Genomic DNA, 56651 nt, shown 5'->3' with positions numbered 1-56651 from the left:
ATCGCGTCGGTACTCGCTCAGGAAGTCCAGACTCTGCGTTTCCTGCTGACCGTGCGGCCAGGTGCCGAGCTGCCCGCCTATACCCTGCACAAGGCCGCGACGCTGCAGCATATCTGCGGCGACCGTCTGGCCCTGCACATCGTCACCGGCTCCAGTCGTTTCGAGCAGCGTGCTCTGGGCGATTTTCTCGAGCATGACGAGCGCTATGCGCGTACCGAGGAATTTCTCCAGCTGTTTCAGGCTCTCTGGGCTGGTGAGGGACGTCACCATCAAGGCAGCCACTACCGTACCGGCCCCCTGGAACTGGAAACACCTGACGGCCCGCTGCCGGCACTCTACTTCGGTGGTGCCTCCGCCGCCGCGCAACGGGTGGCCGCCAGCCAGGCCCATGTCTACCTGATGTGGGGCGAACCGCCAGCCATGATTCAGGAACGCATCGGGCAGATGCGGGCGCAGGCAGGCAAGGTCGGGCGTGAGCTGCGCTTCGGCCTGCGCATGCACATATTCACTGCTCCCAGCAGCGAACAGGCCTGGGCGAAGGTCGAGGGGCTGCTCAAGGAAATCCCCCGAAACGCCATCGAGCAGGCGCAGCAGCAATTCGACACCTACGAATCGGTGGGCCAGTCACGGCAGAACGAGCTGCATAGAGGCCGCCAGCTCGGCGCTCGGGAACTGGAAGTCTCGCCCAATCTCTGGGCGGGCGTCGGTCTGGTCAGGGGCGGCGCAGGTACTGCACTGGTCGGCAGTTACGAGGAGGTGGTGGAGCGCCTCGACGAGTATCGCAAGCTGGGCGTCAGCAGCTTCACCCTCTCCGGCTACCCGCACCTGGAAGAAGCCCTGCACCTGGGCAGTGAACTGCTACCGCGCCTGAAGCGCCTGCCCGGCTGGCAGGGGGCACCTGTACAGCTCTGAAAGGGGCGCCGTTCAGCGCCCCTTGAGTAACCCATGGTTGACCAGCAGCGTGCGCATGGCGTTACGGGTAATGCCCAGCAATGCGGCGCTGCGCACCTGGTTGTAGCTGGACCAGGTGTAGGCTTCGCGCACCAGCAACTCTTCCAGATCCTTGAACAGCGACTCGCCCGGCACCTCGAACAGACGCTGCATCTGCTCGCGGATCACTTCCTGGGGCAAGCGCGGTACGCCGCTGCCGGCACTCGACTGGCGCGAAGCAGCCAACCCGCCACCGGAGAACTTGAGGTCTTCCGGGCGGATGACCTTACCCGTGGCCACCAGCAGTGCCAGGTGCACGATATTCTCCAGTTCGCGGATATTGCCGGGCCAGGCGTAGTCGAGCAGCGCAGTGACCGCTGCTTCTGAAAACATCGGCGGTGCGATCTTCATCCGCTGGCAGTAACGATCACGGAAATGCTCGGCCAGTGGCAACACATCGAGAGGACGGTCGCGCAACGGCAGGACATCCACCCGTGCCACGTTGATTCGGTAAAACAGGTCGAGCCGGAAGTTCTCGGCTTCGACAGCCTGCTCCAGGTTCACGTTGGTGGCGGTAACCAGGCGTATGTCCACCTTGATCGGCTTGCGTGAACCGACACGAACGATTTCCTGCTCCTGCAGCGCCCGCAGCAATTTCACCTGCAAAGGCAGCGGCAGATCACCGATTTCGTCGAGGAACAGCGTGCCGCCGTCCGCTTCTTCGAACCAGCCGATGCGCCGCCCGGTGGCCCCGGAAAAGGCTCCGGCCTCATGGCCGAACAGCTCGCTCTCGGCGAGGCTCTCGTTGATCGCCCCGCAGTTCACCGCAACGAAATGACCCTTTCGCCCGCTGGTGCGGTGCAGATGCCGAGCCACCAGTTCCTTGCCGGTGCCTGTCTCACCATGGATCAGCACAGGAACGTCGGCCGGGCCCAGGCGCTGCAGGTAGTCGAGCAGCTCCCGCGAGCGCGGGTCGTTGAACACCAGCGCCTTGGCGCGGATGGACAGAGGCTGATCATCCCCTCCCGGGAGCGTCAGTACGGCAGATTGATTCTCGGCAAGGCTTTTCATCCGCAGACTCTGGGCAGTTCGTTCTGGTTTAAAAGCACGATACCGATCGGCTGCTTATAACAATAAATAATATATTTTTATATCCTAATAACCCTGAAACAGCTCTGTTTTTATTCCAACAGGCTTCAGAACCGCGCTCCAGAGCATCCATCGACCCCTATCAGCCTGCATGGCTCCAGCGCCCATGCAACCAGCGCGCGGCGGCATCGAGCAGAAAGCCCAGCACGCCGATCAACAGCACCATGGCCATCAGTTCCGAGTAGGCCAGGCGGTCGCGGGTGTCGAGGATGTAATAGCCCAGCCCGGCACTGACGCCGAGCATCTCGCAGGGCACCAGCACGATCCAGAGAATGCCGATGGCCAGGCGCACGCCGGTCAGCACATGGCCGACGATGCCGGGCAGGATCACCCGCAGCAGGGTTTCCCGGCGCGTGGCGCTGAGGCTGCGTGCCAGCTGCAGCCAGCGGCTGTCGAGCTGTTTCACGCCGGCGGCGGTATTGAGCAGGATCGGCCAGACGGCAGCGAAGGCCAGCAGGAAGTAGATCGGCTGGTCGCCCACCCCCATCAGCATCACCGCGATGGGCATCCACGACAGTGGCGAGATCATGCGCAGGAACTGGAATGCCGGCGTGGTCGCCCATTCCAGATGGCGCAGGCTACCCACCAGCAAGCCCAGCGGAACGCCGATCAGCAAGGCAAGGCCGAGACCGATGACGATACGCTTGAGGCTCACCAGCACGTGCTCGACAAGCTCCGGCCGTTGCAACAAGTCGATCAGGCTGGCCAGGGTGGCCTGGGGCGTGAACAGTGCTGCCAGGCCCTCGCCACTGCTGAACAACGCCAGCGCCAGCCACCACAGACCGAACAGGCTCAGCAATCCAAGCACGCCAAGCCCCCAGGGCCCGGCGTGTATACGTAGCAGGTTGATCAAACGGTAATCTCCTCGACCCGCTCGAAGCTGTCCGGTGCGCCGAATGCCTTGAGGCCGCCAACCGCTTCGATGGCCGTGCGTACGAATCGATCATCGACCAGATCCCGGGCGGTGGCCGCCGGGTCGAGGTTGGCGAGAAAGCCATTATTGCCCTCGATCAGGGTGTCCTTCAGGCGACGAACCAGCTCCTCGGTGTAGCTGGGGAACGGATAGGGCTGGAAGTCGATACGCTTGTCAGCCCAGTCACCGTGCTGGATCGCGCCGCTGGCCAGGTAGGCTTCACGCTCGCTGGCCGCGGGGGCCAGGACCTGCTTGAGCACTTGCGGGGTGTGCGGCGTGTAGCGATTGCTGCCCTCCTTGGACAGCAACTGCGCGGCCTCTTCGCGGTGGTCACGGGTCCACAACTGCGCGTTGACGATGGCGTTCACGACCTTCTGCGACCACTCCGGCCGGTTGTTCAGGTCGTGTTCGTGCATGAACACCACGCAGCAAGCGTGGTTGCGCCATACGTCACCCGTGAAGCGCTGGATACGGCCAACCTTGAGGTTTTCCGCCAGGGCGTTGAACGGCTCGGCGACGATGTAGCCAGCGATGCGCTTGCTGGCCAGGGCCGGTGGCATGTCCGAAGGCGCCAGCACGATCAGGTTGACCTCATTGGCGGCAAGGCTGGCGGTGGTCGCCTTGCTCACCGCCGTCAGGCCGGCGTCCCGCAGCAGCTGTTGCACCACCACGTTATGGATCGAATACCAGAACGGGATGGCCACGGTCTTGCCGCCGAGCTGTTTGACATCGGTGATGTCCGGCGCCACGGTCAGGCCCGAGCCGCCGACATGGTTCCAGGCCACCACCTTGGCCGGCACCTTGCTGCCGTATCGCGCCCAGACGGTCATCGGCGACAACAGGTGAATGACGTTCACCTGGCCGGAGATGAACGCCTCGATCACCTGAGCCCAGCTACGCAGCAGCACCGGGCGCTCGGACTTTATGCCTTCGGCCTCGAACAGGCCATTGTTGTGCGCCACCAGCAGCGGCGTGGCGTCGGTGATCGGCAGGTAGCCGATGCGCACCGGCGCGTCGGGCTCGCTGGCTGCCCGCGCCTGCAAGCTGCTGAGCAAAGGCAATGCACCGGCTGCGGTCAGCAGCGTGGCGAGTTTGAGAATGTCACGTCGGGAATGGGTCGGATCGTCCAGGCACATGCTGTGGCTCCTGCAGGGGTGAGGGTGCGTGATCGCGGCTCGCCCGCCGTAGGGTTTTGAGGATGTCGACGCGTAGCGCGCCAAGCTCGTCGACCAGATCCGCACGGGGGTGCGGCAGGTCGATGTGCCACTCGCCCAACGTGCGCGCCGGGGTGTCGCCCAGTAGCAGAATACGTTCGGAGAGCAGCAGCGCTTCATCGATGTCATGGGTGATCAGCACGGCTGCGGTGCGCTGTTCACGGATGATCTGCAGCAGCAACTGCTGCATCTGCGCCCGGGTCACTTCGTCCAGGGCACCAAAGGGTTCGTCGAGCAGCAACACGTGCGGCTCGCGCGCCAGGCAGCGAGCCAGCGCGGTGCGCTGTGCCATACCACCGGACAGCTGCGCCGGATAGCGGCCGCGTGCCTCGCTCAGGCCCACCGCAGCGATGGCGCGTTCGATCAACGCCTCGCGCTGGGCTGCCTCACGGCGTGGCTGCCGAGCGAAATCCAGGCCGAAGGCGACGTTCCTTTCCAGCGTCAGCCAGGGCAGCAGCGACGGATCCTGAAAGGCCACTGCCACCCGCGGATGCGGGCCACGCAAGGCTTCGCCGAACAGCTCCACCCTGCCCTGGCTCGGCTGCTGCAGGCCGGCCAGCACCCGCAGCAGGCTGGACTTTCCCACCCCGCTGGGGCCAAGAATGCTCACCACCTCGCCAGCCTGCAGATCGAGCTGGAAACCTTCGAGCACCGGCTGCCAGCCCGTGCCCTGCGGGTAAGCCAGGCCGATGTCCCGGGCCTGCAGTACCGTGCTCACGCCGGCACCTGCGCCACGTTCTTTTGTAGCTCGGCACGCAGTTGCACCAGGCTGGGAGTAACCACCGGCACGAAGGCCGACTCCCGCCAGCGCCTGGCGAAACCGTCGCCGTGAGGCTGCAGATAGGCGCGCCCGCCGCTGGCCTGCAGTTCGAGTTGCAGGGCTTCGGCGACGCGCTCGGCCAGGCCGATACGCAGGGTGAACAACGCCGACGGCCGGGCCAGGAAGGTGCCGTCATGCAGCCCTTGCTCGAGGCGCAGGCGTTCGAGGCTCAGGGTGCTCGCCAGTTGGTCGTAGTCGTTGTGCAGTGTCGAGCGCTGTGCCAGCGTCCCACTTACCTCAGCCAGTGCGCGCTGTGCCAGCCCGATCGACAGCCCGCACTGCAGGCCCAGGAAGGCCGGACGAACCTGCGGCAGAAAGCGCCTGGCGTCGGCAGCGATCAGCCATTCGCGCTGCAGTTGCGCCTGGTGCAACTGCAGCGCAGCAGTGTTGCTGGATTGCAGACCGAGCAGTTGCAGGTCCTCGCTGCGCTCGACACCGTCCAGATCCCCCGGAAACGCCGCCACGAACGGCTGGGCACCCGGCAGATCGATCGCTGCCGCCACCACGAAGCCGCTCTTGCGCAGATTGGTGACCCAGGGCAGCCGTCCATTCAGGGTCCAGCCGTCATCGGCGGGCTCAGCATTGACGCCCAGCTCCTCGATACCCGACAGGTACTTCATGGCATTCGACAGCCCGGTGGCGCCGGCCTGTTCGCCACTGAGCAGCGCGGGCAGCAGGCGCTCGCTGAGCGCCGGATTGTCGCCCTGCAGCAGGTATTCGATGAACGCGCGCTGCCCCCAGAACACGAAAGCAGCCGTCAACGAATGGCTGGCCACATCGACCACCGCACGCAAGGCGTCGACCACATGGCCGCCCTCGCCGCCCAGCGCTTTCGGTACGCCGAGGCGCAGCACACCGGCAGCCGCCAGTTGCGGCAGCACGGCCTCGGCATCGCACTGGCCGCCGTCCAGCGCCCCGGCCTGTTCGTCGAGCCAGCGGCTCAGGTTGGCATCCAGCATGGCGAAATCTCCTCTGCGGCTCACGCGCCTGCCTGGTCCCAGCGATAACGCTCCAGTTCCGGGTTGAGCGGCGTGTGGGCGAAGCTGTTGGCGAAGTTGCACAAGGTGGCCAGGCTCACCCCGAGAATCACCTCCAGGGCCTGGCCCTCGGTGAAGCCTGCCTGGAGAAATGCCTGGTACGCCGTATCGCTGACATTGCCGCGGGTGGCGATGACCTCGCGAGTGAACTGAGCCAGGGTTTCGTAACGGGCGTCCGGCAGCTCACCGCGGGCACGCAGTGCTTCGACGACCTCGGCAGGCAGCTTGGCCTTGTTGCTGGCGACCGCCGTGTGGCCAGCCACGCAGAAGGCGCAGCCATGGGTGGTGGCGGCGATCAGCTGGATCACTTCGCGCTCGGCGAGGCCGAGGCTGGCCTTGCCGTTCAGGCCCGAGACGGTGACGTAGGTTTCCAGTGCGGCCGGTGCATTGGCGAGCACTGCCAGCAGGTTGGGAACGAACCCGGAAGCGGCCTGGGCGTTGCGCAGAAACGGCTGAGCCTCTATTGGAGCGGTTTCCACGGTATGCAAGGTCACGCGAGACATGGGATAACTCCTGGGTTGAACGAATTGCTCACCATTTTCTTGGTTATAAAAACGTCGAACAATATGAGAAAGTCGCTATTACTTGCTCTTGAGTCTTTTCATTAGATGAATTCGTCCCTGCCCCCTTTTGAATGGTTATTAGAGAGCCTGGAACTGGACACCCGCCTGTTCCATGTCGGCCGTTATTGCGGCACCTGGCAGGCCAGTACCCATGGCCTGGCCAGGGCCAGTTTCCACGTGCTGGTGCACGGTGACTGCTGGCTGCACCTGGACGATGGCAGCCTGCCTGTGGGGCTGCATGCAGGCGATGCGTTATTCCTGCTCCATGACATTCGCTATCGCCTGTCCAGCGCGGCGGATGCCGAGGCGGCGCGCTGCAGTCCCAAGGTCGCGATGCAGCCACTGCAACAACAGGCCCGTGAGGGCGTCGGCCTGGTCTGCGGGTTCTTCCATTTTCGCCCGGGCCTGAGCAGCCTGATCCTGCAGGCGTTGCCGGCCTTTCTGGTACTGCGTGCCGGTGACCCGTCGCTGAGTGCGGCGCGCAGGCTGTTCGAGCTGATCCTCGATGAGTGCGCCCGGGTCGATGGGCCTTCCGATACCTTCCTCGAACGGCTCAGCCATCTGCTGTTTCTCTACGTCCTGCGCGAACAGGGCCAGGCCGAGCGACTGGGCGGCCTGCTCGGCCTGGCGCGCCACCCCCAGTTCAGCCCGCTGATCGAACAACTCATCGCCCGCCCCGAGCACAGCTGGCCCCTGGAGGAAATGGCAGGCTACACCCGGTTGTCGCGCTCGGCGTTCTGCAAGCGCTTCCAGGAACTTTCGGGAACCTCGCCCGGGCAGATGCTGATCAGCCTGCGGGTTCGCCAGGCCTCACGCCTGCTCAAGCAAGGCGTGGCGGTTGCCGACGTGGCCGAAGCCGTGGGCTACCAGTCGGTGGCGGCCTTCACCCGCGCGTTCGCCAAGGTCACCGGCATATTGCCCGGGGCCTTGCGCAGGCAGTTCAACGGCGCGCCACCGTAGATGGCAGGAAACAAAAACGCCGACAGAAGCGAAGCCTCTGTCGGCGTGCTGGGTCTGTAGCGTCCTAGAACGCCGGGACTACAGCACCCGAATACTTCTTCTCGATGAAGGCTTTGACCTCCGGGCTGGTCAGTGCGTCAGCCAGTTTCTTGATGGTATCGCTGTTCTGGTTGTCCGGCCGCGCGACCAGGTAGTTCACGTACGGCGAATCCTTGCTTTCAAGCACCAGCGCATCCTTGGTTGGATTGAGCTTGGCTTCCAGCGCGTAGTTGGTGTTGATCAGTGCCAGGTCGACCTGATTCAGCACGCGCGGCAACATGGCCGCCTCCAGTTCCTTGAACTTGAAGTTGTGCGGGTTACTGGCCAGATCCTTCGGCGTGGCTTGCACGTTGCTCGGGTCCTTGAGGGTCAGCAGGCCGGCGTGCTGCAGCAGTTGCAGGGCGCGGCCGCTGTTGCTGGCCTCGTTGGGGATAGCGATGGTGGCGCCGTCCGGCAGCTCCTCAAGGCTCTTGTACTTGCTGGAGTAGCCGCCGAAGGGCTCGATATGCACGCCCTTGACGATCACCAGATGGGTGCCGCGGCTTTCGTTGAAGCCATCGAGGTACGGCTTGGTCTGGAAGTAGTTGGCATCCAGTTGCTTCTGTTCGACCTGCAGGTTGGGCTGCACGTAATCGGTGAACACCTTGATCTGCAGGTCGACGCCCTGCTCTGCCAGCTTCGGCTTGATCAGCTCGAGGATTTCGGCATGGGGCACCGGCGTTGCCGCTACGGTGAGTTTTTCAGCGGCGAACGCCTGGGTAGCCAGGACGGAGGCCAATGCAGCCAGCAGGAAGGTTTTTTCATGATTGTTCTCGGTAGGTGCCGATGGATCGACAGCGGCAGGGGGTGGTCAGCCGTACCGGGTAGGACGGCGCGCTGAAGATACGGCGCACAGATATACGATGAAAATACTTTTAGTTCATTCCTATATTTCTTTTGAGAATAAGTAGAGGTTTATGCACTTGTTGTGTTTCGGGCTGTCACTTCTAAAGTGATAGTCATCCTCCTTTTCGGCAGTGAATCCCCCATGATCAGTGAAGCTCTGAGCCGATTCGAGCGTCTCGACCTGGTACCCCATGCCACTCCGCTGCAACACCTCGTGCGCCTCTCACATCACGTCGGCCGGGACATATACGTCAAACGTGATGACCTGACCCTGTTTGCCCTCGGCGGCAACAAGGCGCGCAAGCTGGAGTACCTCGGGGCCGATGCACTGACGCAGCAAGCCGATACGCTAATCACCGCCGGAGCGATCCAGTCCAATCACGTCCGGCAGACTGCAGCACTGGCTGCCAAGCTGGGCCTTGCCTGCGTCGCCTTGCTGGAAAATCCCATCGATACCCAGGAGCAGAATTACCTGCACAACGGCAACCGTCTGCTGCTGGATCTGTTCGGCACGCGAGTGGAGATTGTCGACAATCTGGACGAGCCGGACGTAATGCTGGTGGCCAAGGCGGAGCGCCTGCGTGCCACCGGCAAGCACCCTTACGTGATTCCTATTGGCGGATCCAATGCACTGGGTACCTTGGGCTACGTCAAGGCTGGGCTGGAGTTCGCAGAGCAAGTCGGTGCGCTGGGCCTCGATAGCGGCACTGTAGTAGTGGCTTCCGGAAGCGGCGCGACTCATGCGGGCATGGCGCTGGCGTTGGCCCACTTGCTGCCCGATTGGCGTGTGCTCGGCATCACCGTCTCACGACCTGCAGACCTGCAGCGTCCGAAGGTACTGGGACTGGTGCAACGAGCCGCCGAACTGCTGGGCATCAGCGTGCCGGATAATTTGTCCATCGAGCTGTGGGATGAGTATTTCGGCCCCCGCTACGGCGAACCGAATACCGGTACACTCGATGCGATTCGTCTACTCGCCAGCATCCAGGGATTGCTGCTCGATCCGGTTTACACGGGCAAGGCATTTGCCGGGCTGCTGGACGGTGTCCAGAAAGGAGAATTTGCAGAAGGCAAGCCGATCGTATTTCTGCATACAGGCGGCGCTCCGGCATTATTCGCCTACCAATCCCTGACACCATAGTTGGCATATACAAATAATTTTTTATTATTTTATCGAATATACGAAGAACCACTAGAGTGCCGCACTACAACAACCCAACACACCTGAGGCCCAGCCATGACTTTCGCCACATTGCGTCGCCAGTTCCTTATCGGCAGTTTCGGCCTGGCCCTCTGCGCCGGGCTCGGTAGCCAGGCATTCGCTGCCGACGATCTGCTGCAGAAAATCAAGGACAGCGGCAGCATCAAGGTGGGCATTGAAGGCACTTATCCGCCCTTCAACTTCCAGGACGAAAGCGGCAAGCTCGCCGGATTCGAAGTGGATTTCGCCAACGCACTGGCCAAGCAACTGGGCGTCAAAGCCAACTTCCAGCCGACCAAGTGGGACGGCATCCTCGCGTCGCTGGAGTCTGGCCGCCTGGACGTTGTGATCAATCAGGTGACCATCTCCGAAGAGCGCAAGAAGAAATATGACTTCTCCACGCCCTACACCGTTTCCGGGATTCAGGTGCTGACGCGCAAGGGTCAGGAAGGTCAGTTCGGCAAGCCGGAGAACCTCAACGGCAAGAAAGTCGGCGTGGTATTGGGCAGCAATTACGAGCACTGGCTGAAAGAGAACGTGCCGCAGGCCGATATCCGCACCTATGACGATGACGCCACCCGTAACCAGGACGTGCGCGTTGGCCGTGTCGACGCCATCCTCGGCGACCGTCTGGCCGCGTTCGAGCTGATCAGCAAGACCGGCGATACCCTGGCCGTCGCAGGCGAGCCATTCGCCCGTCAGGAGGCAGGCGTGGCACTGCGCAAAGGCAACCCGCAACTGCTCGCGGCCATCGACGAAGCCATCGCCAGGCTGCGCGCCGACGGTACCCTGAAAACCATCTCGGAAAAATGGTTCAAGGCTGACGTGACGCAATGATCGAGGCGAGTCTCCAGCTTGCCCTGGATTCAGCCCCCTTCCTGCTCAAGGGGGCTGCCTACACCGTAGTATTGAGCCTGGGCGGTATGTTCTTCGGCCTGATTCTGGGCTTTCTGCTGGCACTGATGCGCTTGTCACCCTCCCGGCTGCTGGACTGGCCGGCAAGGGTCTATGTGTCGTTCTTTCGCGGTACGCCGCTGCTCGTGCAACTGTTCATGATCTACTACGGCTTGCCACAGCTGGGTATCCAGCTGGAACCCTTGCCCGCCGCACTGATCGGCTTCTCCCTGAACATGGCGGCATACGTGTCGGAAATCCTCCGCGCGGCGATCTCCTCGATCGACCGCGGTCAGTGGGAAGCGGCAGCCAGCATCGGCATGAGCAAGACCCAGGCGATGATTCGCGCCATCCTGCCCCAGGCAGCGCGCACCGCATTGCCGCCACTGGGTAACAGCTTCATTTCTCTGGTCAAGGACACTGCACTGGCAGCCACCATCCAGGTGCCCGAGCTGTTCCGTCAGGCTCAGTTGATCACTGCCCGCACCTTCGAAATCTTCACCATGTACCTGGCTGCTGCGTTGATCTACTGGATTCTCGCCAGCCTGCTGGCGCATCTGCAGAGCCGTCTGGAAGCGCGGGTCAACCGCCACGAGGCGGAAAACTGATGGCCCTACCGGACACGAGCACAAGCATGATCAGCGTTCGCAACCTGACCAAGGCCTTCAAGGGCCAGACCGTTCTCGACGGCATCGACCTGAACATCGCGCCTGGCGAGGTGGTCGCCATCATCGGTCCCAGCGGCTCGGGCAAGACCACCCTGCTGCGTTGCCTCAACCTGCTGGAAACACCGGATGGCGGCAGCATTCGCGTGGGTGAGATCGAGATCGACGCCAGCAAGCCGATGGGCCAGCAACAGGGGCTGATCCGCAAGCTGCGTCAGCACGTAGGGTTCGTGTTCCAGAACTTCAACCTGTTCCCGCACCGCACCGCGCTGGAAAACGTCATCGAAGGCCCGGTGGTGGTGAAGAAGCGGCCCCGTGACGAAGCCGTCGAGCTGGGTCGGCGATTGCTCGCCAAGGTCGGCCTGGCGGGCAAGGAAGATGCCTATCCGAAACGCTTGTCCGGTGGGCAGCAACAGCGCGTAGCGATTGCCCGTGCGCTGGCCATGGAGCCGCACGTGATCCTGTTCGATGAACCCACTTCGGCGCTGGACCCGGAACTGGTCGGTGAAGTGCTGGCGACCATCCGCGCTCTGGCCGAGGAGAATCGCACCCTGGTCATCGTCACCCACGAGATGAGCTTCGCCCGGGACGTCGCCAACCGCGCCATCTTCATCGACAAGGGCTCGATAGTCGAACAGGGCGATGCCCGCGAACTGTTCAGCGCGCCCAAGCAGGCGCGCACCCAGCAGTTTCTCAGCAAGTTTCTCGGCGATGCCGTGAAGTGATCTAGCGGCTTTGCTCTCGATAATTACCGAAGGTAATAGGCGTCCCACAGACGGTTGCGAAACCTGTAGGTGGGATCCAGCTGGCGTTTGAGTTCGAAGTACTCCAGCGCCCGCGGATAAGCCTGGAGGAATTGCTCGCGGCTGGCGTGAATCTGATAAGGCAGGTAATGCCGCCCACCACAGCGCAGGGCCGCGGCAATCAGGTCCTGGGTCCAGGCCGCGGCTTTCTGCCGTTCGCCGTCCGAGCTGCCCTGCCGGTAGTAGAGCACCAGAGCGAAAACCTCCTCGGGGGCCCAGCTCAGCACGGTATCCGGGTCAGCCTTGGCATGGCGAATGGAGACGTTGATCAGCGTGGCCTGGTGCTGATGGGTCAGGCGCGCCAGCTCGCCGATGAAGCGCTCCAGCTGTGCCGGCGGTACGAAATACTCTTGCAGCACATAACTGAAGCCCGGGCCGGATATCGGCTCCAGCTCGCTGACATCGAGGCTGGCCTCATGGTTGCGCCATTGCACCTTGGGGCCGCGGAACAGCAGCGGATCGAGCGCCGCTTCACGCAGTTTGATGCCCGAGGAAAAACCGCTGAGACGGATTCCTGTGCGCTGTATAGGGCTACCTTGCAACTTGGGGCTCAGCCGCTGCGCTTCGGTCAAGGCCGCCTCGGTGCGCCGGTAGGACACGGCCCGCACCGTGGAGAAGTCATCGGGATAGAGAATGCCATTGTGCATAACCAGGCCCGCCTGGGCGGCGACCTCGCGATAGAACCAGGGGCGATAGTCCTGCAGGGGCATGACCTGGCTTTCCCGTGCGATGCGCGTGTTCTCCACCAGGCCCAGCGTGGCCTCGACTATCACCCCGAGGCCTCCGTAGCCGCCAATCACAGCATGGAACAGTGCGGCGTTCTGGCTCGGGCTGGCGTCCACCACGCGCCCATCGGCGAGCACCACACGGATGGCACGTACCGAACCGGCAATCGGCCCCTCGCCCACGTAACGGCCATGCACGTTGACCGACAGCGAGCCACCCACCGTGAAGTTGGCGTAGGACTGCATGATCTGCGGCGAGAGGTCGTACGGATCGACGTATTCGAGTATGGCGCGCCAGGTGATGCCACTTTGCACGCGAATTTCCCGGCGCTCGGCGGAGAACTCGAGCACCTGATCGAGGCCGCGCATGTCCAGTTGCAGCGCACCGTCCGAGGCCGTCTGCCCACCCATGCTGTAGCGACCGCCACCGATACTGATGGGGCCGGCATGGCTGCGCAGCGCCTCGACGACCTCCTGCTCGCTGCGTGGCACGACGACCCGATCGACAATGACCGGGTTGAGGCCGGTGACGTCATTGACCACCTCCTCAGCGCAGACGCCCAGGCTCAGCACACACAAACACAGAAGCAAACGACGCATCGACCTTCCTTGGTGATTACAAACGGGTAACAGCGTTATCGAGCAACTAGCCGCCTCTGGAAGCGCAAAGCTATCAGTCGCGGTCGAGCAGGTGGAATCGGGGTAGCGAGAAGTGCCAGCGGATCGCGGCAAGGCGAATCACCAGCACCACCAGCATGGCAATGCCAGTATCCAGCCAATGCGGTGTTTCCAGCATGCGCAGCAGCACGAAGGTTACCGCACCAGCCAGGCAGGCGGTGGCGTAGATCTCCTTCTTGAAGATCAGCGGGATCTCGTTGCAGATCACGTCACGCATCACGCCGCCAGCGACACCGGTCATGACGCCCATGATCACCGCCGTGCTGGACGGCATCGCGTACTGCAGGGCGACTTCGGTACCGATCACGGTGAATACCGCCAGGCCGAAGGCATCGGCGATCAGCAGGCCCTTTTCGTGGATCGGCCGGGTCAGGCGCACCCAGATCACCGTGCACACGGCAGCCAGCGAAGCGACCAGAATGTAGGTGTCGTTGCGAATCCAGCTGACCGGATGGTTGTCGAGGATCACATCGCGCAGCGTGCCGCCGCCGAGTGCGGTGATGATGGCGATCACCAGCACACCGAACAGATCCATGGACTTGCGCCCCGCCATCAGCGCGCCGGTGATGGCGAACACCGCCACCCCGAACAGATCCGCCAGGTAGAACAGCTGGCTCATCGACAAGTCAGCTCACCGGCGTACGCAGGGTGACGAACTCCTCGGCCGAGCTTGGGTGAACGCCGATGGTTTCGTCGAACACCTGCTTGGTCGCACCCGCCTTGAGCGCGACCGCAAGGCCCTGGACGATCTCGCCGGCATCCGGGCCGACCATGTGGCAGCCCAGCACGCGGTCCGTCTCGGCATCGACCACCAGCTTCATCAGCGTGCGCTCGTCGCTTTCGGTCAGGGCCAGCTTCATCGGCCGGAAGCGGCTTTCGAAGATCGTCACCTGATGCCCGGCCTCACGGGCCTGCTCCTCGGTCAGGCCGACCGTGCCGATGTTCGGCAGGCTGAACACCGCAGTGGGGATGTTCCGGTAATCGACCTTGCGGTACTCCTCCGGCTTGAACAGACGACGCGCCACGGCCATGCCTTCGGCCAGGGCAACGGGCGTCAGTTGCACGCGACCGATGACGTCACCGATGGCGAGGATCGACGGCGCCTTGGTCTGGTACGCGTCATCGACCTCGATATAGCCCTTGTCATCCAGGCTGACGGCGGTGTTTTCCAGCCCCAGCCCATCGAGCATCGGACGCCGCCCGGTGGCGTAGAAGATGCAATCTGCCTGCAGGGTACGGCCATCCTTCAGGGTGGCCTGCAGGCTGCCATCGGCCTGCTTGTCGATGCGCACGATATCGCTGTTGAACTGCACATCCAGGCCGCGCTTGCCGAGTTCTTCATGCAGGTGGGTACGCAGGGAATCGTCGAAACCACGCAGGAACAGCTCGCCGCGATACAACAGCGACGTCTGCGCACCGAGGCCATTGAAGATCGAGGCAAACTCCACGGCGATGTAGCCACCGCCCACCACCAGGACGCGCTTGGGCAGCTCTTTCAGGAAGAACGCCTGGTTGGAATTGATCGCGTGCTCATGCCCCGGAATATCGGGGACGTGCGGCCAGCCGCCGGTGGCGATGAGGATCCGCTGGGCGCTGTAGGTCTTGCCGTCGACTTCGACGCTGTGCTCGTCGAGCAACCGCGCATGGCCCTCGAGCAAGGTCACGCCGCTGCCCACCAGCAGCTTGCGGTAGATGCCGTTGAGGCGTTCGATTTCGCGGTTCTTGTTGGCGATCAGCGTCGGCCAGTCGAACCGGGCCTCGCCGGCCGTCCAGCCAAAGCCCCGGGCCTGCTCGAAGTCGTCGGCGAACTGGGCGCCGTACACCAGCAGCTTCTTCGGCACGCAACCCACGTTGACGCAGGTGCCCCCCAGATAACGGCTTTCCGCCACGGCGACACGGGCGCCGTAGCCTGCGGAGAAGCGCGCCGCACGTACACCGCCGGAACCGGCACCGATTACAAACAGATCGAAATCGTAGGTCATCACAGCCTCCTGAACAGATGCAGAGCATACCGTAAACGAAGCGCCCTGCCCGCCTGGCACCTGGCGCAAACTTATCCTCGATGCGGCCGGTCTAGTCTCGATAGAACAAGGAGCTACGTATGCGCCCGATTCTCACTCACCTGGCATTGCACGTACCGGATCTGCAGGCCTGCATCGATTTCTACGAAGCTTTCTGTGGCATGCACGTCATCCACCGTCGCCCCGGCAAGGGCTCGCAGATCGTATGGATGGCCGAGCCTGGTAGGGAGAGCGAATTCATCTTGGTGATCATGCCCGGTGGCGAGCCACGGCGCCTGGCGGCCAATGACTACAGCCACTTCGGCTTCGCCCTGCAAAGCCGCGAGGAAGTCGACGCCATCGCCGCCAAGGCCCAGGCCGCCGGCTGCCTGGTCTGGGCGCAACGCGACGAGCCCTACCCGGTTGGCTATTACTGCGGTGTGCGGGATCCGGCAGGTCATTACATCGAGTTCAGCTACGGCCAGCCGCTGGGACCGGGCGCCAAACCGATCAACGAAAACTGAGCATGAAAAAACCGCCCGAAGGCGGTTTTTCTGTCAGCCGGTGCTGTCAGCGAGCGATCAGCCCCTGCCAGTCTTGTAGAGGTGCTCGTAGCAGAAGTTGGTGGCTTCGATATAGCCTTCTGCGCCACCGCAGTCGAAACGCTGGCCCTTGAACTTGTACGCCAGTACGCAACCATCCTGCGCCTGCTTCATCAGCGCGTCGGTGATCTGGATTTCGCCGCCCTTGCCCGGCTCCGTCTTCTCGATCAGCTCGAAGATGTCCGGGGTCAGGATGTAACGGCCGATGATCGCCAGGTTGGACGGTGCGTCTTCCGGCTTTGGCTTTTCGACCATGCTGTTGACCCGGAAAATATCGTCACGGATCGTCTCGCCGGCAATCACGCCATATTTGTGGATTTCTTCCATCGGCACTTCCTGCACCGCCACGATCGAGCAGCGGAACTGGTTGTACAGCTTGACCATCTGGGTCAACACGCTGTCGCCTTCCAGGTTCAGGCACAGGTCATCGGCCAGCACGACGGCGAACGGCTCGTCGCCGATCAGCGGACGGCCGCTGAGGATCGCGTGGCCCAAGCCTTTCATTTCCACCTGGCGGGTATAGGAAAAGGTGCAGCTGTCGATCAGACGACGGATGCCGACCAGGTACTTTTCCTTGTCGGTATTGCGGATCTGCTCTTCCAGCTCATAGCTGATATCGAAGTGATCTTCCAGGGCGCGTTTGCCGCGGCCCGTCACCATGGCGATCTCGTTGAGACCAGCTGACAGCGCTTCCTCCACGCCGTACTGGATCAACGGCTTGTTCACGATCGGCAGCATTTCCTTGGGCATGGCCTTGGTTGCCGGGAGAAAACGGGTGCCGTAGCCAGCGGCAGGAAACAAGCATTTCTTGATCATGGAAGTCCCTGAATGAGAGAGGGTTATCGACGCCAGAGCAGTTTATCAGGACACTCGCGGCTTACAACGGCAGCCCGGTAAACACCTAAAACGTTTACCAGGCCAGGCAGTCACAAACTGTGAAACCCACCGCAACGCGAGGTTCGCATGTCCATTGACAATGATTTGAAGAAAGAGGTTCTCACCCGTCTGCTACACGCCCACCCCGCCGGCCTGGGCAAGGAGGTGCTGGATAATTTCCGCGGCGAACATGCGGTCGCCGATACGCTCAAGCACCTGCAGGACAGCGGGCTCATTCACGATGGTGCCGTCTCGGGTACTGCCGGTGAACTGTCCCTCAGCTACCCCATCAAGCTCAGCGCCTCAGGCGTGGAAACGGCCAAACAGCTCGACGCGTGATCCTGCACCGGCCCGTCACGGCGCTGTATTGAGCGCTGCAACAAGCGCCGTTTTCTCGTCCTGAGGAAACGGCGCCGCCATCCCCACCTCGACACGATCCACGCAAGCAAATGCTGTACACTCCCGCGCCGCGCTGAGCCGGGACAGGCATTGCAGAGCCTTCGCCTGTACACCGAATCGGCTTCGCCCTTCCCATGCTACCGCTCGCCTGAACCGGCGGGTCGATCATTCAACACTGTCCGGAACACGCCCGATGAAACACACCGCGACTTCCCTGCTGCTGGCAGGCAGCCTGCTGACTCCTGTCCAGGCCATGGCCGACCTGCTGCTCTGGCAGGACAACAGCCTGACCTACCTCAATGGCATCGACTTCAAGATCGACCCGCCTCGCCAGCAGACGCTCACCTTCGAGCACGCCAGCGGCTGGAGCTTCGGTGATCTGTTCCTGTTCGTCGACGGCATCAAGTACAACACCGAGGCCACCAATGGCGCAGGCGACGGGCACACCTTTTACGGCGAGATCAGCCCACGCCTGTCGTTCGGCAAGATCAGTGGTAGCGACCTGTCGTTCGGCCCCGTGAAGGATGTGCTGCTGTCCGCCACCTACGAGTTCGGTGAAGACGATGTCGACGCTTACCTGCTAGGCCCGGCCATCGACCTGGCGATTCCCGGTTTCGACTACGTCCAGCTCAACACCTACCTGCGCCGACCGGACGGCAAACGCGATGGCCGCAATGTCTGGCAGATCACCCCGGTGTGGAGCTACACCGTGCCGGTCGGCAATTCCGACCTGGTGATCGATGGTTTCATCGATTGGGTAGTCGACAACGACGACAGCTATCACGCCAACCTGCACATCAACCCGCAGGTCAAATACGACCTGGCCAAGGCCATGGGCTGGGGCAAGAAGTTCTACGTGGGCGTCGAATACGACTATTGGAAGCACAAGTACGGCATCGACAATGACAGCCCGCTGGGTGACGAAGTGCTGGGCGGTACCAACCAGAGCGCCATCAGCCTGTTGGTCAAGGCTCACTTCTAGGCACTGGAAGCCTTGTTGCCCACAGAGAGCGGCAAGGCTTACGCCAATCATTGCAAACGCATCGATGGGAACCCGGCGCAAAGGCCGGGTTAGGTATCTGGCGCCGCCTCTCGAACGGCGTAAATCAAATCATGCCAATGGCAGCACAAGGCCATCAGTCATCTCTGGACATGGCCCCGATGCTGAATCCTGCCACCTCAGCAATCTTCCCTCGCCACAGCACGCCGCCATTGGTGGGCACGGTACCGCTTGCGCTGACCGAGAACGCGTTCCTCAGATGAACAAACTGGTAGGGTAATTGGTCCGTGTTACCCCCCGCTTCGCCAAACTGCGCGTAGGTTTCGACAAGATCCGGGGTATTGAGAGAATCAGCCATGATCTGCCCAAATTCGCGGAAGTAATTCTGGGCGGAAATCAGAGTGCCGGTAATCATGCCGGCAGGTGTCGAAATGGTTATCCCCATTTCGATGCTTGGATCACTGTTCGCCATACGCACCAACTGCTGGAGAAACCAATCGACGCGCCTACCGCTCCACTCGAACTCATAGGAAACGGGGTCGGTAAGGTCTTTTCGGATTTCATCTTTGTCAGCGTTGATCGTTGTTTCTTCCGTCATCACAGCATCCTTTTCCCAGTTGATTCAGCGCAGGCCGCACGGGAAATCATAGTACCGCCGGCCATCAAGCGACGACTGCAACGCCGCGTTCCTTAGCAATATAGCTCCACTCGCGCCCTTGGCGCCCGCCATCCGTCCCACCAGGCGGATCACACCCGCCATATTCTCTGTTGTGTAGACACCGGGTCAGGCGACGGATAACGAAAACGGATACCTGGCTACCTGACAGACACGCGCAATCAGCCAATCGACCAGAAGGTTGCGGACCAGTTGGATTACACGGGGAGGTAATGACGGAAAGATCGCGAGGGAGACAGACTGGAAGAGGTATCGCCGACCCGATAATTGCGGAACAGGTCAGGAATTGCGGAACAGGAGGGATTCAGCGCGATATTCGCAAACTACTGATTTCATTGGTGCCCCGAGCCGGAATCGAACCGGCAAGACCTTGCGATCGGCAGATTTTAAGTCTGCTGTGTTTACCAATTTCACCATCGGGGCGGCAAACTATGCGAGGGCTGGACTATATACACCCCCAGGCGACGCCGCAAGATCAAAGAGCGCAATAAAAAGCCTCGTAAATCAGTGATCTACGAGGCTATTTCAGCGGTTTCAAGACAGCCGGGGTGCTGCTGACCTATCAAAGCGGGTTGCATGCCGAATGGCCGGCACCGCGCTCCTGACTATTTGCTGCTGCGCCCTACCAACAGGCCGACCAACAGGCCGAAGCCCGATGCCACGGCTACGGACGTCCAGGGATTGCTCTCGATGCGATCCTGAGCATTACCGATGGTCTCGCGACCCAGCTCGACGGCTTCGCGCCCCTTCTCGGTGATCGAACCCTTGGCCTCATTGAGCAGTGCGATCACTTTCTCGCGGGCTTCATTTGCCTTGTCGCCAGAAAACGATTCGGCATCGCCCAGTGCTTTGCTGGCTTGATCGAGAAGTTTCTTCAATTCCTTGGCACTTTCCTGTTGAAATTGATCCAGGCCGCTTTCCAGCGAAGTTTTACGAGCCATTGGTGAATACTCCATGAAGTGGTTGACGCTATTTTGGAGGGGAGGCGGATCACGAGAGTTCAGGTTTTTTGCCGATAGCGGGCATCACACGCTCAAGCATCCAGCTCGATAAGCCCGGTGTGAGCGACATGATCGCCAGCCATGCCGCGCACTCTGGCACGTAGATCGAAGGGCATGTCGTGCTTGAAAGTAATCGCATGTCCGATCAATTGTCCGTCCTCATCGACTCGCTCGCGCTCCTCCTCCATCCAGGTTTCCAACTCATCCTCGCTCAGCCCCAGCTCTTCAGCCAGAAGCGAATGGAAGCGCTCGAGGTCGTAACCATCGAATTTCCCACCGTCCATATCATCCTCCTCTTCGGCATTCTGTAGTGCTAACTGAGGCCATGGGATGGCAGAGCGGTTCAGTCTGTCTGACCACGAGCGCGTGTGGCGGCATCAGGCTTCCTTGCGATCACTTCCGGAATTCAGCGTACGCAGATCCTGTCGGAGTTGCGCAACCAGCTGTGATATCTGCCGAGAAGTCGACAACTCGACTCGGGATATCCCCGTGACATTCAGGTAGACCTGCGACGTCACTGGATCCCTGATCTGGATGGTCACTGACTCATGACCATCGATGTGACAGCTACACGCCAACGGTAGAAACGCACACTCGACTATATGGCGCTGTTCAAGCACGGACATCATCTTGGAAACTCCTTCCTCACGTTGATGACCCTTCAAGTCTAGTTCGCGCCCATGAACCGGCATGAGACATTTTGTCCCGCCCGTCGGCTGGCAGTCATCATCTGCCTAACCACCTTGGTGCTCCTGCCTGCACAGCGTTCGCATCCAGGATCAGTCCAGAATCGGCCAGCCCATGCGTATCGGCGACGACAGTGGAAACAGCGCAGTCGCAAAAGACAAAATCGAATCAGGAGATCCCGGCCAGGCCCTCGCGGGAACGCATTGCAAATCACGTGTCAAGTGCAAACGGAACTCGAGGACGGAACATCGCTTGCGGCTCGAGAAGCACTGGCAATCGACCGCGACCACGTTCGTCAGCAGGATGCCGACTGTCCTGAGAAATGAACTATTGTGTCGCATACCATCAAATGGCTATTACCACCTGACATGGAGCAGCCTACCGTGACCAAACCCGTATTCAACGCTCGCACCGCTGACAAGTTTGTGGTTCGTTTACCGGACGGAATGCGTAAACGTATCGAAGATCTGGCCAATGACAACTACACCAGCATGAACACCGAGATCATCAGGGCCATCGAAGCACACCTCGATGGTCAATCCCGACAGTCTCTACTTATCGATGCACTGGAAGCGAAGCTCAGGAGCGAACTGCAGAACACCGCCAAACCTGGCAAGAAACCCCAGGAGCCCAATGTCGACTACCTCGATGGCCTGAAGACCGGAACACGTTAAACCCGATGGCAATACCAGGTCTGGCCTTGCGAGGCCAAACCAGAGGTGAAAACACCGTGGTCACTCAGGCCAGCATCCATCGGCATGAAGCCCGCGCAGGATGGATGCGCCCTGAACTCATGTGCAAGCATAGGCTCGCGGACTGACTGTCGAAAGCGACAGCCATACCTGAATGTCGTCGACAATGCCCCCCACGGTTAGAAGTCCACACACTCCTTCGCGTGCCAGTATCCTGATATCGCCGGGCAACGCTTCAGCTTCGGCAGCTCGAACGGAAGCAGCAATTTTGAGCGGCAAAGAATTCTCACCCGCTCGCGATCATGCCAGCTGCCAGGGACGCCATGTTCGGCTGATCAGGTAGCGCTGCAGAGCCTCGTAACCATCAGATCCGTTCGCGCTCACCACTGCGCAAATCACCTCGCCGTCAGCCACCCGAGAGTGCCTGCACCTGGCTGACAAACGATTCTAAAAGCAACGTTTTGCTCAGCCTTCGACTACTCCACCATGCCAAAGCCCGGAAGAACACAAGGGCTTCGATTAAACCCCTTAGGTCAGGGTTTCGGAAGTAGATAATTTGTATATCCAAGGACCGCCCAAGACTTTGGGCGGCCCAGCAAATCAGAGTTTCTTGGCTACTTCTGAGGTGATTTCTTGAAGGCCGGCCTCAGTAATTTCCTTCCAATCATTTTCGGTAACCGCCTGCATGCCATCGCTTTTCAATGTGAGGATTTCAAGGCCAGGATGGCCTGTCTGCTCGATGCTCAAGCGAGACTTGTTATTGACCGTGACATAGAAGAAACCCGGCGAAAACCACGACCAGAACTCGACGATACGTACCTTCACGGCAGCAGCGTTAGGAACGCTAGCGTCGCTTACGACTTCATAGCCGGCTTGCTTGTAAGCGGACGCAACGGACTCACGTACCAATGCGGACACTGTCCGTCCCGAGGGAAGCAGCACATCCCCGAGCCCCTTCCCAAAAGCATTTCGCTTTCGGGCCACCGCACGCTCCGTTATAGAGTGATCGGTGATCTCATCATTCTTAAGAGAAGGAGTATCTGCACTACGAGGTCTCACTTCAAAAACTCGTTCGTCGACTGCAGTAATATAAACTTTCTTACCGTTGCTGGGAGCGGGATTCCTGGCCGAATCGAGTTGAGCAACCCTCACATCAATCTCGGAACGACTCGTGGCACACCCGACGCTGAGCGCGAGCAAGCACGACACAGCAAGCAATCTGACTACCTTCTCCATCCCCATCGAAACAACTCCATATCGTTTATTTGGTTTGACCTGACGGCAGGCCAATTCTACAGCCATGCCGGCAAAGTGGCATCGTAAAGCCTGGCCGCTTGCAGGTTTTGTAAAATTCGGTGCCCGAGACGCAGTCAGAACGGCGCACCTCAACAGAGGCGGCCTGAACGTTTCAAGGCAGACGATCAAGGGCGACCCGTTAGATCGAAGATATCTGCAGGCAATTACAGCCTGCAAAGGCATTCGAAGGAGGAAAACACCAAGCGTGTTTATCGTCGCCTCGGCGAGGTCATCGAACCTACGAACTGAGCGCGGGTTGCGCGAACCAGGCGTAATCTTGCGGAAGCGATGCTTTCCAGTGCGCAAAGAAAAAGCCCCGCATACCATAGGTATGCGGGGCTTTGCGTTTGGAGGCTGAGGTCGGAATCGAACCGGCGTTCACGGATTTGCAATCCGGTGCATAACCACTCTGCTACTCAGCCTTTAAACCGAACGGGCCGTACTGGACGGCCCGTTTAAATTGGAGCGGGAAACGAGACTCGAACTCGCGACCCCGACCTTGGCAAGGTCGTGCTCTACCAACTGAGCTATTCCCGCTTGTCTTGTCGACGGGCGCCATTCTATAGCTTCGCAACGCCCAGTCAAGCCCTTGATTCAAAAACTTATTTCTTTTCAGCGGTGACGCTGAGGTGCGGCCAGGCAGCCAGCAGGTATTGCACCATCGACCACAGGGTCAGCACTGCAGCGACGATCAGCAATACGTAACCGATCAGCACCCAGAAGCCAAACAGCGGCGGATTGCCGAGCAGGATCACCAGTGCCACCATCTGCGCAGCGGTCTTCCACTTGCCCAGGTTGGAGACGGCTACATGGGCCCTCGCCCCCAGCTCGGCCATCCACTCGCGCAACGCCGACACGACGATCTCGCGGCCGATGATGATGGTCGCCGGAAGGGTCAGCCACAGGTTGGCATGCTCGGCCACCAGCAGTACCAGCGCGGTGGCGACCATTAGCTTGTCGGCGACAGGATCGAGGAAAGCGCCGAACGGCGTGCTTTGCTCCCAACGACGTGCTAGGTAACCATCGAGCCAGTCCGTCACGGCGGCAAAGGCGAACACCGCGCTGGCAGCCCAGTAGCTCCAAGAGAATGGCATGTAGAACAGCAGAATGAAGATCGGGATCAGCAGAACGCGGAGCACCGTTAACAGGTTAGGGATATTCATCGGCTCGACTGGGCGGTTAAATAAGGCGGCATTCTACTCGCTGTGCAGGGCGGCATAAATCAACCCTGCGAGCTTTTTACTGATACCGGGCGCTTTGGCGATTTCTTCCGCACTGGCGCGTGACAGTTCTTGCAGACCACCAAAGTGGTTGAGCAGTTCACGCCGGCGCTTCGGCCCGACCCCGGCAACCTCTTCCAGGCTCGATGTTCGGCGCGCCTTGCCACGGCGAGCACGGTGCCCGGTGATGGCGAACCGGTGCGACTCGTCGCGAATCTGCTGGATCAGGTGCAGGGCTGGCGAATTGCCCGGCAGGGTGAACTCATGGGCAGCATCGTTCAGGTACAGGGTTTCCAGGCCTGGCTTGCGGGTGGTGCCCTTGGCCACGCCAAGCAGAATCAGTTCAGGCACTTCCAGCTCGGTCAGCACCTCCCGGGCCATCGCCAACTGCCCCTTGCCGCCGTCGACCAGCAGAATGTCGGGCAACTTGCCCTCGTTCTGCTTGATCTTGCTGAAGCGGCGGGTCAGCGCCTGGTGCATGGCGGCGTAGTCATCACCGCCGGTCACACCCTCGATGTTGTAGCGCCGATAGTCCGACTTGAGCGGGCCTTCGGGACCGAATACCACGCAGGAGGCCACGGTCGCTTCGCCGCTGGAATGGCTGATATCGAAGCACTCCAGGCGCTGCGGCACTTCATCCATATCCAGCGCCTCGGCCAGGGCGTCGAAACGCCCGGCCATGTGCGCACGGTTGGCCAGCCTGGCGCCCAGCGCCTGCTCGGCGTTGGTCACGGCCAGAGCCTGCCAGCGCGCCCGTGTGCCGCGAACACGGTAGCTGATACCCAGCTCGCGGCCACGCAGTTCCTGAATCGCTGCGATCAGCACCGGATAGTCTTCGTGGGGCGCATTGACAATCAATTCGGTCGGCAGGTCGCGCTCCTGACTACCCAGGTAGTACTGGCCGAGAAATGCCACGAGGACATCCTGGGCCTCCTCTTCGATCGCTACTTGCGGGAAGAAATTCTTGCTGCCCAGCACGCGTCCGCCACGGACACTGATCAGGTGTACGCAGGCGCCGCCTGGGTTGACCATCGCCGCGATGACATCGACATCGCCACTGCCGCCCTCCATGCTCTGCTGGTCCTGCACACGGCGCAGCAGCGCCATCTGGTCGCGAAGCTCGGCGGCCTTCTCGAAATCCAGCGCCATGGAGGCCTGCTGCATGTTCGTGGACAGCTCGGCATTCAGGGCATTGCTGCGCCCCTCCAGGAACATCACCGAATGACGCACGTCTTCGGCATATTCGGCCGGCTCCACCAGTGCGACGCAGGGCGCCTTGCAGCGCTTGATCTGATACTGCAGACAGGGTCGGGTACGGTTCTTGAAGTAGCTGTCTTCGCACTGCCGCACCAGAAAAGCCTTTTGCAGCAGCGCCAGGCTTTCGCGAATCGCCCCCGCACTCGGGTAAGGCCCGAAATAGCGCCCCTTGCGATTCTTGGCGCCACGATGAATATCCAGACGCGGATAGTCTCCATCCGACAGGAATACGTACGGGTAGGATTTGTCGTCACGCAACAGGATGTTGTATGGCGGCCGCCATTCCTTGATCAGCGTCTGCTCGAGCAGCAGCGCCTCGGTCTCGTTGCCGGTGATGGTGGTTTCCACCTGGGCGATCTTGCTGACCAGCGCAGAGGTCTTGGTCGCCAGTCCGCTCTTGCGGAAATAGCTGGCCAGACGCTTCTTCAGGTTTTTGGCCTTGCCGACGTACAGCAGGTTCGCGCTCGCGTCGAACATGCGATACACGCCCGGGCGACCGCTGCAGGTGGCAAGGAAGGCACTGGCATCGAACACGGCAACGACTTCAGCTGGTGGCATCGACCATGCCGTGACGAACTGCGAGCAAGACCAGCTCTACATCGCTGGTGATCGACAGTTTTTCGAAAATTCGATAGCGGTAGGTGTTGACCGTCTTGGGTGACAGGCAGAGCTTGTCGGAAATGCTCTGCACCTTCTGGCAACCGGCGATCATCAGGGCTATCTGGATCTCTCGTTCAGAAAGCAGGTCGAATGGCGAGTTGCTGCTCTGCGGCTGAAATGACTTGAGCGCCAGCTGCTGGGCGATCTGCGGGCTGATGAAACGCTGTCCGCTGAAGACCATGCGAATGGCCTGAACCATTTCTTCCAGAGCCGCGCCTTTGGTCAGATAACCGGCTGCACCAGCCTGCAGGAGACGAGTTGGAAAAGGATCCTCCTCGCATACGGTGACGGCCACGACCTTGAGGTCGGGATGACTGCGAATCAATTTGCGAGTGGCTTCGAGGCCACCGATACCCGGCATCTTCACATCCATCAGGACGACGTCCGGCTTCAGCTCACGAACCTTCTTCAGCGATTCCTCGCCAGAGCTGGCCTGGCCGATGACCTGCAGGCCCTCTATGTCGGCCAGCATGCGTGAAATGCCCGTACGAACGAGGTCATGATCATCGACAACCAATACCTTAATCAAGCGAACACCTCGTACCTGCGCAAACGCCACACAGCGACTACCTGAGAGAAACGCACCATAACAAAAAACCTGACGCCTGAGTTAGTTCAGCACGTCAAACCACCAGCGCCAATTATAAGTTCCTCACCAAGACTCCATCCCCACCACCCAGGGAGACCAGGGAAATGGCAGCATGAGCGATTGAGTCCTCCTCATCGCAATAAATAGCGCCGACTCATTGAGCGGCAATCGTCTTTTCCGACGCCATCATCCACCTGCCAGCAGCCTGAACGAATACCCGAGAAGGTTGCTGCCCCGACAGGCCCCGGACTTCTTGTTCACACCTGGTTGCAAGAGACGTGGAGCGTCATCGACCTGTAACCCCCGGCACGCACGATGATGCACTGCAACGGTGAGCAATTTATGCGGAACGCCGGCGCTGAGGCACCGCTCTCAAGGTACAGACCGTGACACTTATCGAGGGGAAACCGCATGCACATGCTCATCAAGCAGCTCAAGGCCGTTACCGCCGGCCGTTACCACATCATCACGGAAAACTCCTCGGAGGGTTTGCAGGTCGATTGTCTTGACCTGCAATGCAACCTTGTGGCAACCCGCCGCCTGTCTGCTGCTCAGATGCAGAACAAAATTCTGATGACTGCAGTTTATGCGGATCTGAAGGGCTCGCTGGGTTACTGATACCCCCATTGCACCTCGACCTCATGCACATGGCTGCAGTTGCGGATCAAACACACCACCGCCCATGGCGCGGCCCCTCGAGCGCTGGAATAATCGCCGTGAATCAAAGACTGGATGACATCAGCCGGCCTCGCCATTACTGTATATAGATACAGCTAACAAGGCGAATTCTCAATGTTAAAAAACTCCTCATCAGCGGCGGTAACGCCCTCATCCTATGCGCTGCTAGGCGCCCGGGTATCTCGGGCCATCAACTCGCCTGCGGCGCAAAGATCCCGAACCGTCGTCCTGCTTCATGCAGAAGGCGATAATCTCGACGATTGGGCGCGCATTCTGGAGGAAATCGGCGAGAACGATAATGTCACGATCGCCCATCGGGACGACGGTTATCAGCTCTTCTGGACAGTGCCGAAGGACGACTGACCGGTCATTTTGCCTAGAAGCTGCCGCCGCCCCGCGACAAGCGCTATCTTGCACACTCAATGACCATCGCTGGCGCCCCGGCCTCACTGGTGTGAGGTGGACACACTTCAATTCGATGAATAATCCGCCCCTCTCGCACGGGAATGGGAATGGCACTATTCTAGCCCGCGAGCCCCTCCCATCCCAGTAAGAGCCCATGTCAGAAAACTCGCTTAGCATAAGTTTGCTGGTACCTGCCGGTACCTCTCTGGCAAGCAAGCTCAGTCATGAGCTGATCGAACACTTGCCGGTGGGCGTTTATCTCTGTAACTCAGCCGGCATCGTCGTGGCATACAACCGCAAGGCGGCCGATATCTGGGGCGAGGCCCCGAACCTGGGCGAAAGCCAAATCAAGTTCTGCGGTGCGCACAAGCTGCTGACGCCCGAAGGCGTACATATCCCTCACGATCAGACCCCGCTTGCGGACATCCTCGTCACCCAGAAGGCGGTGACCAACTTTCGCACCATCATTGAACGCCGCGATGGCAGCCGCGTGCCCGTGCTCGCCAATATCGTCCCGTTGTTCGACGAGAATGGCATCATGCTGGGCTTCATGAACAGCGTGCAGGATCTTCGCCAGCAAGTCGCCCAGGACCTCAACCAGCAGCACCTGGAGAACGCTCTGTTCCAGTCGCAGAAGATGGAAATGGTCGGCCAGATCACCAGCGGCCTCGCCCACGACTTCAACAACCAATTGGCGAGCATGTCCATGGCACTTTCTTTGATGGAGAAAGATGTCGACACCGCTGGATCTTCCCGCCTCAGCAAGTACTACGATCTTTGCCGGGAAGCGGTCGAACGGGCGACCTCACTGGCCGATAATCTGCTGCGCTTCTCTCGAAAACGTGCCAAGAAACTAGAGCGGATCGACCCCAATCAGGTGCTGCTGGGCATGGCCTCGCTGATCCGCACGGCAGTCGGCAGCAAGGTCGTCCTCGACCTCAGCCTGGCTCCCGACGCACGCTTCCTGAAGGCTAACAAGCAACAACTTGAAAGCGCCATCCTCAATCTGGCCATCAACGCCCGGGATGCCATGCCAGGCGGCGGCACCCTCACCTTCAGTACCCACGACGTCAACCTCGACCGCTCCAACTTCACCCAGCACAACTCCAACTTCCAGCCTGGAAGCTACGTGGTGATCAGTGCGGTCGACAATGGCATCGGCATGACGGCAGAGGTGCTGGACAAGGTTTTCGCGCCCTTTTTCACCACCAAGGAGGATGGCAAGGGCACCGGCCTTGGGCTTTCCATGGTGCGCGGCTTCGTCAATGAAATGAATGGCCAGCTTAGCGTGGAGAGCGAGCCCGGGCACGGCACTTGCTTCCGTCTGCATTTCCCCAGCTATGGAACCGAGCATTCCATGGCGATCGATGGAAGCGAGGAGTGAGCGGCCAGCAAGAAAGCAGTTCTTGACCGACCAGGCCGAGCGCAATCCCTCACGAAGATCTTCACCGGCTCGGTAGCGGTGACAGGCAGGAGCTGCTCCGCACGCTGTGGCCGCTCCGTACAGGGGCACGAAACACACAACGGAGCTGAAAAATGGTGGAGGGCCAGGGATTCGAACCCTGGGAACGCTATTAACGTTCGCCGGTTTTCAAGACCGGTGCATTCAACCGCTCTGCCAACCCTCCAGGTCGACGTGGATGCTTCATCTTGCCGAAACATCCCTTTGCAACCTTGTTGGTTGCGGGCGGCATCTTACCGGAACGTAACACACTGTCAAACACTCTGATTTGGCAGTACCCAAGGCTCTGTTATGATGCCTTCCGACCTTGGTCACGGAACCATTAGCCTTTACAGGAGTGTCGCCATGCGCGAACAAGATTACGCACACAACCCTACGCGGGTTGAACAGACGGCAGTCAGCAGCGTTCTGCGCAACACCTACGGTTTGCTGGCTCTCACCTTGGCATTCAGTGGCATCGTGGCATTCATGGCTCAACGTGCCAACGTGCCCTATCCAAACATTTTCATCGTACTGATCGGCTTCTACGGCCTGTTCTTCCTGACCGCGAAACTGCGTGATTCCGGCTGGGGGCTGCTGTCCGCCTTCGCATTGACCGGTTTCATGGGTTACACGCTGGGCCCGATCCTCAACCGCTACATGGGCATGGCCAACGGCGCTGAAGTGGTCAGTTCGGCGTTCATGATGACGGCAGTGGTGTTCTGTGGTCTGTCTGCCTACGTGCTGACCACACGCAAGGACATGAGCTTCCTGAGTGGCTTCATCACCGCCGGTTTCTTCGTGCTGCTGGGTGCCGTGCTGGCCAGCTTCTTCTTCCAGATCAGCGGCCTGCAACTGGCAATCAGTGCTGGCTTCGTGCTGTTCTCGTCGGCCTGCATCCTGTATCAGACCAGCGCGATCATCCACGGCGGCGAGCGTAACTACATCATGGCGACCATCAGCCTGTATGTGTCGATCTACAACCTGTTCGTCAGCCTGTTGCAGATCTTCGGCATCATGGGCGGCGACGACTGATCGCCCACACCCGTACGAAAAAGACCCGCCAATTGGCGGGTCTTTTTATTTGTGACGCATTTTGCCGGTCAAGGCTACTGCTTGGCCTTTTCGCGCATGCCCTTGAGGGTGTTGAACGGCGCTTCCACGACGAACTTGTTGGAAAGCCACGAAGGTACGCTGCCGCCCGGATCGGAATGCGCCTGGTAAACGACCTCAACCATGCCGTCTGGCTTGGGCGTCATCGTCCAGTAGCCCTCCACCTCGGCCACGCGTACATAACCTTTCTCCTCCGGCTTGTAGTCGGGCACGCCATGCAGCTTGCGGGTTACGCTGCCATCGGCGCCCTGCTCGGTCGTCACCTCGATGATCGAATCACGCGGCGTGACGGGCCACGGGGTATTGAAGCGCGTGTAGGTCCAGCTCTTGTCGCCTTCATGCTTGAGCAGTCGTTGCTCCTGGCACTCGTGGATCCACGCGCATGATGCCTTGACGTCTTCCTGCAGGCCTTTGAGCTTGCTTATATCCGCCTTGATCAGCGTCACACCACGGTAAGCCTTGTAGGGTGAGCCGGCCACTTCGCTGAGGTACACCTTGATGCCCTCTTCGTCCTTGGCCAGGATCCACTCTTCGGCGTGAGCGGCAGACGCGATACATAGGGCAGTGCTTGCTACCAACAATCGGGTCAACGACATTTCATTCTCCGGTGCTGACTTCTTTTCTTGTAGTGCCTCAAACAGCTGTTGCCGTAGCGCCCTCCAGCCAGGCGAGCAGGCGGATGGCTTCTTCGCTGCTATCACCGCAGACTGCGAAATCCGCCGAAAATGCCGAGCAGACATCGGGACGATCCGGGTGACCAAAAATCGTACAGCGGTTGTCCTTCGCCAGGTTCACGCAACGCTGGCCCGCCGGCTTGCCATTCGGCATGCCCGGAATGAAGGAACTGATGGATGGGGAAATGCAGCAGGCGCCACAACCGGGACGGCATTGCATGGGAAAGGAACCTCGAACACACGACACTGAGCCAGGCGACGGCCATTCTAGCGCGCAAGAACACAGACCGTCAGCCCAGATCCAGCCGCAGACTGAAACGTGAGCCCTGGCCCGGTGCACTGTCCACGTCCAGCTGGGCGCCGAGAATGTCCACGGCCAGCTGGTGAGTGATGTGCAGCCCGAGGCCGGTGCCGCCCTGCCCTCTGCGAGTCGTGAAGAACGGGTCGAAGATCCTGGCCTGCAGGTCTTGGCTCATACCGCGACCATCGTCGCTGACCTCGATGACGCACTGTCGCCGGGCTTCATCCACCTGACCGCGCACCGTCACCATGCCTTTAACCCCAGGGTCGAAGGCATGCACAAGGGCGTTGTCGATCAGATTCTGCAGGATCTGCCCGAGGGGCCCCGGATAGCTGTCCAGTATCAGCCCTGGAGAGACGTCGACCTGGATCCGGTGCGGGCTTTGCCGCAGCTTGGGCTGCAACAGCAGAACGACCTCATCGACCAGCTCACGCAAATCGAAGTGTCGTCGTTCGGTACTGGCGCGATCGCTGGCCAGTTGCTTGAACGCCCGGGTCAGTTGTGACATTCGCTCCAGGCTGGTGAGGATGATCCCAAGGCCGTCATCGGTACGCTGTACGAAACGGTCCAGCGCGGCGCGCTTCAACCCCTCTCGCATACCAGCCTGAAAGTCCTGGCTGGCTTTTTCCAGTGTCGATGCCGCTACACTGGCCGCACCAATGGGCGTGTTCAGCTCATGAGCGACGCCGGCCACCATGGTACCCAGCGACGACAGCTTTTCCGCCTGTAACAGCGCACGCCGGGTTCGCTGCAGTTGGTCGATGGTGCGCTGCAATTGTTCGTTGCTGAACGCCAGGGCCTGGCTGCTGACATGCAGACCATGCTCGGCACGCAGGCGCTCCGCCTCGTCGATGGCCCGCCGCACACTGATCAGTAGCCCCAGGCCTTGCAATATGCCGAAGAACAACAGAACCCGCCACAGCACCTCCCAGCGCAGCGCATCGAGGTGCTTGGCAGCCAGGTGTGACAACAACAGCCAATGATCAGCGGCATTGCTGGAGGCTTTATTACCGTCGCCAGGATGAAAGTGATTGTATGTCCAGAAGCCGGCCGAATCGATGAACGAGCCGCGCTGGTCCTGCTGCAGCTTCTGCCAACTCGTCGGCTGGCTGCTGGACAGCGTCAGTTCGGGCTTGCCGAGCAGAAAGCCCCAGGCCTGCTCGGGGCGTTCGCCCAACATCCAGTAGCCTTCGTGGTCGAGCAGTTGCAGGGAGCCGCCGTATGCCTCCGAAGTCTCCTGCAGGCGACCGAGCAGACGCGCGGCACGGTAGTCGAGAATCAGGACGCCGCGCCGCTCGCCCCGCTCACTGAATACCGGTACCGCAGCCCGGAGAACCGGAACCAGCGCGGCAATCGAACCATCCGCTCGGTACTGACGATCCAGATCGAAGCGCGACAGGTAGGATTCACCACGATACAAGCGCATGGTTTCCACGAAATAATAGGCAGCGGAGTCGTTCTGCAGGTTGACCGTCTCGACGGGCAGCGCAGTACCGGACACGGCATCCACGCGAACGCGCTCCATGCCGGTTTCGTCAAGCCAGCGTATGCGCTGATAGACACCACGGCTGTTGGAAAACTCGATGAACAGCTCCCCCAACGCAGCGTAGCTGTCATCAGACGGGGACTTGAGCGCCCGCCTCAGCAACGGCTGCTGGCTCAGGAATTGCAGATCCCCACCAAGGCTGGCGAGGTGCCGCTCGAGAACCGCCACCCCCTCTGCCAGGCTATCGTTTTGCGCCTCCAACAAGGGTTCAAGCCGATCATCGAGCATGCGCTCATAGAGCAGCACGCTGAGAACGATGATCAGCAACGACCAGGGCAGAAACAACACCAGCAGATTACGTGGCAAGGGCCGGGACAGCACCCTGTGCAAACCTGCCGCGCGACGGCGGATCACCGGTAGGCACGCTCGCCAAGCCAGCCGAGCAGGCGATCCAGCGGCATGGGCCTGGCGAACAGGTAGCCCTGCGCTTCCAGGCAGTCATGCTGGATGAGCCAGTCAACCTGCTCCTGATTTTCCACGCCTTCGGCAATCACCGACATGCCGACACGCCGGGCAATCTGGATAATGGCCTCGGCGATCGACTGGCCATTGTCCTGCGCGCGAAGTTCTTCCACGAAGCTGCGGTCGATCTTCAGGCGATCGGCCGGCAGCTTCCGCAGGTAGCTGAGCGACGAAAAACCGGTACCGAAGTCATCGATGGCGACCTTCACCCCCATCTGCCGCAAGGCCAGCAATTGCTCACAGACCTGGTCGAACGAACGCATGGCCATCGATTCGGTAATTTCCAGCTCGACCTGATTGGCCCGCACGCCAGCCGATTCCAGATGCAGGGTGAACCGCTCGATGAAGTCACGTTGCAGCAACTGCGTCGCCGAGACGTTGATGGCGACCCGAATATCGCCATGACCGGCTTCGTCCAGACGCCTGGCAGCTTGCAGGGCGAGGCGCATGAGCAGATCTCCCAGCGGCAGGATGTAGCCGGTGGCTTCCGCCAGGGGAATGAACTGCAATGGAGGGATCGCTTTGCCGTCGGTCTGGTACCAGCGCGCCAGCGCCTCGACGCCGGTGACGACACCACTGCGCATGTCCAGCTGAGGCTGCAGTTCGATACTGATCAGGTCACTGGCCACTGCGTCACGCAATGCCAGCAAAAGGCGAAAGGATTCGGCATGGGCGCTCTGCAAACGGCGATCATGCACCACATGCTGATCATGCCCCAACTGCTTGGCCTGCTTGAGGGTCAGCCTGGCGTCCTGCAAGGCGACGCTGGCGGTGTCGTCGAAATCGCGCAGGTACAGGGTCACGCTGCTCAGACTGTGCACCTGACCGAGCTCATACGGGCGGTTGGGGCGGCGAAAGAGCGCCACGATATCCTCGGCACGCACCTGATCCTCCGGACCGAGGATGGCGAACAGGTCATCACGCACACGGGCGACCAACACGTTACCGTCGAAGGTTTCACGCAATCGATTGGCCACCAGGCCGAGGATGAAATCGCCATAACCGGTACCGAATGCGGTATTGGCACCGGAAAAGTTGTCGATATCGATCAGCACCAGCACACGCTCGTCCTTGTTCGAGCTACTCAGCGCCATGTCGAGCATGCGGATCAGGGCGTTGCGGTTGGGGATTCTCAGTAGATCGTCCTGGTAGGCCATTTCTTCCAGACGACTGAACAATGCCACGTTGTACAAGCCACGACTGATACTGGCACTGAACACCTCGAGCAGCTCCAGTTCGGTGTCGTCCAGGGTACGCTCGGTGGCGACGTAGCAGGCGTAGTCGGCACCGGCCTGAAAACAGGGAAAGAACAGAACGGTACAATCGTCGAAACGCAGGGTGCTCTGCTTCTGCAGGCTGCAGCGCAGGGCGCTGGCCACGGCATCGTCGTGCAGGCCATCGAGGTCGCCATCGATCGAGCCGTAGAAGCGGCCACTGGCGCTGATCACATGGGCGTTGGGCAGGCTACCAGGGCTGGGCTCCTGGGCCTTGACGCAGACGATACCCTCGGCGTGCAGATCAAGAAGCGAAGCGATCTCGGAGAGGATCTTGGCCGACAGCTCGCGGGTGTTCTTCGAGCAGAACAGCGCATTGCTGGATTCGACGATCATCTGCAGGCCGCGACGGGCCCGGGCAGTGGCCTTGAGCTGGGAGTAGCTGCGCAACCCAGCGGTCAGCACCGTGCGCAGGCGCTCGGAATTCAGTTCGCTCTTGGACCAGTAGTCGTTGATGTCGTAGTCGCGCATCACTTCGTCTACCGGAGCCATGCCCGGCTCGCCGGTCAGCAGCACGATGCGGATCTCGGCATTGCCGATCACCTCACGCAGGGTCTTGACCAGGCGCAGGCCGGCGTCCTCGGTTTCCATCACCACATCGAGGAGAATCAGGGCGATATCGCGCTGCTCGGCAAGCAGCATCGCGGCCTCACGATTGCTGAAAGCCTGCTGAATCTCGATACGCCGCCCGAGTATCTCCATGCCGTTCATGGCGAACGCCGTAGCGCGCTGGAAACCTACATCATCATCCACGGTGAGGATATGCCAGACCTGCTGCTGTGCGCCGCCATCAGGCTCATCATCGAAGAACACGACCGGGTCATCCATGAATCACGCTCACCTATCGACAAAAGGAAGAAGAACATTGCCTTCCGTGCGGCCAAGTATAGCCAGCCTTGGGAAGAGACAAGACCCATGATGGCATTTCGCAAATGGCACGAATCACGCCATTCGTCGGTCAGACTCTGCAGCGCTTATGACCGAGTGCGAAGCACCGGGTATCCGGACAAGGAGAAGCTATGGGGTACTGGCTGGTCATCGACCTGGAAGCCACCACCGAAGAAGGTGGCTGGCCCATCGAACACATGGAGATCATCGAGATCGGCGCCTGCCTGGTGAATGCCGCCGGTCATGAGATCGACCACTTCCAACGTTTCGTTCGTCCCTTGCGTCGTCCCAACCTTACTCGCTTTTGTCGGGAGCTGACGCATATCGGCCAGGCGGACGTCGACTGCGCTGCGACACTGCCGATCCTCTGGCCACAATTCGAACGCTGGCTGGCGCCCCATCGTCCACGCTTGCAAGGCTGGTGCAGCTGGGGTGATTACGACCACCGGCAGTTGCAGCAGGACTGGCAAAGCAACGGCCTGACCAGCCATTTGCAGACATTGCCTCACCTGAACCTCAAGCGACGCTTCGCCGAGGAGCGCCACCTGGCTCGCCCGGTTGGGCTCCATGCGGCCTTGCAGCTTGCCGGTATCAGCTTCAGCGGCCAACAGCACCGCGCCCTCACCGATGCACGCAACACCGCCCGCTTGCTGCCACTGGTAATGGCCGGCTGAAGGCCCATGGGCATAGGTGACGACGGCAAATGCCTTGTGCATACTTGCCGGCCATTCAATTCTGCCGTTAACGAGGATGCACATGTTCAAGGTCAACGAATATTTCGACGGCACCGTCAAATCCATCGCGTTCGGCATGGCAGAAGGCCCGGCCACCATCGGCGTGATGGCCGCGGGCGATTACGAGTTCGGCACCAGCCAGCTGGAAGTCATGCACGTGATCGCTGGCGCACTGACCGTGAAACTGCCTGGTAGCGACAACTGGGAAACCTTCACGGCTGGCAGCCGCTTTACCGTACCGGCCAACAGCAAGTTCCAGTTGAAGGTCGAGCAGGATACCGCCTACCTGTGCGAGTACCGCTGACAGGCCGCCTGCAGTGATCGAAAGCCCGGCCCGTGCCGGGCTTTTACGTACGGGGCCATCAATGTCGCGGGCAGTTCATGATGCAGGCTCGCCCGGGCCGGGGCCTGTGGCCGAGCGCAGCGACTCCGAGGGCAGCGACAACCGAACTAGACCCGTAGCTCCATGCCTTCCTTGAGGAAGCGCGGCGCGATGTAGCGCTCGAAGTGCGCTTCGGACAGCAGGAAGAACTCGCGGTCGATGGCGTCACGCAGGTCAGGCAGTTGCCAGTCACGAAACTCCGGCAGCAGGGAAATACCGTAGGCGTCCACCTGGGTGATCACCCGGGCGCCACGGGCCAGCAACTGGTAGGCCCAGCAATAGGCGGATTGATGTGGAACGAAGCGGATCTTTCGCTGCTCCAGCTGTTTGAGCAGAAGCGCCTCGTCGAAAACTTCCAGCTTGGCGGTCATCACCTGCACCAGCAGCATCTCCAGACGCAGCCACACCGCCTGTTTTTCCTCGTCGCTGTAGCCGTTCCAGTTGATCACCTCGTGGTGGAAGCGCTTGCAGCCGCGACACACGGAATCCCCGAATACCGTGGAGCAAAGGCCTACGCAGGGCGTCTTGATACGTTGATTGGACATGCGTTGCATCGATACACAGGACTATAGAGGGTGCATCTTAGCCCTTTGTCTAGTACGGATCACCCCAGAGGGTGATGGGTCTTTCGCTTAACTTTGCTCCAGTTTTCCGCTAGAATCAGCGCGCCTTGCGAAAGGCGCCAATGTCCGTTGGAAGCTGTTTTCAAAGCGTCACGAGCACAGTCGATCCTGCAGGTACGATGTTGGCATGGTCATCCCTCGACCATGCCAACCCCTCATCAAACCCGTCCTGCCGGCGTAAAACTTTGAAAGCAGCTTCCGGATGGAAGCGTTGAAACCATCGCACGCGGCCCATGAGGCTGCGCTGCGGATGTGTTTAACGTGTTCCTGCATGCGTTCCGGACTCCCTATTTGGGATCACTGATGAGGGTAATAACTGTGCTTGAAGCCTACCGCAAACACGTAGCAGAGCGTGCCGCCCAGGGTATCGTGCCCCAGCCGCTAAACGCCGAACAAACCGCTGGTCTCGTCGACCTGCTGAAGAACCCGCCGGCCGGCGAAGAAGAATTCCTCCTCGACCTGATCACCAACCGCGTGCCGCCAGGCGTCGACGAAGCGGCCTATGTAAAAGCCGGTTTCCTCTCCGCCATCGCCAAAGGCGAAGCCACCTCCCCTCTGCTCGACAAGAAGCGCGCGACCGAACTGCTCGGCACCATGCAGGGTGGCTACAACATCGCGACACTGGTCGAGTTGCTGGATGACGCCGACCTGGGCGCCATCGCCGCCGAACAGCTGAAGCACACCCTGCTGATGTTCGACGCCTTCCACGACGTTGCCGAGAAAGCCAAAGCGGGCAATGCTCACGCTCAGGGCGTGCTGCAATCCTGGGCCGATGGTGAGTGGTTCAAGAAGCGCCCTACCCTGGCCGAGAAGATCAGCCTGCGCGTTTTCAAGGTAACCGGCGAAACCAACACCGACGACCTGTCGCCCGCTCCCGATGCCTGGTCGCGCCCGGATATCCCGCTGCACGCCCTGGCCATGCTGAAAATGGCCCGCGAAGGCATCGTGCCTGACGAGCAAGGCGCCATCGGCCCGATGAAGCAGATCGCTCAGATGTACGGCGACGGCTTCCCGGTTGCCTACGTCGGTGACGTGGTCGGTACCGGTTCCTCGCGTAAATCCGCCACCAACTCGGTGCTGTGGTTCTTCGGCGACGACATTCCGTACGTGCCTAACAAGCGTGCCGGTGGCTTCTGCTTCGGCACCAAGATCGCTCCGATCTTCTACAACACCATGGAAGATGCTGGCGCCCTGCCAATCGAGTTCGACGTGTCGAACATCAACATGGGCGACGTGATCGACCTGTACCCGCACCAGGGCAAGGTTTGCAAGCACGACAGCGACGAAGTGATCACCACGTTCGAACTGAAGACTCCGGTTCTGCTGGACGAAGTTCGCGCTGGTGGCCGTATCCCGTTGATCGTGGGTCGCGGCCTGACCGACAAGGCTCGCGCCGAACTGGGCCTGGGCCCAACCGACCTGTTCAAGCTGCCGGAAGCGCCGGTCGACACGGGCAAGGGCTACACCCTGGCACAGAAGATGGTCGGCAAGGCATGCGGCCTGCCGGAAGGCAAAGGCGTACGCCCTGGCACCTACTGCGAACCGAAGATGACCACCGTCGGTTCCCAGGACACTACGGGCCCGATGACCCGCGACGAGCTGAAAGACCTGGCGTGCCTGGGCTTCTCCGCTGACCTGGTGATGCAGTCCTTCTGCCACACCGCGGCCTATCCGAAGCCGATCGACGTCACCACCCACCACACCCTGCCGGATTTCATCCGCACCCGTGGCGGCGTGTCGCTGCGCCCTGGCGACGGCATCATTCACAGCTGGCTGAACCGCATGCTGCTGCCGGATACCGTCGGTACCGGTGGTGACTCGCACACCCGCTTCCCGATCGGCATCTCCTTCCCGGCCGGTTCCGGCCTGGTCGCCTTCGCCGCTGCCACCGGTGTCATGCCGCTGGACATGCCGGAGTCGGTTCTGGTGCGTTTCAAGGGCAAGCTGAACCCAGGCATCACCCTGCGTGACCTGGTGCATGCCATCCCTTACTACGGCATCCAGAAAGGTCTGCTGACCGTCGAGAAGAAAGGCAAGATCAATGCCTTCTCCGGCCGCATCCTGGAAATCGAAGGCCTGGACGAGCTGACCGTCGAACAGGCATTCGAGCTGTCCGACGCCTCCGCCGAGCGTTCCGCTGCAGGTTGCACCATCAAGCTGCCGGAAAAAGCCATTGCCGAGTACCTGAAGTCGAACATCACCCTGCTGCGCTGGATGATCAGCGAAGGCTACGGCGATGCGCGCACCATGGAGCGTCGCGCTCAAGCGATGGAAGCCTGGCTGGCCAAGCCGGACCTGCTGTCTGCCGACAGCGATGCCGAATACGCCGAGATCATCGAGATCGACCTGGCCGACATCAAGGAGCCGGTTCTCTGCGCGCCTAACGACCCGGACGACGCGCGCCTGCTGTCCAGCGTTCAGGGCCAGAAGATCGACGAAGTGTTCATCGGTTCGTGCATGACCAACATCGGTCACTTCCGTGCTGCCGGTAAACTGCTGGACAAGGTCAAAGGGCAGCTGCCAACCCGTCTGTGGCTGTCCCCGCCGACCAAGATGGACGCTCACCAACTGACCGAGGAAGGCTACTACGGCATCTACGGCAAGGCTGGCGCACGCATGGAAATGCCGGGCTGCTCGCTGTGCATGGGTAACCAGGCACGTGTGGAGCCGAACTCGACCGTGGTGTCGACTTCGACCCGTAACTTCCCGAACCGTCTGGGCGATGGTGCCAACGTGTTCCTGGCCTCCGCCGAACTGGCTGCCGTTGCTTCGATCCTGGGCAAGCTGCCAACCGTCGAGGAGTACATGGAGTACGCGGCGAATATCGACAGCATGGCTGCCGATATCTATCGCTACCTGAGCTTCGACCAGATCGCCGAGTTCCGCGAAGCTGCGGCCAGCGCGAACATCCCGGTCGTGCAAGCCTGATGCATCATCGGTAATGAATGAAGGAGCCCCGCTTTATGCGGGGCTTTTTTATGGTGCATCAGACAGAGGCGCACTCATTGCAGTCGCCTGGATTTGAATCGAATATTGCGTGGTTCGACAGCCAGGGATTGGTACATCTCTCACAACCTCAACCTCCCGAACCGCCGGGTTGCGCCCCCATGTGGGGAACACCCTATGGCGGCCGCCCCTTATGCCGAATTCATGTGTCGTCTTCTCCGGCTTTTTGTACGCCAGGAGGATACCGACAAGGCGTCGACGCTGATCGCATGGTGCCCGCTCACGCATTCCCAGCGAGGGCCGCGCTGAGGTAATACAGGCCGGCCAGCGCAACGCCACCCGACCCGAAGCGCCGCAGTGCCGTCGAAAGGCGTGTTTGCCTGGCATTTCCCAGGGACTGGCTATGCGTCACCTTGAGAAGGACGAACAACGGCAGCAACAGCAACTGATGACCGAGTTCGACGCCGAGGCTGAAGCCCAGCAGTGCATACAAGATAGTCTCCTTGGGCATCTGCTGCATAAGGTCGAGCAGGCCGCCGGCGAAACCCAGGCCGTGGAACAAGCCGAAGCAGAAGGCCACGGCCAGCCGGGCACGCCCATGTGTCGAGGCCGGCCAGAAGAGGTTCTGCAGCGCTACGACGACGATGCTGGTGGCGATCAGCGGTTCCACCACCATGGCAGGCAGGTGTACCCAGCCCAGCGCGGCCAGCGTCAAGGTGATCGAATGCGCGAGCGTAAAGGCCGTGACCACCTTCAGCAGTTTCCAGAACGTCGCTGCCGCAAGTGCCAGGGCGGTGGCGAACAACAGGTGGTCGTAGCCGGTGAGGATGTGGTGGACGCCGTGCCAGAAGAAGGTGCCGATCACCGGCTGGCGCTGTTCCATGCCCGCCTCCAATACGGAAGCGCCGCCGACCGTGAAATCCAGCCGGTAGCTGGACTGGTCGGAACTGCGCTGTTGGCCACGGATGTGGACAGCCGGATCGCTCGGCATCAGGGCGTTCACCAGATAGACGACTCTGGCGCTCGGGTGGCGCTGCTCCAGCGTGAGCCGGTAATCGCCATCACTGGATGACAGCTCGGCACGGAGCGCGAACGCGATGTCGCCCAGGCCCCAGCGTATGGCCTCGACCGGCGCATAGGCCGAAGATACCAGTCGCAGTGACAATGGGTGGCCATCAATGTCGAGCGCAAGCTCCCCGGCCACCTGCTCCGCATAGGCCCGCTGCTCGACTTCGGAGAGGACGCCATCGCCGTCCGTGTCGATATCGGCAAGTATCGCACCTGCCACCTCCACGCCTGGCGTCAGACGCAGTTGCAGGACAACGTGATCTCTTTCGACGCTCACCATTGTGGCGTGCAGGTATTCGTCCAGCCGGTGCGCCGGCGCGGACGCGCTCCAGCAGGCGCACAGGAGGAAGGCGAGCAGCGCCCGCCAGGCTTTCGTCATGGCTGGGTGAGTTGCTGGCCGTAGTCGTTGGTGGGATCGCGATAGACCGTGTGGACGTGCATCGTCGGGTCGCCGCCCACGCCCTGGGGCGAGAATTCGATGACCAGCTTCGGCCCCTGGATGCGGTAGTAGGCGCTGCCGTTCCTGCCCGGCTCATGAGTGGTCGGGCCGCTCCAGGCGAACCAGGTGTCGTCCAGCCCGGCGCGGATCTCGGCCATGCGCGGCGCGGCATAGGCGTCGCCCACGATGCCGGCCCATTCGCCGATCAGGTCGAGCAGCAGCGCGCGCTGGCGCTCGTCCATGGCCGATGCCTTCAGGCCCTCGGGCACGATGGTCTCTGCGCTGCTCCCCGGCCCGAGCACCAGATCGCCCACGCGGTAGTCGAGAATGGCCTGCTGACGCTGCGGGTCGTCCAGCGCCCCTAGCAGCGCGAACGCCTTGTCGTTTTCCCCGGCGAGCACGCGGACGGTTCTGCCGCCCACCGTATAGACGGACGGCTGGGCGCCGGTGAGGGTCGGCGTGAGCACGCCGCGTGCACCGACGATCACCACGTTGAGGCCGAGGTGGTGGCCACCGAACTGCACCATCCACGGCGCGCTGGCGCTTGGCGTGCCGAAGATGCCGAGGGTGTAGTACGCCGTGCCGGAGGCGTAGTTGGTGCCGCCTTCGGACAGGGCCTGGTCGGAGCCCATGATGTCCAGCACCTTCTGGTAGCCCTGGGGACTGAGCAGCGTTTGCAGCAGGTGCAGCGCCGCCGCGCGCTGGGCGTCGTTCAGGTTGCCGAGCTGCAGGCCGGGGCGTGGCACGTCGCTGACCGGATAGTTGGACCAGACGGCCGCGCCATACTGCTCGCCGACAAAGCCGCCGGCCGGCCCCATGCCGGAACCACCGCCGCCTGCCCCGCCCTCAGGCCGCTGGCCAGGAGGACGCCCCGCTTCTCCTGCACGAGAACCCTGACCACCATTATCCGATTCGTCCGGCTGCGGCCCGCTGCGAGCGAATGTCGCGGTGGTCGCGCTCTTTTGCGGCGTGAAAGGGAATTGCACCTTCGCGCGCTGCTCGGCATCGAGTGCGCTCAGGAAGGCGGCCGTTGCGGTCACCACGGCCTGCGTTTGCTCTTGTGCCATGATCGGCACCACGACGCCAGTGGAAGAGTCGGCCGCCCAGCCCTCGCTGCCGAGGGCCGCACCGGCCAGCATCAGGGCCGATACGATGCATGTCAGTTTGCCCATTCTCGATGCTCCCCTTGAATTACTTGTGCTGCCGGAAGATCCATTCACGGATGGGCTCGATGCTGTAGGCGATACGCCAGGTATTACGGTGCCCGCTTGCACCTGCGGCCGACTGCCCCGGGGGAATGACGGTGCCCTTGGCGAAGGTCACGTAGTTGATCGGGCTTCCCTCGGCGTCAATCTTCTCGAAGGCGGCGCGATATTGATTGGCCGACCAGGTGCCGTCCCAGGTGGCGCGACTGATCCTGGCGCCCTCGTTCTCTAGAACTTCGACGATAGCATTCTGTCCGGGATAGGCCTTGTCGTCGTCCTGCGACACAAGGATCCACAGCTTCTGCCGGGCCAGCGGCTTCACCAGCGCCGGATCCCATTGGCCGGCGACCAGGAAGGACGCGGCAAAAAAATCCGGGTACTTGATATCCATCGCGATCGACATCATGCAGCCGCCCGACTGGCCGGTGGTATAGAGGCGCTTGCGGTCGATGCTGTACTGATCCGCCAGCGCCTCGATCAGGTCGATGGTGGTGTCGAGCATGCTGCTGGTCTGCGAGTCGTCGTCGGCGATGATCTCGGCGAACTGCGGCGCCAGCACGAAGCACGGGCGCCTGGCCTGATCCTCAGGGCTGGCCCAGGCGATCGCGCCCAGGCCCTGAAACAGAGTCGTCCGCGTCACGTCGCTGGTCGCGCCGGCATCGTGCATGAACAGCACCAGTGGATAGGACTTCGCATCGTCGTAGCCCTTCGGCACGAACAGGTTGTAGCGTAGAGTCTTGCCCGTGTTCGAGTCGTGGAACTCCAGTTGCCGGAAATCGTCGACGACCAGGTTGCGAGCGGCCGTCGTCGCCAACGTGCCTGCACCGGGCGCCACGACCGTGGTCTGGGCGGTCTTGTAGACCGTGTCGTAAGTCGGGATGTCACCCGCGCCGCCGGGGCCGCGCCGGTTCTGGCCATCGGTTTGCCCGCCAGCCTGGCCGTCTTGCGATTGCAGCGTTTCGGCCAGGAGCGCATGGGTGTCCTCGGACGACAGGGTGACGATGACGAAACGGCCAGTATCCGTCCGGCTCGCCGGGTCAGTGGATGTGCTGGCGAAAACGCCAGTGACCGTGCGACCTTCGACCCGGAAGTCGGAGGCAGACAGATCCGCAGTCTTGACCGGTTTGGCGTACTCCACCGCAACAGCGGTCAGGCGAACGCCATCGCCGAACACCTGAGTGATGGCGGTGGCGCTCCTGGCCTGTCCCGCGTCTTGTTTCGCCAGGGCCGGCGCACCGATCGCCAACAGCGCTCCTGCGCTGGCGCCCATGATCAGAAACTCCCGACGTGTCCGCATCTTCATGACTTTCAACTCCCGTCTCCATGCATCTGTTTCAGCTTGTCGATGATCGCCTCAGATGTCGCTTCAGCGGCGCCTCGGGCATTAGGGCGAACTGGGCGGCTCGTTGGTATAGTGATCGTAGCTTTGTGCATCCGGCATGTACTTGACCGTGCCATCGCCTTTCGTCGCCAGCATAGTAGGCGGATAGGCAGAGTCAGCATGACTCTTCGCGCCGGGTCGGTAGCCGAAACCGGGGCGGCCTGAGTGGTCATTTCCATGTGCGCGCGTTTTATCTTCAGCGTCTGTCCGGATATCGGTTCGAATTTCATGGGCAACACGCACGATTCTGCCACCAGGCCCCTTCCTGACCGCATGCATCATGCCCTGCCCCTCCGTCCTCATTCGCTGGCGTCGGCTCCGCCGCCGAATACCTTGTACAGGGTCACACGGTTGCTGGCTTCGCTCAGGCGAAGGGTGATCAGATCCTGCTGCGCACTATAGAGCGTGCGTTGTGCGGTCAGGGCCTGAAGAGAGCTGTCCACGCCGTTGCGGTAGCGCGCATCGGCCAGGGTATAGCCGCGCCGGGAGGCGACGACCAGGGCACGCTGCGCATCCAGGCGCTCGTCCAGGCGGGCGCGCTCGGCCAGGACATCGGCCACTTCGCCGAAGGCGGTCTGGATCGCCTTCTCGTACTGGGCCACGGCGACATCGGCGGAGAGCTCCGCCGCGTCCAGCGAGGCCTGGAGTGCGCCGGCATGAAAGATCGGCACGCTGACGGTGGGAATGAACGACCAGGTTCGCGTGCCGGCATCGAACAGGTTCGACAGGGCGCTGCTGCCGACGCCCACCGTCGTGGTCAGCGAGATGGTTGGAAAGAAGGCCGCGCGCGCGGCGCCGATATCGGCATTGGCGGCTTTTAGCACGTACTCGGCAGACAGTACGTCGGGGCGCTGCAGCAGCACCTTCGAGGAGAGGTCGGCGGGCAGCGGAGCTAGTACCACTGCGGCTTCGGCATCGTCGGTGTCAGGCAGAAGGCTGTCGGGGACGGGGGCGCCCACGACCAGCTCGAGCGCATGGCGTGCCTGCTCCAGCGCGGTGGCGTAGGTGGCGACGTCGGCCCGCGCGCTTTCCACGCTGCCCTGGATGGAAGCCAGATCCACGCCGGAAGCCGCACCCTCGCCATGCAGGAGTTCGGTGAGCTGCAGCGTCCTGCGCTGGCTCTCCAGGGTCTGCTGCGCCAGGGCCACGCGCTGGCGGTAGGCGCCCACGCTCAGCCAGTCGCTGGCGACTTCGGCCAGCAGGCTCATGCGTGTGTTGCGCTGGGTTTCGGCAGTGGCCAGGAAGGTCTGCGCGGCCTCGTCCTGCAGACTGCGGATGCGCCCGAACAGATCCAGTTCCCAACTGCTGAAGCCGACCGTGGCCGAGGCGCTGCGACTCACCGCCGCGACTCCGCTGCTGCTGGCGGCCGCACTGCTGCGTGCGGCCGTCCGGCTGAGCGTCGCGTCCACCGACGGCAGCAGGTCGGCGCTCTGGATGCGGTACTGCGCGCGCGCCTTCTCGATGTTGAGCAGCGCCACGCGCAGGTCGCGGTTGCTCTGCAGCGCCTGGGCGATCACCTGGCGCAGGCGCTCGTCCAGAAACACCTGGCGCCAATCGAGCTCCGCAACCGGCACTCCGCCCGCACCAGCTGACAGGGCGTCGCGGAACTGCACCGGCACCGGTGCGGCGGGTTGTACGTAAGACGGCGCCATACTGGCGCAGCCGGCCAGCGCGGCGGCGCAGAGAACGGCCAACGCCAGGCGAACCGGGCGCGGGGAACGCCGGGTGACGGACGGCCTGGTCATTCATTCACCTCCGTCGGCGCAGCGGGCTGGCTCTTGCGGCCGGGAAACAGGCTGCGCACGATCACGTAGAACAGCGGCACGAAGAAGATGCCCAGCACGGTCGAGGCCAGGGTGCCACCGAACACGCCGGTACCCAGCGAGTGGCGCCCAGCGGAGCCGGCGCCGCTGCTGACCATCAGGGGCAGCACGCCGAGCAGGAAGGCCATCGAGGTCATCAGGATCGGCCGTAGGCGCAGGCGCGCAGCCTCCAGTACAGCCTCGACCAGTGGCTTGCCGCGCTCCTCCAGTTCCTTGGCGAACTCGACGATAAGGATGCCGTTCTTGGCCGCCAGACCGACCGTAGCGAGCAGGCCCACCTGGAAATACACGTCATTGCTGAGTCCGCGCAGCGAAGTCAGCAGCAGCGCGCCGCCGACACCGATAGGCACGGCCAGCATCACCGAAAACGGGATCGACCAGCTCTCGTACAGCGCCGCCAGACAGAGGAACACGAACAACAGCGACACCGCGTACAGCAAAGGAGCCTGCGCCCCGGCCTGCTGCTCCTGGAAGGACAGGCCCGACCACGCATAACCGAAGCCGCCCGGCAGTTGCTGCACCAGCCTGACTATCTCAGCCATCGCCGTGCCCGAGCTGACGCCCTGGGCCGGTTGGCCACTGATCTCCATGGCGGCGATGCCGTTGAAGCGCGCCAGCGATGCCGGAGCGTAGCTCCAGCCGCTGCTGGCGAAGGCCGAGAATGGCACCATTGCATCGTCGCTGTTGCGCACCGTCCAGCGGTAGACATCCTGCGGCAGCATCCGCGCCTGCTCCTGGCCCTGCACATAAACCTTCTTGATCCGGCCGCGGTCGACGAAGTCGTTGACGTAGGTGGCCCCGAACGCCGTGGACAGGGTGGCATTGATGTCGCTCTGGGTCAGTTTCAGCGCGCCGGCCTTGGCATCGTCGATCTTGATGTCGAAGGTCGGCGCATCCTCCAGGTTGGCATAACGCACCGCGCTCAGCGACGGCTCCTGCGCGGCCAGCGCCAGCAGCTTCTGGCGCGCGTCCACCAGGGCTTCGTGGCCGGCGCCAGCGAAATCCTGCAGCTCCAGGGTGAAGCCGGTGGCCTGGCCCAGCCCCGGAATGCCCGAGGGCGCGAAGGCGTAGATCTGCGCATCGGGAAAGCGCCCGAGCATCGCTTCGCTGATGCGCACGCCGATATCGGTGGCACTGGCCTCGCGCTCGCTCCAGTTCTTGAGCCGGATGAAGGCCATGCCGGCGTTCTGGCCGCTGGTGCCCTGGCTGAAGCCGGCGACCGCCATGACCGTCTCGACCTCCGGCTGCCCGCGCACGTAGTCCGAGACCTCGGAGATCACCTGCTGCGTCTTCTCCTTGGTCGCGCCTGGCGGCATCTTCAGTTGCACCATCAGCGTGCCTTGATCCTCCTCGGGCAGGAAAGAGGTCGGCAACTGCCAGAACTGCAGGCCCAGCACCACCAGCAGCACCAGATAGACCGCCACGCCCGCGCGGCGGTGGCCGACGACGCGCGCCACGCCGCGTTGGTAGCGCTCGGCACCCTGATCGAATCGGGTATTGAACCCTGCGAAGAAGCGACCGAGCGGCCCGCGCCGGGTAACCTGCCCGTCCTGCCCGACCGGTGTCAGCAGCGTGGCGCACAGCGCTGGCGTCAGGGTCATGGCCACGAGTACCGAAAGGATCATCGCCGAGGCGATGGTCACCGAGAACTGGCGGTAGATCACCCCGGTGGAACCACTGAAAAACGCCATGGGCAGGAACACTGCCGTCAGCACCAGGGCGATGCCGACCAGCGCGCCGGTGATCTGGCCCATCGATTTGCGCGTGGCCTCGCGCGGCGGCAGTCCTTCCTCGCGCATCACCCGCTCGACGTTCTCCACCACCACGATCGCATCGTCCACCAGCAGGCCGATCGCCAGTACCATGCCGAACATGGTCAGGGTGTTGATCGAGTAGCCCAGCAGCGCCAGCACGCCGAAGGTGCCCATCAGTACCACCGGCACGGCAATCGCCGGGATCAGCGTCACCCGCCAGTTCTGCAGGAACAGATACATGATCGCCAGCACCAGCACGACGGCTTCGACCAGGGTCTTGACCACCTCCTCGATGGAGATCTTCACGAACGGCGTGGTGCTGGAGGCCACGTGGTAGCTGATTCCCTCGGGGAAGTAGGACTGCAACTCCTGGAGCCTGGCCTCCACGGCCTCCGACACCTGCATGGCGTTGGCGCCGCTGGCCAGCTCGATGCCGATGCCCGCGGCCGGCTTGCCGTTGAACGTGCTGGTCATCGCGTAGTCCTCGCTACCCAGCTCGACGCGGGCGACGTCGGACAGGCGCACCACCGCGCCGTCGCTGTCGGACTTGACGACGATCGCCTTGAACTGCTCCGGCGTCTGCAGTCGGCTGCGCGAGCTGATGGTCGCGTTCAGCGCCTGGCCCTGCGTCGCTGGCAACGCGCCGAGCTGCCCGGAAGACACGTCGGCGTTCTGCGCCGTGATCGCGGCCGTCACGTCGGAGGGCATCAGCGAATAGGTGCGCAGTTTCTCCGGATCGAGCCAGACACGCATCGAATACTGCGAGCCCATCACCTGCACCCGGCCAACGCCGGTGACGCGGCTGATCGGATCCTGGAGGGTGGACACCATGAAGTCGGCAATGTCGGTGCCACTCAATCTGCCGTCGTCGGAGGTGAAGGCGAGCACCTCGAAGAAACTGCCGCCCACCGACTTGCTCACCGTGAGGCCCGTGCTTTTGACCACATCGGGCAGCATCGCCTCGGCCTGCTGCAACTTGTTCTGCACCTGCATCTGCGCCACGTCCGGGTCGGTGCCGGCCTTGAACGTCAGTTGCACCTGCGCGCTACCGGCCGCGTTGCTGCTGGCGGACATGTACATCAGATTGTCCAGCCCACTCATCTGCTGCTCGATGACCTGGGTGACCGAGTTCTCCACGGTCTGCGCCGAGGCACCAGTGTAGGTGGCGCGGATCGAGATCGTCGGCGGCGCGATGTTCGGGTACTGCTCCACCGCCAGGTTGAACACCGCCAGCGTACCGGCCAGGGTGATGACGATGGCGATGACCCAGGCGAAGATGGGGCGGTCGATGAAAAAGCGTGACATAGCGCCTCCTTAGCTCGGCTGATCGGTTGTCGGGAGCGGCACTCCAGTAAGATCCGGCGCCGGGGCCGCCACATCGTGCGTCTTCACTGCCTGACCCGCCTGTACCTTGCTGCCACCTTCGACCACCAGTTGCTCGCCGGGCTGCAGGCCCGCGCTGATGATCCACTGATCCTTCTGCGCATCACCGGTCTGCACCGTGCGCTCAATGAGCCTGCCGTCGTCGCCGACCAGCTTGACCGTCGCCTCGCCCCTGGTATTGCGGCCGACCGCGCTCTGCGGCACCAGGATCGCCTTGTCGTTGATCGCCACCGGCAGGATGGCGCGCACATAGGCGCCCGGCAGCAGCAGGCGATCCGGGTTGGGAATCAGCGCACGCGACACGACGTTGCCGGTGCCGGTATCCACCGAGGTGCCAACGAATTCCAGCGTGCCGCTGTGCTCGTAGAGGCTGCCATCCTCCAGCTGGATCTGCACCGGCACCTTGCCGTCCAGCGAGGTGAGCGCGCCGCTGTCGAGCTGCTTGCGCAGCGCCAGCAGCTCGGCGCTGGACTGGGTGACGTCGACGTAGATCGGGTCGAGTTGCTGGATCGTGGCCAGCGCCGTGGTCTGGCCAGCCGTCACCAGCGCGCCGGGCGTATAGACAGAGGCGCCGATGCGGCCGTCGATCGGCGCGCTGACGCGGGTGTAGTCGAGGTTGATCCTGGCCGTCTGCAGCGCGGCCTGCGCCACCATCACCGCCGCCTCGTTCTGGCGCAGCGTCGCGACGGCCTCCTCGAGATCCTGCTGGCTCACCGCGTCCAGCTTGGCCAGGTTGGCGTAGCGCTGCGCCTTGGGCCGCGCCGACAGCACCGCCGCCTGTGCCTGGGCCAAGGCACCCTTGGCATTGTCGTAGGCGGCCTGGTAGGTCGCCGGGTCGATCTGGTACAGGATCTGTCCGGCCTTCACGTCCTGGCCTTCGGTGAACAGGCGCTGCTGGATGATGCCGCCGACCTGAGGCCGCACGTCCGAGACCATGTGGGCCACCGTGCGTCCGGGCAGGGTCTGATGCATGGCCAGCCGCTGTGCACGCACCGTCCAGACTCCGACTTCCGGCGTCGATGCAACCGATACCGGTTCGGGCGAACAGGCAGCCAGCAGCAGTATCACCGGCAGAAAACACAGGTGCTTAAACAGTGGACGAGGGATCGGAAAGAGCATGCGCAATATCCTCGCAATCGCGGGAAACAGATAATGAGCGGCATGCTGGAGGAGGAATGTGCAGCGAATATGGAGTTTGCGATCCAGTCGCAACTCTTCCTTGTTCCCCGGCCTGGCAGCATGGTCGAATACGGCTTTGCGCCCCTACTCTGGCCACCCACCCTATGAAAATCGGCATTACCGCCAAACTCTTCCTCGCCGTGATCGCCTCCTGCGCCATCGTACTGCTGGTCAATGGCGTTGCGGCGCACGTCAGTTTCCAACGCGGCTTTCTCGGCTATCTCAACGAGCAGGGCATGGAGCGCATGGAGACGGTGCTGCCGCGCCTGGAAGATACCTATCGTCAGCACGGCAGTTGGGACTTCCTGCGTGGCGACCTGGAGGCCTGGTTCGCGCTGATGCGGCCCGCCCCCGATCCGGCTCGGGCGCTGACCGGCCCGCCGGTGTCCGACCAGACCGGCGCCGTGCCGCGCTTCGCGCTGCTCGACCGTACGTACGCCCGGGTCGTCGGCAACCCGGGCGCCGACCGGGAATCGCTGTTGCGGCCGGTCGTCGTCGACGGGGAAACGGTGGGCTGGATGGCGATGGTGCCGTTCCAGAAGGCCGTCGCCGCCGGCGACGTGCGCTTCTACGAAGCCCAGTTGTACACCTGGTGGCTGATCGCGGCCTTGTCGGTCGTCGTGGCGGCCCTGCTCGCCGGACTGCTGTCGCGCATGCTGCTGCGCCGCGTGCATGGCCTGGCCTCGGCAACGCACCGCCTGGCGGCCGGCGATTACGCGATACGGGTGGATGCCGGCACCCGCGACGAGCTCGGCGGGCTGGCGCGCGATTTCAACCAGTTGGCGCAGGCGCTGGAGCACAACGAGCGCACGCGGCGCCATTTCATGGCCGACATCTCGCACGAACTGCGCACCCCGCTGGCCGTGATGCGCGCCGAACTCGAAGCGGTCCAGGACGGCATCCGGCCCATGGCGCCGGCGTCGCTGCAGCCGCTGGGCCAGCAGATCCTCCAGCTCGGCAAGCTCATCGACGATCTGCACGACCTGTCGCTGACCGACGTGGCCGCCCTCACTTACCGGCATGAGCCGCTCGATCTGGCGACCCTGCTGGAGGCGATGCTGGCGACGCTGGAGCCGCGCTTCGCCGGTGCCGGGCTGCAGCTGCACCGACGCATGGCCGCTGGCGCGTACCCGGTCCACGGCGACGAACGGCGGCTGCAGCAGCTGTTCGGCAACCTGCTCGAGAACGCCCTGCGCTACACCGATCGCGGCGGCATCGTCGAAGTCGGCTGCGAACGGCGCAACGGCCGTTTCCTCGTCACCTTCGACGACAGCCCGCCGGCGGTGGACGCGGACAAGCTGCCGCGCCTGTTCGAGCGCTTCTACCGCACCGAGGCATCGCGCAACCGCGAAAGCGGCGGCAGCGGCCTCGGCCTGGCGATCTGCCGCAACATCGCGCAGGCGCACGACGGCAGCATCCGCGCCGACGCCTCGCCGCTCGGCGGCCTGCGCATCACGGTCGATCTGCCGGAGGCCGCATGATGGCCGCGCCGCCGGGTGGGCGGATTCTCATCGTGGAGGACGAGCCGCGGCTCTCGGCGGTGCTGCGCGACTACCTGCAGGCGGCCGGCTACAGTTGCCAGCAGGTCTTCGATGGCGCCGATGCCGTGCCGGCCTTCCGGCAGCGGCAGCCCGACCTGGTGATCCTCGACCTGATGCTGCCGAACCGCGACGGCATCGACATCTGCCGCGAACTGCGCACGCTGTCCGACGTGCCGGTGATCATGGTCACGGCCCGGGTCGAGGAGATCGACCGCCTGCTCGGCCTCGAACTGGGCGCCGACGACTACGTCTGCAAACCCTTCAGCCCGCGAGAAGTCGTCGCACGCGTGCACAGCGTACTGCGGCGTCACCGCCACGTGCCCGGAGCCGTCGAGTCCGCACGGGGATTATCTATCGACAATGCTGCCTGCCGAGCGTGCCTGCACGGGCACGATCTCGGGCTCACGCTGGTCGAGTTCCGCCTGCTGCGCACCCTGGCGGCGCAGCCCGGCCGGGTCTATTCACGCGATCATTTGATGAACCAACTCTACGACGATCACCGCATCATCACGGATCGAACCATCGATAGCCACGTGAAGAACCTGCGTCGCAAACTCGGCGACGTCGGGGAAGAGTGGATCAGGTCAGTCTATGGTGTCGGCTACCGTTTCGAGACATGACCGGTAAGGGTCTCGCCATGCGTGCATGGCCCAGGATCGGGACGACGGCATTGAGCAGCCCCTCATAAGGCGCCTCATGCAGGGTACAGATCGCTCAGCGTGACGACACCCAGAGTACGCCGCGAATATCGACAGCATGGCTGCCATCTACCGCTACCTGAGCTTCGACCAGATCGCCGAGTTCCGCGAAGCTGCGGCCAGCGCGAACATCCCGGTCGTTCAGGCTTAAGGCTTCACCCCCGTTGAAAGCCCCGCCTGGTGCGGTTTTTTATGGCCAGTCATCCCTGGTCGCCACCCTTGGGGCGTCGTAGAGATGCCCTGGCCGCCGCGATGAACAGCAATGCAGCCCCAGGGCCTCGAAAGAGGCACAGAAGAACCTGACGCTGGAGTTCTCCAGGCGTGCCCGAGGCGTGGCTATCTGGGCGGCGCTGGCCAGCCTGGGCCGCAATGGCCTGCGTGAGCTGATCGACCGACATATTCGCCAGGCTGGATACCTGGCCGAGGCACTACGCACAGGCGGCTATCAGGTGCTCAACCGGGTACGCCTCAATCAGGTACTGGTACGCGCCGACTCCGACGAAGAAACCGCCGCGATCCTAGAAACGGCGCAGGCGTCAGGCGAAGTCTGGTTCGGCGCGACCATCTGGCAGGGCCGCCCGGCCTTTCGCCTGAGCGTCAGTTCCTGGCGCACCACGGATGGCGATATCGAAACCCTCATCGCCCTCCTGTTGCGCCTGAAAAATGCCTGAGTGGGTCACCTGGCTTCGTCGTTCAGCACCTGCTGGAGCAGTGTGAAGGCCGCATCGACACGGGCGTCGAGGGGCACGTTGCGGTTGGCCAGCAGGACCAGGCCAATCTGCTCATCGGGGATGAAGGCGATATAGCCGCCGAAGCCATTGGTCGAGCCGGTCTTGCTGAACAGTACGCCCTGCTCGGAGGTGTCCCTGGCGCTCAAGCGGCTGGCCGGCTGAGTTTCCAGGGCCAGGGCCGGTGCGTTGCCGGCCAGCATCGCCTCGCGGGAAAGCGGCCAGGGATAGCGCTCCCAGATCATCGCCTGGGTGAACTCGGCTGTTCGAGTGACGCCCTGGTGCGTCGTGGCGATGGCGGCGGAAAGCGCTTCGGGCACCGCCACCGCGCCCAGGTTGATGTCGACGAAACGCAGCATGTCGCCGATATCCGACTTCAAGCCATAGGCTTCGGCATCGAGCATGCCCGGGTTGACGCGGATCGCCGCGTTGTTATCACGGGCGTAACCATAGGCATAACGGCTCATCTGCGCGGCGGGCACTTCCACGTAGGTATGCCGAAGCGCCAGAGGCTGCAGCACATGGTCGTGAAGCGCCTTGGCATAGGGCTGCCCGAATACCTGAGCCGAGATCCGCCCGAGCATGCCGATGCCTACGTTGGAGTAGGAGCGCTCATGACCACTGCCTGCGACCGGCTGCCAGTGTTTCAGCCAGGTCATCAGGCTGGCATCGTCCCTGGCCGCGTCCGGCGGCTGCAATGGCAGGCCGCTGCTCTGGTGGCTGGCGAGATCCATGAGGCTCAACGCGCCGAAGGGGCGCTTGTCCAGCTCGGGGATATGCGCGGCCACCCTATCATCGAGCGACAACAGTGAACGTTCCTGCGCAAGCGCCGCCAGGGTGGCGTTGAAGGTCTTGCTCATCGAGCCCAGCTCGAACAGCGTGGCTGGCGACACGGCAATGCCTGTCGTTCGATCCGCCATGCCCTGGGTGTACAGGTAGTGCTTGCCCTTCCAGGTCACGCCAAGAGCGAGGCCGGGAACATCGTACCTGGCCGTCAAGGTGGCGAATATTTCAGCGGTCCTGGCCTGAAATGCCTGCTCGGACATGGCAACGGCCGGAAGCGACGCGGCCAGGCTGGCAGAGAGCAGGACCATGACGATATATCCGTGATTCATCTCGGTGACGACCCTCTATTTATTGTGATGTCATGCCGGCGTCCCTCTCTCGGAGGCGGCATCGGGATCCGAATCGCGGCCAAGGATAGCCTTTCACAGCTGCCAGGGGCGACTGGCGCAAAGCGGGGATTCTTCCAACACAGCCTATCGACAAAGCCGGCGTCCGGGATTATCGTCCGCCCAGGCCACCGCAGTGGTCTACGTCGCTCGGACGGTTCCGGGCGCTTACGTTCTTCGAGGAAAGCATGGCTGACCAGGCTCCGCGCCGCTTTGCGCGCATCGATCGTCTCCCCCCTTACGTTTTCAACATCACCGCTGAACTGAAGATGGCCGCTCGCCGCCGTGGCGAGGACATCATCGACCTGAGCATGGGCAACCCCGATGGCGCGACGCCGCCGCATATCGTGGAAAAGCTGGTGCAGGTCGCTCAGCGTGACGACACCCATGGTTACTCCACGTCCCGCGGTATCCCGCGCCTACGCCGGGCGATCTCGCGCTGGTACCAGGATCGCTATCAGGTCGACATCGACCCGGAAAGCGAAGCCATCGTCACCATCGGTTCCAAGGAAGGCCTGGCGCACCTGATGCTGGCCACCCTGGACCATGGCGATACCGTGCTGGTGCCCAACCCCAGCTACCCGATTCATATCTACGGTGCGGTGATCGCCGGCGCCCAGGTGCGCTCGGTGCCGCTGGTGCCTGGCGTGGACTTCTTCATCGAGCTGGAGCGGGCGATCCGCGAGAGCATTCCCAAGCCGAAGATGATGATCCTGGGCTTCCCTTCCAACCCCACCGCCCAGTGCGTGGAGCTGGATTTCTTCGAGCGCGTGGTGGCCCTGGCCAAGCAGTACAACGTGCTGGTGATCCACGACCTGGCGTATGCCGACATCGTCTACGACGGCTGGAAAGCCCCGTCGATCATGCAGGTGCCGGGCGCCAAGGACATCGCCGTGGAGTTCTTCACCCTGTCCAAGAGCTACAACATGGCGGGCTGGCGGATCGGCTTCATGGTCGGCAACCCGGAGCTGGTCAACGCCTTGGGGCGGATCAAGAGCTACCACGACTACGGCACCTTCACGCCGCTGCAGGTGGCGGCCATTGCCGCACTCGAAGGCGACCAGCAGTGCGTGCGCGACATCGCCGAACAGTATCGCCAGCGCCGCAACGTGCTGGTCAAGGGCCTGCACGAACTGGGCTGGATGGTCGAGAACCCCAAGGCTTCGATGTACGTATGGGCGAAGATTCCCGACGCTTACGCCCACCTCGGTTCTCTGGAGTTCGCCAAGAAGCTGCTGGCCGAGGCCAAGGTCTGCGTGTCGCCGGGCATCGGTTTCGGCGATTACGGCGACGATCACGTGCGCTTCGCACTGATCGAAAATCAGGATCGTATCCGCCAGGCCGTACGCGGCATCAAGTCCATGTTCCGGGCCGACGGGCTGATCGAAGCGACACCCGCGAAGGCTCCGCGCAAGGCAGCTGACGCGTCCTGAGTGAAGTGGCGTGGCACGCGCCCGCGTGCCACGCCCGCCCGTCCATGCGAACAACTGGTTTATGATCGGCGCTCTGCATTCGCCACGATGAGCGCCATGAACGACCTCGGCAATTACCCCTATGTCCGCCAGTTGGCCATCCACTCGCTGTTCGAGATCTTCGAGCAGTCCAGCGAAGGCACCATCATCGTCGACCGTGAGGCGCGCATCGTGTGGATCAACGAGCGCTACGCCCAGCGCTTCGGTCTCGGGCATGCCAGCGAAGCCATCGGCAGGCCCTGCGAAAGCGTGATTCCCGGCAGCCTGCTGCGTGATGTGGTGAAGAGCGGCCGGCCGATCCTGCTGGACATGATGGACACCCCCCGGGAACCGCTGGTGGTCATGCGACTGCCCATCCACGACGATGCCGGCGAGGTGATCGGCGCCATCGGCTTCGCGCTGTTCGACGAGTTGCAATCGCTGTCACCGTTACTGGCCCGCTACCAGGCGATGCAGCAGGAGCTGGCCTCCACGCGCTCGCAACTCAAGTCCCGCCAGGCCAAGTACAGCTTCGCCCATTTCATCGGCACCAGCGCCCGCAGCCTGGAGGTCAAGCGCCTGGCCCGACGCAGTGCGACCAGCGACTCGGCGGTATTGCTGCTGGGCGAAACCGGCACCGGCAAGGAGCTGCTGGCTCACGCCATTCACAATGCGTCGCCTAGGGCCAGCAAACCCTTCGTCAGCCTGAACACGGCGGCGATCCCGGAAGCCCTGCTCGAAGCCGAGTTCTTCGGCACCGCCCCGGGCGCATTCACCGGCGCCGACCGCAAAGGGCGGGCTGGCAAGCTGCAGATCGCCCACGGCGGCACGCTGTTTCTCGACGAGATCGGCGATATGCCGCTACCGCTGCAGAGCAAATTGCTACGCGTGCTGCAGGAGAAGGAGTTCGAGCCGGTGGGCTCCAACGAGG

52 protein-coding genes, 4 tRNA genes and 1 pseudogene (2 of these 57 running past the window's edge) are annotated in these 56651 nt (G+C 62.2%); 22 read left to right on the top strand and 35 right to left on the bottom strand.

Annotated elements, in window-relative coordinates:
- A protein-coding gene (locus BLR94_RS03170) for an LLM class flavin-dependent oxidoreductase (protein WP_244158060.1) crosses the window boundary here: on the top strand, window positions 1-912 show its 3' portion. It extends 222 nt beyond the left edge of the window; only the last 912 of its 1134 coding nucleotides appear in the window; the start codon falls outside the window, past its left edge; its stop codon occupies window positions 910-912.
- A 12-nt stretch (window positions 913-924) separates the two neighbouring features.
- Here BLR94_RS03170 and BLR94_RS03165 read toward each other — a convergent pair whose 3' ends face one another.
- The 6 genes from BLR94_RS03165 to BLR94_RS03140 form a co-directional block, all read right to left on the bottom strand.
- Window positions 925-2001 carry a sigma-54 interaction domain-containing protein gene (locus tag BLR94_RS03165; protein ID WP_084303299.1) on the bottom strand — a complete coding sequence of 359 codons (1077 nt, stop codon included), beginning with the start codon at window positions 1999-2001 and terminating at the stop codon, window positions 925-927.
- Between the two features lie 160 nt (window positions 2002-2161).
- Window positions 2162-2914 carry an ABC transporter permease gene (locus tag BLR94_RS03160; protein ID WP_084303502.1) on the bottom strand — a complete coding sequence of 251 codons (753 nt, stop codon included), beginning with the start codon at window positions 2912-2914 and terminating at the stop codon, window positions 2162-2164.
- Between the two features lie 14 nt (window positions 2915-2928).
- Window positions 2929-4128, bottom strand: a complete 1200-nt coding sequence (locus BLR94_RS03155; protein ID WP_084303300.1) for an ABC transporter substrate-binding protein — start codon at window positions 4126-4128, stop codon at window positions 2929-2931.
- Entirely contained in the window at window positions 4094-4924 is an 831-nt protein-coding gene (locus BLR94_RS03150) for an ABC transporter ATP-binding protein (RefSeq protein WP_084303301.1), read from the bottom strand. The genes BLR94_RS03155 and BLR94_RS03150 overlap by 35 nt, the downstream gene beginning before the upstream one ends.
- Window positions 4921-5985: an acyl-CoA dehydrogenase family protein gene (locus tag BLR94_RS03145; protein WP_084303302.1), complete on the bottom strand. Its 1065-nt coding sequence runs from the start codon at window positions 5983-5985 to the stop codon at window positions 4921-4923. Before BLR94_RS03145 ends, BLR94_RS03150 begins: the two co-directional genes overlap by 4 nt.
- A gap of 20 nt (window positions 5986-6005) precedes the next feature.
- Window positions 6006-6566 (bottom strand): carboxymuconolactone decarboxylase family protein, encoded by a 561-nt coding sequence (locus BLR94_RS03140; protein ID WP_084303303.1) that lies wholly within the window; start codon window positions 6564-6566, stop codon window positions 6006-6008.
- A gap of 105 nt (window positions 6567-6671) precedes the next feature.
- Here BLR94_RS03140 and BLR94_RS03135 point away from each other — a divergent pair, with 105 nt between their 5' ends.
- Window positions 6672-7586 (top strand): AraC family transcriptional regulator, encoded by a 915-nt coding sequence (locus BLR94_RS03135; RefSeq protein WP_084303304.1) that lies wholly within the window; start codon window positions 6672-6674, stop codon window positions 7584-7586.
- Between the two features lie 64 nt (window positions 7587-7650).
- Here BLR94_RS03135 and BLR94_RS03130 read toward each other — a convergent pair whose 3' ends face one another.
- Window positions 7651-8415, bottom strand: coding sequence for a MetQ/NlpA family ABC transporter substrate-binding protein (locus BLR94_RS03130; RefSeq protein WP_084303305.1), 765 nt, complete (start codon window positions 8413-8415; stop codon window positions 7651-7653).
- A gap of 237 nt (window positions 8416-8652) precedes the next feature.
- On the opposite strand from BLR94_RS03130, the gene BLR94_RS03125 reads away from it, so the two are divergent.
- From BLR94_RS03125 to tcyN, 4 genes are all read left to right on the top strand, one after another.
- Entirely contained in the window at window positions 8653-9651 is a 999-nt protein-coding gene (locus BLR94_RS03125; protein ID WP_084303306.1) for a D-cysteine desulfhydrase, read from the top strand.
- 96 nt (window positions 9652-9747) lie between these two features.
- Window positions 9748-10548: a cystine ABC transporter substrate-binding protein gene (gene tcyJ / locus BLR94_RS03120; RefSeq protein WP_084303307.1), complete on the top strand. Its 801-nt coding sequence runs from the start codon at window positions 9748-9750 to the stop codon at window positions 10546-10548.
- Window positions 10545-11213, top strand: a complete 669-nt coding sequence (gene tcyL, locus BLR94_RS03115; protein WP_084303308.1) for a cystine ABC transporter permease — start codon at window positions 10545-10547, stop codon at window positions 11211-11213. Before tcyJ ends, tcyL begins: the two co-directional genes overlap by 4 nt.
- Before the next feature lie 26 nt (window positions 11214-11239).
- Window positions 11240-11995 carry an L-cystine ABC transporter ATP-binding protein TcyN gene (gene tcyN / locus BLR94_RS03110; RefSeq protein WP_084303309.1) on the top strand — a complete coding sequence of 252 codons (756 nt, stop codon included), beginning with the start codon at window positions 11240-11242 and terminating at the stop codon, window positions 11993-11995.
- Window positions 11996-12018: 23 nt separating this feature from the next.
- Here the strand turns inward: tcyN and BLR94_RS03105 are convergent, their stop codons facing one another.
- From BLR94_RS03105 to gorA, 3 genes are all read right to left on the bottom strand, one after another.
- Entirely contained in the window at window positions 12019-13398 is a 1380-nt protein-coding gene (locus BLR94_RS03105; protein WP_084303310.1) for an FAD-binding oxidoreductase, read from the bottom strand.
- Between the two features lie 73 nt (window positions 13399-13471).
- Complete coding sequence (locus BLR94_RS03100) at window positions 13472-14095, bottom strand: trimeric intracellular cation channel family protein (protein ID WP_084303503.1); 624 nt, start codon at window positions 14093-14095, stop codon at window positions 13472-13474.
- Window positions 14096-14102: 7 nt separating this feature from the next.
- Window positions 14103-15458, bottom strand: coding sequence for a glutathione-disulfide reductase (gorA, locus tag BLR94_RS03095; protein ID WP_084303311.1), 1356 nt, complete (start codon window positions 15456-15458; stop codon window positions 14103-14105).
- 119 nt (window positions 15459-15577) lie between these two features.
- Here gorA and BLR94_RS03090 point away from each other — a divergent pair, with 119 nt between their 5' ends.
- Entirely contained in the window at window positions 15578-16000 is a 423-nt protein-coding gene (locus tag BLR94_RS03090; RefSeq protein ID WP_084303312.1) for a VOC family protein, read from the top strand.
- A gap of 57 nt (window positions 16001-16057) precedes the next feature.
- On the opposite strand, the gene galU is transcribed toward BLR94_RS03090, so the two are convergent.
- Window positions 16058-16894: a UTP--glucose-1-phosphate uridylyltransferase GalU gene (gene galU, locus BLR94_RS03085; protein ID WP_084303313.1), complete on the bottom strand. Its 837-nt coding sequence runs from the start codon at window positions 16892-16894 to the stop codon at window positions 16058-16060.
- A gap of 147 nt (window positions 16895-17041) precedes the next feature.
- Between galU and BLR94_RS03080 the strand changes: the two genes are divergently transcribed.
- A complete protein-coding gene (locus tag BLR94_RS03080) occupies window positions 17042-17293 on the top strand; it encodes a hypothetical protein (protein WP_084303314.1) in 252 nt (83 codons plus the stop codon).
- A 253-nt stretch (window positions 17294-17546) separates the two neighbouring features.
- Window positions 17547-18335 (top strand): outer membrane protein OmpK, encoded by a 789-nt coding sequence (locus tag BLR94_RS03075; RefSeq protein WP_084303315.1) that lies wholly within the window; start codon window positions 17547-17549, stop codon window positions 18333-18335.
- Between the two features lie 154 nt (window positions 18336-18489).
- On the opposite strand, the gene gvpU is transcribed toward BLR94_RS03075, so the two are convergent.
- From gvpU to BLR94_RS03050, 5 genes are all read right to left on the bottom strand, one after another.
- Window positions 18490-18951 carry a gas vesicle accessory protein GvpU gene (gvpU, locus tag BLR94_RS03070; RefSeq protein ID WP_084303316.1) on the bottom strand — a complete coding sequence of 154 codons (462 nt, stop codon included), beginning with the start codon at window positions 18949-18951 and terminating at the stop codon, window positions 18490-18492.
- Window positions 18952-19365: 414 nt separating this feature from the next.
- Window positions 19366-19452 (bottom strand) — tRNA-Leu (locus BLR94_RS03065).
- A 182-nt stretch (window positions 19453-19634) separates the two neighbouring features.
- Window positions 19635-19970 (bottom strand): ElaB/YgaM/YqjD family protein, encoded by a 336-nt coding sequence (locus BLR94_RS03060; protein WP_167359706.1) that lies wholly within the window; start codon window positions 19968-19970, stop codon window positions 19635-19637.
- A 92-nt stretch (window positions 19971-20062) separates the two neighbouring features.
- On the bottom strand, window positions 20063-20314 hold the full coding sequence (locus BLR94_RS03055; protein ID WP_084303318.1) for a hypothetical protein: 252 nt from the start codon (window positions 20312-20314) through the stop codon (window positions 20063-20065).
- 93 nt (window positions 20315-20407) lie between these two features.
- A complete protein-coding gene (locus BLR94_RS03050) occupies window positions 20408-20656 on the bottom strand; it encodes a DUF1652 domain-containing protein (protein WP_244158072.1) in 249 nt (82 codons plus the stop codon).
- A gap of 429 nt (window positions 20657-21085) precedes the next feature.
- On the opposite strand from BLR94_RS03050, the gene BLR94_RS03045 reads away from it, so the two are divergent.
- Entirely contained in the window at window positions 21086-21391 is a 306-nt protein-coding gene (locus BLR94_RS03045; protein WP_169835192.1) for an Arc family DNA-binding protein, read from the top strand.
- A gap of 618 nt (window positions 21392-22009) precedes the next feature.
- Here the strand turns inward: BLR94_RS03045 and BLR94_RS03040 are convergent.
- The 6 genes from BLR94_RS03040 to gacA all read right to left on the bottom strand — a co-directional run bounded on the left by BLR94_RS03040 (window position 22010) and on the right by gacA (window position 26371).
- Complete coding sequence (locus BLR94_RS03040) at window positions 22010-22651, bottom strand: flagellar biosynthesis protein (protein WP_175154208.1); 642 nt, start codon at window positions 22649-22651, stop codon at window positions 22010-22012.
- A gap of 402 nt (window positions 22652-23053) precedes the next feature.
- Window positions 23054-23127 (bottom strand) — tRNA-Cys (locus BLR94_RS03035).
- Window positions 23128-23166: 39 nt separating this feature from the next.
- Window positions 23167-23242: transfer RNA gene (locus BLR94_RS03030), tRNA-Gly, on the bottom strand.
- A gap of 65 nt (window positions 23243-23307) precedes the next feature.
- On the bottom strand, window positions 23308-23868 hold the full coding sequence (gene pgsA, locus BLR94_RS03025; protein ID WP_084303321.1) for a CDP-diacylglycerol--glycerol-3-phosphate 3-phosphatidyltransferase: 561 nt from the start codon (window positions 23866-23868) through the stop codon (window positions 23308-23310).
- A gap of 33 nt (window positions 23869-23901) precedes the next feature.
- Window positions 23902-25740 (bottom strand): excinuclease ABC subunit UvrC, encoded by a 1839-nt coding sequence (gene uvrC, locus BLR94_RS03020; RefSeq protein WP_084303322.1) that lies wholly within the window; start codon window positions 25738-25740, stop codon window positions 23902-23904.
- On the bottom strand, window positions 25727-26371 hold the full coding sequence (gacA, locus tag BLR94_RS03015; protein WP_084303323.1) for a response regulator transcription factor GacA: 645 nt from the start codon (window positions 26369-26371) through the stop codon (window positions 25727-25729). The genes uvrC and gacA overlap by 14 nt, the downstream gene beginning before the upstream one ends.
- A 471-nt stretch (window positions 26372-26842) precedes the next feature.
- On the opposite strand from gacA, the gene BLR94_RS03010 reads away from it, so the two are divergent.
- The 3 genes from BLR94_RS03010 (at window position 26843) to BLR94_RS03000 (ending at window position 28898) form a co-directional block, all read left to right on the top strand.
- The gene (locus BLR94_RS03010) at window positions 26843-27049 is read left to right on the top strand and encodes a hypothetical protein (protein ID WP_084303324.1); all 207 of its coding nucleotides are present in this window, start codon (window positions 26843-26845) and stop codon (window positions 27047-27049) included.
- Between the two features lie 174 nt (window positions 27050-27223).
- The gene (locus tag BLR94_RS03005) at window positions 27224-27472 is read left to right on the top strand and encodes a DUF1654 domain-containing protein (protein ID WP_084303325.1); all 249 of its coding nucleotides are present in this window, start codon (window positions 27224-27226) and stop codon (window positions 27470-27472) included.
- A 223-nt stretch (window positions 27473-27695) separates the two neighbouring features.
- Window positions 27696-28898 (top strand): two-component system sensor histidine kinase NtrB, encoded by a 1203-nt coding sequence (locus BLR94_RS03000; protein WP_167359705.1) that lies wholly within the window; start codon window positions 27696-27698, stop codon window positions 28896-28898.
- A 153-nt stretch (window positions 28899-29051) separates the two neighbouring features.
- On the opposite strand, the gene BLR94_RS02995 is transcribed toward BLR94_RS03000, so the two are convergent.
- A tRNA-Ser gene (locus BLR94_RS02995) sits at window positions 29052-29142 on the bottom strand.
- 179 nt (window positions 29143-29321) lie between these two features.
- Here BLR94_RS02995 and BLR94_RS02990 point away from each other — a divergent pair.
- Entirely contained in the window at window positions 29322-29990 is a 669-nt protein-coding gene (locus BLR94_RS02990; protein ID WP_084303327.1) for a Bax inhibitor-1/YccA family protein, read from the top strand.
- Between the two features lie 74 nt (window positions 29991-30064).
- Here BLR94_RS02990 and BLR94_RS02985 read toward each other — a convergent pair whose 3' ends face one another.
- The 4 genes from BLR94_RS02985 to BLR94_RS02970 all read right to left on the bottom strand — a co-directional run bounded on the left by BLR94_RS02985 (window position 30065) and on the right by BLR94_RS02970 (window position 35153).
- Entirely contained in the window at window positions 30065-30664 is a 600-nt protein-coding gene (locus tag BLR94_RS02985; protein WP_084303328.1) for an START domain-containing protein, read from the bottom strand.
- Window positions 30665-30701: 37 nt separating this feature from the next.
- Window positions 30702-30962 carry a YkgJ family cysteine cluster protein gene (locus BLR94_RS02980; protein ID WP_084303329.1) on the bottom strand — a complete coding sequence of 87 codons (261 nt, stop codon included), beginning with the start codon at window positions 30960-30962 and terminating at the stop codon, window positions 30702-30704.
- A gap of 70 nt (window positions 30963-31032) precedes the next feature.
- The gene (locus tag BLR94_RS02975; protein ID WP_139207407.1) at window positions 31033-32895 is read right to left on the bottom strand and encodes a sensor histidine kinase; all 1863 of its coding nucleotides are present in this window, start codon (window positions 32893-32895) and stop codon (window positions 31033-31035) included.
- 44 nt (window positions 32896-32939) lie between these two features.
- The gene (locus BLR94_RS02970) at window positions 32940-35153 is read right to left on the bottom strand and encodes a bifunctional diguanylate cyclase/phosphodiesterase (RefSeq protein ID WP_084303331.1); all 2214 of its coding nucleotides are present in this window, start codon (window positions 35151-35153) and stop codon (window positions 32940-32942) included.
- 191 nt (window positions 35154-35344) lie between these two features.
- On the opposite strand from BLR94_RS02970, the gene BLR94_RS02965 reads away from it, so the two are divergent.
- On the top strand, window positions 35345-35887 hold the full coding sequence (locus BLR94_RS02965; protein WP_084303332.1) for a 3'-5' exonuclease: 543 nt from the start codon (window positions 35345-35347) through the stop codon (window positions 35885-35887).
- Window positions 35888-35969: 82 nt separating this feature from the next.
- Window positions 35970-36251, top strand: coding sequence for a pyrimidine/purine nucleoside phosphorylase (gene ppnP, locus BLR94_RS02960; RefSeq protein WP_042553669.1), 282 nt, complete (start codon window positions 35970-35972; stop codon window positions 36249-36251).
- Between the two features lie 146 nt (window positions 36252-36397).
- On the opposite strand, the gene BLR94_RS02955 is transcribed toward ppnP, so the two are convergent.
- Complete coding sequence (locus BLR94_RS02955) at window positions 36398-36874, bottom strand: DUF1289 domain-containing protein (RefSeq protein WP_084303333.1); 477 nt, start codon at window positions 36872-36874, stop codon at window positions 36398-36400.
- 396 nt (window positions 36875-37270) lie between these two features.
- Between BLR94_RS02955 and acnB the strand changes: the two genes are divergently transcribed.
- Window positions 37271-39880, top strand: a complete 2610-nt coding sequence (gene acnB / locus BLR94_RS02950; RefSeq protein WP_084303334.1) for a bifunctional aconitate hydratase 2/2-methylisocitrate dehydratase — start codon at window positions 37271-37273, stop codon at window positions 39878-39880.
- Between the two features lie 298 nt (window positions 39881-40178).
- Here the strand turns inward: acnB and BLR94_RS02945 are convergent, their stop codons facing one another.
- The 6 genes from BLR94_RS02945 to BLR94_RS02920 form a co-directional block, all read right to left on the bottom strand.
- On the bottom strand, window positions 40179-41345 hold the full coding sequence (locus BLR94_RS02945; RefSeq protein ID WP_084303335.1) for a HupE/UreJ family protein: 1167 nt from the start codon (window positions 41343-41345) through the stop codon (window positions 40179-40181).
- Complete coding sequence (locus BLR94_RS02940; protein ID WP_167359704.1) at window positions 41342-42577, bottom strand: DUF3500 domain-containing protein; 1236 nt, start codon at window positions 42575-42577, stop codon at window positions 41342-41344. Before BLR94_RS02940 ends, BLR94_RS02945 begins: the two co-directional genes overlap by 4 nt.
- 19 nt (window positions 42578-42596) lie before the next feature.
- Complete coding sequence (locus tag BLR94_RS02935; protein ID WP_208601328.1) at window positions 42597-43880, bottom strand: carboxylesterase family protein; 1284 nt, start codon at window positions 43878-43880, stop codon at window positions 42597-42599.
- Between the two features lie 410 nt (window positions 43881-44290).
- Window positions 44291-45736: an efflux transporter outer membrane subunit gene (locus tag BLR94_RS02930; protein WP_084303336.1), complete on the bottom strand. Its 1446-nt coding sequence runs from the start codon at window positions 45734-45736 to the stop codon at window positions 44291-44293.
- Window positions 45733-48873, bottom strand: coding sequence for an efflux RND transporter permease subunit (locus tag BLR94_RS02925; RefSeq protein WP_084303337.1), 3141 nt, complete (start codon window positions 48871-48873; stop codon window positions 45733-45735). Before BLR94_RS02925 ends, BLR94_RS02930 begins: the two co-directional genes overlap by 4 nt.
- A gap of 9 nt (window positions 48874-48882) precedes the next feature.
- Window positions 48883-50070: an efflux RND transporter periplasmic adaptor subunit gene (locus BLR94_RS02920; RefSeq protein WP_084303338.1), complete on the bottom strand. Its 1188-nt coding sequence runs from the start codon at window positions 50068-50070 to the stop codon at window positions 48883-48885.
- 164 nt (window positions 50071-50234) lie between these two features.
- On the opposite strand from BLR94_RS02920, the gene baeS reads away from it, so the two are divergent.
- The 3 genes from baeS (at window position 50235) to BLR94_RS02905 (ending at window position 53040) form a co-directional block, all read left to right on the top strand.
- On the top strand, window positions 50235-51611 hold the full coding sequence (gene baeS / locus BLR94_RS02915; protein WP_084303339.1) for a sensor histidine kinase efflux regulator BaeS: 1377 nt from the start codon (window positions 50235-50237) through the stop codon (window positions 51609-51611).
- Window positions 51608-52291, top strand: coding sequence for a response regulator (locus BLR94_RS02910; RefSeq protein ID WP_084303340.1), 684 nt, complete (start codon window positions 51608-51610; stop codon window positions 52289-52291). Before baeS ends, BLR94_RS02910 begins: the two co-directional genes overlap by 4 nt.
- A gap of 410 nt (window positions 52292-52701) precedes the next feature.
- The gene (locus tag BLR94_RS02905; RefSeq protein ID WP_242674671.1) at window positions 52702-53040 is read left to right on the top strand and encodes a hypothetical protein; all 339 of its coding nucleotides are present in this window, start codon (window positions 52702-52704) and stop codon (window positions 53038-53040) included.
- Window positions 53041-53045: 5 nt separating this feature from the next.
- Here BLR94_RS02905 and ampC read toward each other — a convergent pair whose 3' ends face one another.
- Window positions 53046-54191, bottom strand: a complete 1146-nt coding sequence (ampC, locus tag BLR94_RS02900; RefSeq protein WP_244158057.1) for a class C beta-lactamase — start codon at window positions 54189-54191, stop codon at window positions 53046-53048.
- Window positions 54192-54457: 266 nt separating this feature from the next.
- On the opposite strand from ampC, the gene alaC reads away from it, so the two are divergent.
- Together alaC and BLR94_RS02890 are read left to right on the top strand one after the other, a co-directional pair.
- Entirely contained in the window at window positions 54458-55702 is a 1245-nt protein-coding gene (gene alaC, locus BLR94_RS02895) for an alanine transaminase (RefSeq protein WP_084303342.1), read from the top strand.
- An 87-nt stretch (window positions 55703-55789) separates the two neighbouring features.
- Window positions 55790-56651: pseudogene (locus BLR94_RS02890) on the top strand (sigma-54 interaction domain-containing protein); it runs 585 nt beyond the window's last position.

Source organism: Phytopseudomonas flavescens, from assembly GCF_900100535.1.
Taxonomy (GTDB): domain Bacteria; phylum Pseudomonadota; class Gammaproteobacteria; order Pseudomonadales; family Pseudomonadaceae; genus Aquipseudomonas; species Aquipseudomonas flavescens.
Note: the sequence above shows the minus strand (reverse complement) of the source record. Positions and strands in the feature narration are given on the sequence as shown.

Bases quoted from the DNA above. Each gene is read 5' to 3' on its own strand.
- tcyL (WP_084303308.1), top strand. From the start codon at position 10,545: ATGATCGAGGCGAGTCTCCAGCTTGCCCTGGATTCAGCCCCCTTCCTG.
- BLR94_RS02970 (WP_084303331.1), bottom strand. From the start codon at position 35,153: ATGGATGACCCGGTCGTGTTCTTCGATGATGAGCCTGATGGCGGCGCA.
- alaC (WP_084303342.1), top strand. From the start codon at position 54,458: ATGGCTGACCAGGCTCCGCGCCGCTTTGCGCGCATCGATCGTCTCCCC.
- baeS (WP_084303339.1), top strand. From the start codon at position 50,235: ATGAAAATCGGCATTACCGCCAAACTCTTCCTCGCCGTGATCGCCTCC.
- BLR94_RS03135 (WP_084303304.1), top strand. From the start codon at position 6,672: ATGAATTCGTCCCTGCCCCCTTTTGAATGGTTATTAGAGAGCCTGGAA.
- BLR94_RS03045 (WP_169835192.1), top strand. From the start codon at position 21,086: ATGGAGCAGCCTACCGTGACCAAACCCGTATTCAACGCTCGCACCGCT.
- BLR94_RS02930 (WP_084303336.1), bottom strand. From the start codon at position 45,736: ATGACCAGGCCGTCCGTCACCCGGCGTTCCCCGCGCCCGGTTCGCCTG.
- BLR94_RS03155 (WP_084303300.1), bottom strand. From the start codon at position 4,128: ATGTGCCTGGACGATCCGACCCATTCCCGACGTGACATTCTCAAACTC.
- BLR94_RS03055 (WP_084303318.1), bottom strand. From the start codon at position 20,314: ATGGACGGTGGGAAATTCGATGGTTACGACCTCGAGCGCTTCCATTCG.
- BLR94_RS03125 (WP_084303306.1), top strand. From the start codon at position 8,653: ATGATCAGTGAAGCTCTGAGCCGATTCGAGCGTCTCGACCTGGTACCC.
- BLR94_RS03005 (WP_084303325.1), top strand. From the start codon at position 27,224: ATGTTAAAAAACTCCTCATCAGCGGCGGTAACGCCCTCATCCTATGCG.
- BLR94_RS03165 (WP_084303299.1), bottom strand. From the start codon at position 2,001: ATGAAAAGCCTTGCCGAGAATCAATCTGCCGTACTGACGCTCCCGGGA.
- BLR94_RS03050 (WP_244158072.1), bottom strand. From the start codon at position 20,656: ATGTCCGTGCTTGAACAGCGCCATATAGTCGAGTGTGCGTTTCTACCG.
- BLR94_RS02935 (WP_208601328.1), bottom strand. From the start codon at position 43,880: ATGGGCGCCAGCGCAGGAGCGCTGTTGGCGATCGGTGCGCCGGCCCTG.
- BLR94_RS03100 (WP_084303503.1), bottom strand. From the start codon at position 14,095: ATGAGCCAGCTGTTCTACCTGGCGGATCTGTTCGGGGTGGCGGTGTTC.
- BLR94_RS03040 (WP_175154208.1), bottom strand. From the start codon at position 22,651: ATGGGGATGGAGAAGGTAGTCAGATTGCTTGCTGTGTCGTGCTTGCTC.
- BLR94_RS02910 (WP_084303340.1), top strand. From the start codon at position 51,608: ATGATGGCCGCGCCGCCGGGTGGGCGGATTCTCATCGTGGAGGACGAG.
- tcyN (WP_084303309.1), top strand. From the start codon at position 11,240: ATGATCAGCGTTCGCAACCTGACCAAGGCCTTCAAGGGCCAGACCGTT.
- tcyJ (WP_084303307.1), top strand. From the start codon at position 9,748: ATGACTTTCGCCACATTGCGTCGCCAGTTCCTTATCGGCAGTTTCGGC.
- gvpU (WP_084303316.1), bottom strand. From the start codon at position 18,951: ATGACGGAAGAAACAACGATCAACGCTGACAAAGATGAAATCCGAAAA.
- BLR94_RS02990 (WP_084303327.1), top strand. From the start codon at position 29,322: ATGCGCGAACAAGATTACGCACACAACCCTACGCGGGTTGAACAGACG.
- BLR94_RS03010 (WP_084303324.1), top strand. From the start codon at position 26,843: ATGCACATGCTCATCAAGCAGCTCAAGGCCGTTACCGCCGGCCGTTAC.
- BLR94_RS02985 (WP_084303328.1), bottom strand. From the start codon at position 30,664: ATGTCGTTGACCCGATTGTTGGTAGCAAGCACTGCCCTATGTATCGCG.
- ampC (WP_244158057.1), bottom strand. From the start codon at position 54,191: ATGGTCCTGCTCTCTGCCAGCCTGGCCGCGTCGCTTCCGGCCGTTGCC.
- BLR94_RS03060 (WP_167359706.1), bottom strand. From the start codon at position 19,970: ATGGCTCGTAAAACTTCGCTGGAAAGCGGCCTGGATCAATTTCAACAG.
- BLR94_RS02965 (WP_084303332.1), top strand. From the start codon at position 35,345: ATGGGGTACTGGCTGGTCATCGACCTGGAAGCCACCACCGAAGAAGGT.
- BLR94_RS02980 (WP_084303329.1), bottom strand. From the start codon at position 30,962: ATGCAATGCCGTCCCGGTTGTGGCGCCTGCTGCATTTCCCCATCCATC.
- pgsA (WP_084303321.1), bottom strand. From the start codon at position 23,868: ATGAATATCCCTAACCTGTTAACGGTGCTCCGCGTTCTGCTGATCCCG.
- BLR94_RS03080 (WP_084303314.1), top strand. From the start codon at position 17,042: ATGTCCATTGACAATGATTTGAAGAAAGAGGTTCTCACCCGTCTGCTA.
- gorA (WP_084303311.1), bottom strand. From the start codon at position 15,458: ATGACCTACGATTTCGATCTGTTTGTAATCGGTGCCGGTTCCGGCGGT.
- BLR94_RS02920 (WP_084303338.1), bottom strand. From the start codon at position 50,070: ATGCTCTTTCCGATCCCTCGTCCACTGTTTAAGCACCTGTGTTTTCTG.
- ppnP (WP_042553669.1), top strand. From the start codon at position 35,970: ATGTTCAAGGTCAACGAATATTTCGACGGCACCGTCAAATCCATCGCG.
- uvrC (WP_084303322.1), bottom strand. From the start codon at position 25,740: ATGCCACCAGCTGAAGTCGTTGCCGTGTTCGATGCCAGTGCCTTCCTT.
- BLR94_RS02940 (WP_167359704.1), bottom strand. From the start codon at position 42,577: ATGGGCAAACTGACATGCATCGTATCGGCCCTGATGCTGGCCGGTGCG.
- BLR94_RS03075 (WP_084303315.1), top strand. From the start codon at position 17,547: ATGAAACACACCGCGACTTCCCTGCTGCTGGCAGGCAGCCTGCTGACT.
- BLR94_RS02925 (WP_084303337.1), bottom strand. From the start codon at position 48,873: ATGTCACGCTTTTTCATCGACCGCCCCATCTTCGCCTGGGTCATCGCC.
- BLR94_RS03090 (WP_084303312.1), top strand. From the start codon at position 15,578: ATGCGCCCGATTCTCACTCACCTGGCATTGCACGTACCGGATCTGCAG.
- BLR94_RS03105 (WP_084303310.1), bottom strand. From the start codon at position 13,398: ATGCGTCGTTTGCTTCTGTGTTTGTGTGTGCTGAGCCTGGGCGTCTGC.
- galU (WP_084303313.1), bottom strand. From the start codon at position 16,894: ATGATCAAGAAATGCTTGTTTCCTGCCGCTGGCTACGGCACCCGTTTT.
- BLR94_RS02945 (WP_084303335.1), bottom strand. From the start codon at position 41,345: ATGACGAAAGCCTGGCGGGCGCTGCTCGCCTTCCTCCTGTGCGCCTGC.
- BLR94_RS03140 (WP_084303303.1), bottom strand. From the start codon at position 6,566: ATGTCTCGCGTGACCTTGCATACCGTGGAAACCGCTCCAATAGAGGCT.
- BLR94_RS02955 (WP_084303333.1), bottom strand. From the start codon at position 36,874: ATGTCCAATCAACGTATCAAGACGCCCTGCGTAGGCCTTTGCTCCACG.
- BLR94_RS03145 (WP_084303302.1), bottom strand. From the start codon at position 5,985: ATGCTGGATGCCAACCTGAGCCGCTGGCTCGACGAACAGGCCGGGGCG.